General features: G+C 44.9%; 49 protein-coding genes (1 of these 49 running past the window's edge). 24 read left to right on the top strand and 25 right to left on the bottom strand.

Translation table 11 applies throughout. The features are described 5' to 3' along the window. Nucleotides 1-170: 170 nt before the first annotated feature. From NB463_RS18645 to phaC, 4 genes are all read left to right on the top strand, one after another. Nucleotides 171-911, top strand: a complete 741-nt coding sequence (locus NB463_RS18645; RefSeq protein WP_046875888.1) for an SDR family oxidoreductase — start codon at nucleotides 171-173, stop codon at nucleotides 909-911. 12 nt (nucleotides 912-923) lie between these two features. Further along, nucleotides 924-2132 (top strand): acetyl-CoA C-acetyltransferase, encoded by a 1209-nt coding sequence (locus NB463_RS18650; protein WP_258431978.1) that lies wholly within the window; start codon nucleotides 924-926, stop codon nucleotides 2130-2132. A 44-nt stretch (nucleotides 2133-2176) separates the two neighbouring features. Then, complete coding sequence (locus NB463_RS18655; protein WP_005398278.1) at nucleotides 2177-2524, top strand: phasin family protein; 348 nt, start codon at nucleotides 2177-2179, stop codon at nucleotides 2522-2524. 66 nt (nucleotides 2525-2590) lie between these two features. Then, a complete protein-coding gene (phaC, locus tag NB463_RS18660) occupies nucleotides 2591-4366 on the top strand; it encodes a class I poly(R)-hydroxyalkanoic acid synthase (RefSeq protein WP_258431974.1) in 1776 nt (591 codons plus the stop codon). A 202-nt stretch (nucleotides 4367-4568) separates the two neighbouring features. Here phaC and NB463_RS18665 read toward each other — a convergent pair whose 3' ends face one another. From NB463_RS18665 to napF, 6 genes are all read right to left on the bottom strand, one after another. Continuing rightward, nucleotides 4569-4703, bottom strand: coding sequence for a TIGR02808 family protein (locus tag NB463_RS18665; protein ID WP_005373546.1), 135 nt, complete (start codon nucleotides 4701-4703; stop codon nucleotides 4569-4571). A gap of 11 nt (nucleotides 4704-4714) precedes the next feature. After that, nucleotides 4715-5293: a NapC/NirT family cytochrome c gene (locus tag NB463_RS18670; protein WP_005398274.1), complete on the bottom strand. Its 579-nt coding sequence runs from the start codon at nucleotides 5291-5293 to the stop codon at nucleotides 4715-4717. A gap of 28 nt (nucleotides 5294-5321) precedes the next feature. Next, the gene (locus NB463_RS18675; protein ID WP_258431979.1) at nucleotides 5322-5777 is read right to left on the bottom strand and encodes a nitrate reductase cytochrome c-type subunit; all 456 of its coding nucleotides are present in this window, start codon (nucleotides 5775-5777) and stop codon (nucleotides 5322-5324) included. Nucleotides 5778-5855: 78 nt separating this feature from the next. Beyond that, nucleotides 5856-8345, bottom strand: a complete 2490-nt coding sequence (gene napA / locus NB463_RS18680; protein ID WP_085343900.1) for a periplasmic nitrate reductase subunit alpha — start codon at nucleotides 8343-8345, stop codon at nucleotides 5856-5858. Continuing rightward, nucleotides 8342-8650 (bottom strand): chaperone NapD, encoded by a 309-nt coding sequence (locus NB463_RS18685; protein ID WP_005398456.1) that lies wholly within the window; start codon nucleotides 8648-8650, stop codon nucleotides 8342-8344. The genes napA and NB463_RS18685 overlap by 4 nt, the downstream gene beginning before the upstream one ends. A gap of 41 nt (nucleotides 8651-8691) precedes the next feature. Beyond that, nucleotides 8692-9177 (bottom strand): ferredoxin-type protein NapF, encoded by a 486-nt coding sequence (gene napF / locus NB463_RS18690; RefSeq protein ID WP_258431975.1) that lies wholly within the window; start codon nucleotides 9175-9177, stop codon nucleotides 8692-8694. A gap of 247 nt (nucleotides 9178-9424) precedes the next feature. Between napF and narQ the strand changes: the two genes are divergently transcribed. Beyond that, nucleotides 9425-11161 carry a nitrate/nitrite two-component system sensor histidine kinase NarQ gene (gene narQ, locus NB463_RS18695; protein WP_048625157.1) on the top strand — a complete coding sequence of 579 codons (1737 nt, stop codon included), beginning with the start codon at nucleotides 9425-9427 and terminating at the stop codon, nucleotides 11159-11161. Further along, complete coding sequence (locus NB463_RS18700) at nucleotides 11148-11780, top strand: response regulator (protein WP_005398453.1); 633 nt, start codon at nucleotides 11148-11150, stop codon at nucleotides 11778-11780. The genes narQ and NB463_RS18700 overlap by 14 nt, the downstream gene beginning before the upstream one ends. Before the next feature lie 88 nt (nucleotides 11781-11868). Here the strand turns inward: NB463_RS18700 and NB463_RS18705 are convergent, their stop codons facing one another. Then, complete coding sequence (locus NB463_RS18705) at nucleotides 11869-12042, bottom strand: hypothetical protein (RefSeq protein WP_005373524.1); 174 nt, start codon at nucleotides 12040-12042, stop codon at nucleotides 11869-11871. A gap of 261 nt (nucleotides 12043-12303) precedes the next feature. Between NB463_RS18705 and NB463_RS18710 the strand changes: the two genes are divergently transcribed. Together NB463_RS18710 and pepT are read left to right on the top strand one after the other, a co-directional pair. Then, nucleotides 12304-13167 carry a DUF6279 family lipoprotein gene (locus NB463_RS18710; protein ID WP_109168973.1) on the top strand — a complete coding sequence of 288 codons (864 nt, stop codon included), beginning with the start codon at nucleotides 12304-12306 and terminating at the stop codon, nucleotides 13165-13167. A 170-nt stretch (nucleotides 13168-13337) separates the two neighbouring features. Continuing rightward, nucleotides 13338-14567, top strand: coding sequence for a peptidase T (gene pepT / locus NB463_RS18715; protein ID WP_258431976.1), 1230 nt, complete (start codon nucleotides 13338-13340; stop codon nucleotides 14565-14567). 87 nt (nucleotides 14568-14654) lie between these two features. Here the strand turns inward: pepT and NB463_RS18720 are convergent, their stop codons facing one another. Beyond that, complete coding sequence (locus tag NB463_RS18720; protein WP_005373515.1) at nucleotides 14655-15119, bottom strand: dCMP deaminase family protein; 465 nt, start codon at nucleotides 15117-15119, stop codon at nucleotides 14655-14657. A 416-nt stretch (nucleotides 15120-15535) separates the two neighbouring features. On the opposite strand from NB463_RS18720, the gene vmeY reads away from it, so the two are divergent. Together vmeY and vmeZ are read left to right on the top strand one after the other, a co-directional pair. Next, complete coding sequence (vmeY, locus tag NB463_RS18725; RefSeq protein ID WP_134645504.1) at nucleotides 15536-16663, top strand: multidrug efflux RND transporter periplasmic adaptor subunit VmeY; 1128 nt, start codon at nucleotides 15536-15538, stop codon at nucleotides 16661-16663. 8 nt (nucleotides 16664-16671) lie between these two features. Further along, nucleotides 16672-19824, top strand: coding sequence for a multidrug efflux RND transporter permease subunit VmeZ (gene vmeZ, locus NB463_RS18730; protein WP_046875892.1), 3153 nt, complete (start codon nucleotides 16672-16674; stop codon nucleotides 19822-19824). A gap of 92 nt (nucleotides 19825-19916) precedes the next feature. Here the strand turns inward: vmeZ and NB463_RS18735 are convergent, their stop codons facing one another. Both NB463_RS18735 and arfB read right to left on the bottom strand, forming a co-directional pair. Next, on the bottom strand, nucleotides 19917-21686 hold the full coding sequence (locus tag NB463_RS18735; protein WP_258431977.1) for a methyl-accepting chemotaxis protein: 1770 nt from the start codon (nucleotides 21684-21686) through the stop codon (nucleotides 19917-19919). A 101-nt stretch (nucleotides 21687-21787) separates the two neighbouring features. Beyond that, nucleotides 21788-22201 (bottom strand): alternative ribosome rescue aminoacyl-tRNA hydrolase ArfB, encoded by a 414-nt coding sequence (arfB, locus tag NB463_RS18740; protein ID WP_005396137.1) that lies wholly within the window; start codon nucleotides 22199-22201, stop codon nucleotides 21788-21790. Nucleotides 22202-22277: 76 nt separating this feature from the next. On the opposite strand from arfB, the gene NB463_RS18745 reads away from it, so the two are divergent. Then, nucleotides 22278-22880: a beta-phosphoglucomutase family hydrolase gene (locus NB463_RS18745; protein WP_031780520.1), complete on the top strand. Its 603-nt coding sequence runs from the start codon at nucleotides 22278-22280 to the stop codon at nucleotides 22878-22880. Between the two features lie 87 nt (nucleotides 22881-22967). On the opposite strand, the gene NB463_RS18750 is transcribed toward NB463_RS18745, so the two are convergent. Then, nucleotides 22968-23960 (bottom strand): OmpA family protein, encoded by a 993-nt coding sequence (locus NB463_RS18750; RefSeq protein WP_005396135.1) that lies wholly within the window; start codon nucleotides 23958-23960, stop codon nucleotides 22968-22970. A 460-nt stretch (nucleotides 23961-24420) separates the two neighbouring features. Here NB463_RS18750 and aroG point away from each other — a divergent pair, with 460 nt between their 5' ends. The 3 genes from aroG to NB463_RS18765 all read left to right on the top strand — a co-directional run bounded on the left by aroG (nucleotide 24421) and on the right by NB463_RS18765 (nucleotide 28563). Then, entirely contained in the window at nucleotides 24421-25473 is a 1053-nt protein-coding gene (gene aroG / locus NB463_RS18755; protein WP_005396134.1) for a 3-deoxy-7-phosphoheptulonate synthase AroG, read from the top strand. Between the two features lie 143 nt (nucleotides 25474-25616). Further along, the gene (locus tag NB463_RS18760) at nucleotides 25617-26789 is read left to right on the top strand and encodes an MFS transporter (protein WP_258430584.1); all 1173 of its coding nucleotides are present in this window, start codon (nucleotides 25617-25619) and stop codon (nucleotides 26787-26789) included. A 211-nt stretch (nucleotides 26790-27000) separates the two neighbouring features. After that, nucleotides 27001-28563 carry a methyl-accepting chemotaxis protein gene (locus NB463_RS18765; protein WP_258430600.1) on the top strand — a complete coding sequence of 521 codons (1563 nt, stop codon included), beginning with the start codon at nucleotides 27001-27003 and terminating at the stop codon, nucleotides 28561-28563. Between the two features lie 141 nt (nucleotides 28564-28704). Here NB463_RS18765 and tkt read toward each other — a convergent pair whose 3' ends face one another. Together tkt and tal are read right to left on the bottom strand one after the other, a co-directional pair. Beyond that, nucleotides 28705-30696, bottom strand: coding sequence for a transketolase (tkt, locus tag NB463_RS18770; protein WP_258430585.1), 1992 nt, complete (start codon nucleotides 30694-30696; stop codon nucleotides 28705-28707). 123 nt (nucleotides 30697-30819) lie between these two features. Further along, nucleotides 30820-31770 carry a transaldolase gene (gene tal / locus NB463_RS18775; RefSeq protein WP_005396118.1) on the bottom strand — a complete coding sequence of 317 codons (951 nt, stop codon included), beginning with the start codon at nucleotides 31768-31770 and terminating at the stop codon, nucleotides 30820-30822. A gap of 466 nt (nucleotides 31771-32236) precedes the next feature. Between tal and NB463_RS18780 the strand changes: the two genes are divergently transcribed. Beyond that, nucleotides 32237-33238: a sugar-binding transcriptional regulator gene (locus NB463_RS18780; RefSeq protein ID WP_005396112.1), complete on the top strand. Its 1002-nt coding sequence runs from the start codon at nucleotides 32237-32239 to the stop codon at nucleotides 33236-33238. Nucleotides 33239-33369: 131 nt separating this feature from the next. Next, a complete protein-coding gene (locus NB463_RS18785; RefSeq protein WP_258430586.1) occupies nucleotides 33370-34662 on the top strand; it encodes a glycoside hydrolase family 18 protein in 1293 nt (430 codons plus the stop codon). A 25-nt stretch (nucleotides 34663-34687) separates the two neighbouring features. Here NB463_RS18785 and NB463_RS18790 read toward each other — a convergent pair whose 3' ends face one another. The 7 genes from NB463_RS18790 to moeA form a co-directional block, all read right to left on the bottom strand. Continuing rightward, nucleotides 34688-36979: a bifunctional diguanylate cyclase/phosphodiesterase gene (locus NB463_RS18790; protein WP_258430587.1), complete on the bottom strand. Its 2292-nt coding sequence runs from the start codon at nucleotides 36977-36979 to the stop codon at nucleotides 34688-34690. 21 nt (nucleotides 36980-37000) lie between these two features. Further along, the gene (locus tag NB463_RS18795) at nucleotides 37001-37831 is read right to left on the bottom strand and encodes a sulfurtransferase (RefSeq protein WP_258430588.1); all 831 of its coding nucleotides are present in this window, start codon (nucleotides 37829-37831) and stop codon (nucleotides 37001-37003) included. A gap of 39 nt (nucleotides 37832-37870) precedes the next feature. Continuing rightward, nucleotides 37871-38167 carry a hypothetical protein gene (locus NB463_RS18800; protein WP_258430589.1) on the bottom strand — a complete coding sequence of 99 codons (297 nt, stop codon included), beginning with the start codon at nucleotides 38165-38167 and terminating at the stop codon, nucleotides 37871-37873. Between the two features lie 140 nt (nucleotides 38168-38307). Further along, on the bottom strand, nucleotides 38308-38757 hold the full coding sequence (locus NB463_RS18805; protein WP_150916921.1) for a hypothetical protein: 450 nt from the start codon (nucleotides 38755-38757) through the stop codon (nucleotides 38308-38310). A gap of 10 nt (nucleotides 38758-38767) precedes the next feature. Then, on the bottom strand, nucleotides 38768-40879 hold the full coding sequence (locus NB463_RS18810) for an LruC domain-containing protein (RefSeq protein WP_258430590.1): 2112 nt from the start codon (nucleotides 40877-40879) through the stop codon (nucleotides 38768-38770). Between the two features lie 185 nt (nucleotides 40880-41064). Then, complete coding sequence (moeB, locus tag NB463_RS18815) at nucleotides 41065-41814, bottom strand: molybdopterin-synthase adenylyltransferase MoeB (protein ID WP_258430591.1); 750 nt, start codon at nucleotides 41812-41814, stop codon at nucleotides 41065-41067. A 9-nt stretch (nucleotides 41815-41823) separates the two neighbouring features. After that, nucleotides 41824-43059, bottom strand: a complete 1236-nt coding sequence (gene moeA, locus NB463_RS18820) for a molybdopterin molybdotransferase MoeA (RefSeq protein ID WP_258430592.1) — start codon at nucleotides 43057-43059, stop codon at nucleotides 41824-41826. Between the two features lie 287 nt (nucleotides 43060-43346). Here moeA and folE point away from each other — a divergent pair, with 287 nt between their 5' ends. Together folE and NB463_RS18830 are read left to right on the top strand one after the other, a co-directional pair. Continuing rightward, the gene (folE, locus tag NB463_RS18825) at nucleotides 43347-44000 is read left to right on the top strand and encodes a GTP cyclohydrolase I FolE (protein WP_104970562.1); all 654 of its coding nucleotides are present in this window, start codon (nucleotides 43347-43349) and stop codon (nucleotides 43998-44000) included. 275 nt (nucleotides 44001-44275) lie between these two features. Beyond that, complete coding sequence (locus NB463_RS18830; RefSeq protein WP_006741126.1) at nucleotides 44276-45514, top strand: NRAMP family divalent metal transporter; 1239 nt, start codon at nucleotides 44276-44278, stop codon at nucleotides 45512-45514. A gap of 53 nt (nucleotides 45515-45567) precedes the next feature. Here NB463_RS18830 and NB463_RS18835 read toward each other — a convergent pair whose 3' ends face one another. Both NB463_RS18835 and clcA read right to left on the bottom strand, forming a co-directional pair. Beyond that, on the bottom strand, nucleotides 45568-46509 hold the full coding sequence (locus NB463_RS18835) for a TDT family transporter (protein ID WP_047008141.1): 942 nt from the start codon (nucleotides 46507-46509) through the stop codon (nucleotides 45568-45570). A 261-nt stretch (nucleotides 46510-46770) separates the two neighbouring features. Next, entirely contained in the window at nucleotides 46771-48174 is a 1404-nt protein-coding gene (clcA, locus tag NB463_RS18840; protein WP_005396086.1) for a H(+)/Cl(-) exchange transporter ClcA, read from the bottom strand. A 491-nt stretch (nucleotides 48175-48665) separates the two neighbouring features. Between clcA and NB463_RS18845 the strand changes: the two genes are divergently transcribed. After that, complete coding sequence (locus NB463_RS18845; RefSeq protein WP_047008142.1) at nucleotides 48666-49244, top strand: hypothetical protein; 579 nt, start codon at nucleotides 48666-48668, stop codon at nucleotides 49242-49244. Here the strand turns inward: NB463_RS18845 and NB463_RS18850 are convergent. Further along, nucleotides 49225-49638, bottom strand: coding sequence for a helix-turn-helix domain-containing protein (locus NB463_RS18850; RefSeq protein WP_047008143.1), 414 nt, complete (start codon nucleotides 49636-49638; stop codon nucleotides 49225-49227). The two genes, NB463_RS18845 and NB463_RS18850, sit on opposite strands and share 20 nt — an antisense overlap. Nucleotides 49639-49733: 95 nt before the next feature. On the opposite strand from NB463_RS18850, the gene NB463_RS18855 reads away from it, so the two are divergent. From NB463_RS18855 to NB463_RS18875, 5 genes are all read left to right on the top strand, one after another. Next, a complete protein-coding gene (locus NB463_RS18855; RefSeq protein WP_047008144.1) occupies nucleotides 49734-50642 on the top strand; it encodes an aldo/keto reductase in 909 nt (302 codons plus the stop codon). A gap of 366 nt (nucleotides 50643-51008) precedes the next feature. Then, nucleotides 51009-52013, top strand: a complete 1005-nt coding sequence (locus tag NB463_RS18860) for a response regulator (RefSeq protein WP_047008145.1) — start codon at nucleotides 51009-51011, stop codon at nucleotides 52011-52013. Beyond that, complete coding sequence (locus NB463_RS18865) at nucleotides 52013-52450, top strand: PAS domain-containing protein (RefSeq protein ID WP_005396081.1); 438 nt, start codon at nucleotides 52013-52015, stop codon at nucleotides 52448-52450. The genes NB463_RS18860 and NB463_RS18865 overlap by 1 nt, the downstream gene beginning before the upstream one ends. A gap of 86 nt (nucleotides 52451-52536) precedes the next feature. Then, entirely contained in the window at nucleotides 52537-54078 is a 1542-nt protein-coding gene (locus NB463_RS18870) for an NAD(P)H-hydrate dehydratase (RefSeq protein WP_258430596.1), read from the top strand. A gap of 435 nt (nucleotides 54079-54513) precedes the next feature. Continuing rightward, nucleotides 54514-55557, top strand: coding sequence for a GMP reductase (locus NB463_RS18875; protein ID WP_005396079.1), 1044 nt, complete (start codon nucleotides 54514-54516; stop codon nucleotides 55555-55557). Between the two features lie 147 nt (nucleotides 55558-55704). Here the strand turns inward: NB463_RS18875 and NB463_RS18880 are convergent, their stop codons facing one another. Together NB463_RS18880 and NB463_RS18885 are read right to left on the bottom strand one after the other, a co-directional pair. After that, a complete protein-coding gene (locus NB463_RS18880; RefSeq protein ID WP_258516026.1) occupies nucleotides 55705-56982 on the bottom strand; it encodes a linear amide C-N hydrolase in 1278 nt (425 codons plus the stop codon). A 483-nt stretch (nucleotides 56983-57465) separates the two neighbouring features. After that, nucleotides 57466-57671 carry the 3' portion of a hypothetical protein gene (locus NB463_RS18885; RefSeq protein ID WP_170901855.1) on the bottom strand. Its footprint extends 121 nt past the window's final position, so 206 of the gene's 327 nt are visible here — the last part of the coding sequence; the start codon falls outside the window, past its right edge — the gene reads right to left on this strand; its stop codon occupies nucleotides 57466-57468.

The raw sequence follows: 57671 nt of genomic DNA on the forward strand, positions 1-57671 counted from the left end.
TATGCAAATGGATTAGTTTTTTATTTGAAATGTAATATTTCTGGTTTAACTTAAAATAAAAGGCATCACAGGATTGATAGCCAAAAGAATAAATAAACACGTCAGTTGGTGATGTATTTCATCAGTGTATTAAGTTTGCTTTTTAAATGCCGTTAAGAATGGAGTCTTCAATGAAGAAAGTCGCTTTGATCACTGGATCAAAAGGCGGAATTGGTTCTGCTATTTCCTCTCAATTAGTGAATGATGGTTACCGTGTAATCGCTACTTATTTCACAGGAAACTATGAATGTGCGTTGGAGTGGTTCAACAGTAAAGGGTTTACCAAAGATCAGGTTCGCCTTTTTGAGTTGGACGTAACAAACACTGCAGAGTGTGCAGAAAAGTTAGCGCAATTGCTTGAGGAAGAAGGGACCATTGATGTCGTTATCAACAACGCAGGTATCACACGTGATGGCGTGTTTAAAAAGATGACTGCGCAAGCTTGGAATGATGTCATTAATACCAACCTCAATAGTCTATTCAACGTTACGCAACCTCTGTTCGCTGCGATGTGCGAAAAAGGCGGTGGTCGTGTCATTAACATCTCCTCAGTCAATGGCTTAAAAGGGCAGTTTGGTCAAGCAAACTACTCGGCGGCAAAAGCTGGGATGATAGGTTTCTCTAAAGCGTTGGCGTATGAAGGTGCTCGTTCGGGTGTGACAGTAAATGTTATTGCGCCAGGTTACACTGGTACACCAATGGTTGAGCAAATGAAGCCAGAAGTGTTGGAATCCATCACGAACCAAATCCCAATGAAACGCCTTGCGACACCAGAAGAAATTGCAGCATCAGTGAGCTTCTTGGTCAGCGATGCCGGCGCCTATATCACCGGTGAGACTTTGTCGGTGAACGGCGGCCTATACATGCACTAAGGAGATAAGATGATGGAAAAAGTATTTATCGTAGCGGCGAAGCGCACTCCAATTGGCGCTTTTGGTGGCAGCCTGAAAAATACCTCAGCTGGCGATCTGGCAGCAGTAGCGATTAAAGGCGCGTTAGAAGCAGCAAAGTTGGCTGGCGACAAGGTTGACGAAGTGATTGTCGGTAACGTTGTTGGTGCAGGTCAAGGCATGGGGGTTGGCCGCCAAGCCGCATTGTTTGCTGGGATTCCTGAATCTGTTCCTGCATACGGCGTAAACATGGTTTGCGGCAGTGGCATGAAAACCGTCATGGATGCGGTTTCACATATCCTTAGTGGCGATACAGAGGTTGCTGTTGCAGCAGGTGTTGAGGTCATGTCTCAGATTCCGTTTGCCGCGCCAAGCAGTATTCGTGATGGCAACAAAATGGGCAACCTAGAGCTGAAAGACTTGCTCGTAGCGGACGGTTTAACCGACGTTTACAACCAATATCACATGGGTGTGACGGCAGAAAACGTTGCAAAAGAAATCGGCCTAACCCGTCAACAGCAAGACGAGTATGCGCTGTCTAGCCAACAGAAAGCGGTGGCGGCAATCGAAGCGGGCAAATTCAAAGACGAAATTGTGCCCGTAGAAGTAAAGCAACGCCGTGAAACGGTGCTATTCGATACCGACGAATACCCAAAGGCTAATGCGACTATGGAAGCGTTAAGCAAGCTGCGCCCTGCTTTTGACCGTGAAGGCACTGTGACTGCGGGGAATGCATCAGGTATTAACGATGGTGCGAGTGCAATTATCGTCGCGTCTGAGAGCGCAGTTAAAGCACATGGACTCACGCCTATTGCTGAGATCGTAAGCTATGCGCAATCGGGACTTGATCCGAAAATCATGGGTCTAGGTCCAGTGGAGTCAGTCAATAAAGCATTAGCAAAAGCAGAATTAACGGTAAACGACATTGACGTTTACGAGTTAAACGAAGCATTTGCCGCGCAAGCACTTGGCGTGATTCATCAGTTGGCGGAAACCAACCAAGTTCCCGTTAACGCGATTCAAGATAAAGCGAACTTTAATGGTGGTGCTATCGCGTTAGGTCACCCACTTGGTGCATCGGGCAACCGAATCTTAGTGACGCTTGTTCACGAGCTTCATAAGCAAAATGGTCAATATGGTGTCGCATCACTTTGTGTGGGCGGCGGCATGGGGACGGCTGTGGTTATAAAAGCAGTTAAGTAATTATTTAAACGGACATTTTTAATTCTTTCTCTAGGAGATAAACCATGTACACAGATTTCTTCAAAACCTTTAGCGATCAAACTGAAAAAAATCTAGAACCTTACTTGAAGTTCAACAAGCTAGTGACAAAAAACGTAGAAGTGTTGACTGAGCTTCAACTGAACGCAATTCGTACTTACAGCGAAGTGGGTCTGAACCAAATGAAAGCGGCATCAGAAATCAAAGACGTAACGTCATTGACTGCTTTCAACAGCCAGCAACTAAGCGTTCTTACTAAGCTTTCTCAGCAAATGATGGATGACAGCAACAAGCTTCAAGCCATTGCAAAAGAGTTCAAAGAAGACGTTGAGAAAATGACTTCGGAAAATCTAAAGACTGTTACTCCTGCGTAATTTGTCCGATTCTCGCCGCCCCTAGATTTGGGCGGCGTTGTTTTTTCCGAATATAGGAGTAAGACTATGTTTCAACACTTCTTTTCGGACTATCTTGTGAAGCTTCAGGAAACCAATCATCAGTGGTGGCATGATTTCGAAGTGAACAAGGCAGTCGTGAACTCTCCTTTAAACAAGGCCATGCAAGAAGTGAACTTGGAAGACACTGCCAAACTCTTCGAACAAGCTGTAAATCAACCTGCTGCGATCTTAAAACTGCAAGCAGAATGGTGGGAACAGCAGCTACAAATTTGGCAGAATGTCGCGTTGGCGGGTAACCAAAAACAGATCATTGAAGCAGAAAAAGGGGACAAGCGTTTTTCTAATGAAGCGTGGCAAAATGAGGTGATGTATAGCTTCATTAAGCAATCCTACCTGTTATTCAGCAAGACTTATTTAGATACAATTGAGTCACTCGAAGGTTTGGATGAAAAATCTAAAGAGCGAATACTTTTCTTTTCTCGTCAAGCCATCAATGCACTTTCCCCTTCGAATTTCATCGCGACGAATCCAGAACTCTTGAAACTGACACTTGAGCAAAACGGTCAAAACCTTCTGGCTGGCTTAGAGCAGTTAAAAGAAGACGTTGAGTCCAGTGCGGACATTTTGAAAATTCGTATGACGAACAACAATGCGTTCCGCGTGGGTGATGACGTGGCGACCACTCCGGGCGATGTGGTTTTTCAAAACGAATTGTTTGAGTTAATTCAATATCGACCTCTAACAGAGAAAGTGAATGCGACGCCACTGCTCATCGTTCCGCCTTTCATTAATAAATACTACATCCTTGACTTAACAGCGAAGAACTCAATGGTTCGATGGTTGCTAGAGCAGGGACATAGCGTATTTATGATGTCTTGGCGCAACCCAGGCAAGGCACAAGCGCATGTAGAGTTTGGTGACTATGTGACAGAAGGCGTCGTCAAAGCTGTCGCGGCAATTGAAGATATAACGGGCCAAGAGCAAATCAACGCGGCTGGTTACTGTATCGGTGGTACGGTTCTGGCGAGCACGGTTGCGTACTATGCGGCAAAACGTATGAAGAAGCGTATTAAGTCAGCGACTTTCTTCACCACATTGCTCGACTTTTCTCAGCCAGGCGAAGTTGGCGCGTACATCAATGACACCATTGTGAGTGCAATTGAGGCGCAAAACAACGCAAAAGGGTATATGGACGGTCGTTCATTAAGCGTCACATTCAGCTTACTGCGTGAAAACAGCTTGTACTGGAACTACTATGTCGACAACTACTTGAAGGGCAACAGCCCAGTCGATTTTGACTTGTTGTACTGGAATAGTGACAGTACCAACGTGAGTGCTGCCTCTCATAACTTCTTGCTTCGTGAACTCTATTTAGAGAACAAGCTAGTGCAAGACAAAGGCGTCAAAATTGGTGGGGTATGGATTGATCTAAATAAGATCAAAATTCCTAGCTATTTTGTATCAACGAAAGAAGACCATATAGCGTTATGGCAGGGAACTTATCGTGGTGCCCTGAACACTGGTGGCAACAAAACGTTTGTTCTTGGTGAGTCGGGTCATATTGCGGGTATCGTGAACCCTCCAGCGAAAAATAAGTATGGTTATTGGTTGAACGATACTTTGGATGATTCGGCTGACGAGTGGTTGAATAATGCAGAGCACAAAGAGGGGTCGTGGTGGACACATTGGAATGAATGGCTACTTCAATTCAATCCTAAAGAGCAAGTCGAACCATTCCCTATTGGCTCGGAAGACCACCCAGCAATCGATGAAGCTCCAGGGCAATACGTCAAGCAGGTTCTGCCAGTAAAAGAATCTTAAACAACTCCCTATAGCAGTAAATTTTAGCGACCTTTATGGTCGCTTTTTTGGTCGTTACTGGCCACCTTATTATACCGATTGAATATATGTATCGGTTGAGGACATTTTGGGCCGAAAGTGACTGTGAATAAAAAAGCGCCGAGTAGATACTCAGCGCTTAGTGTCAACAAATAGGCAAGTTGACGGGTAGAGGTGCGTTACGTTACACCTCTTTATCCTTACCAAATGACAGCAGCCAGAGAGAGATTGCTGCTACTGCCACAAAGCCGGAAAGAATAATCACAGGCATGGCGCTATAGCCAAGAATATGCCAAATTACAGATTCTAAAGTACTCATGGGAAGTCTCCTTAGTGCCAGCCTTCAACGCCGCTCATGTCCGGTAGTTTGTGCGCGATGCCTTTGTGACAATCAACGCAGGTTTTCTCTCCAGAAGCTAGCGCAGTAGAGTGCTGTTCCGCTGCTCGTGAGCCTTGTTGAGAGTAATCCATGTAATCAAACTCGTGACAGTTACGACACTCAAGAGAGTCATTCTTTTTCATTCGCGCCCACTCTCGCTCAGCAAGGTGTCCTCGACGCTCTTGGAACTTCTCTGGTGTATCGATAGTACGCAGAACATAGTGAGCGAATAGCTCTTTGGATGCTTGTACTTTACGAACGATCTTATCTGTCCATTCATGAGGAACGTGACAGTCTGAGCAGATGGCACGAACACCAGAACGGTTAGAGTAGTGAATTGTTTCTTGAATTTCAGCAACGATTGGTGCGTGACAGCCAGAACAGAACTCTTCTGTGTTGGTTGCCTCCATACCTGTGTTGAATGCGCCCCAAAATAAAAGACCGCCAGCAAAACCTAAGAACAAAACCACACCAGCGGCAGCTTTACTTGGGTTCTTCAGTCTTTTCCAAAACGCTTTAAGTATTTTCATAAATAACCTCTTAGTACTCGCGTTTCAATTACTGAAGCGAATCAACTGCCTCGAACTTGTTTTCAACTAGTGGCTTAGCATTAGTTTGTGGCACGTGGCATTGCAAACAGAAGTAACGACGAGGAGACATATCCGCCAATACAGCATCTTCTCGGTTTACATAGTGCGTTACGCTAATTTTAGTCGCGCCTGACTCTTTTGCATTTTTCCAGCTGTGGCACGCAAGACACTTGTTAGCATTTAACGATACTTCGTAGTGACGGATGCTGTGTGGGATCAACGGTGGTTGATAAACAAAGCTATCTTCAACAATCTGGTCTTTAGGGAAGTCCTTGAACTCATCTGCTGGGCGTGTGTCTTCCAATTGAGACATTCCACGTAGAGACTCTAGACCACCAATGCCACCTGGATTATCTAACTCAGCTTGCGCAATGCCTGTCACTAACGCACCTACAGATAAAACTGCGACAAGTAATTTTTTCATCATTTCATCTCCGCCTTTATGGCTTAAATTCTTTATTAGGCCGCCATAATGACGGCCGTAGCATTCAGTATCTGAAGGTTAAGCAATCTTAGTGATTTTGACTGGGCACTTCTTAAAGTCTGTCTGTTTAGACAGTGGATCAGTCGCATCTAGGATAAGCTTGTTAATCAAAATACGTGCATCAAAGAACGGTACGAATACCAAACCTTTTGGCGGACGGTTACGACCGCGAGTTTCAACACGAACGCGTACTTCACCGCGTTTGTTTGCCATGAGTACTTCTTCACCACGACGAACATTGCGTGCTTTTGCGTCTTCTGGGTGCATGTAACACACTGCGTCTGGTACTGCTTTGTATAATTCAGGTACACGACGAGTCATGGTGCCTGTGTGCCAATGCTCAAGAACACGACCAGTACATAACCACATATCAAACTCATCGTTTGGCACTTCTGGTGGCGCTTCATATGGTGCAGAGATAATCTTCGCTTTGCCGTCAGCATTGCCGTAGAAATCCCAACCAGAACCTTCTTTTGCGTATGGGTCAGAACCTTCTTTAAAGCGCCATTGTGTTTCCTTACCATCAACAACTGGCCAACGTAGACCACGCACTTCATGGTAACGGTCGTATGGTGCTAAATCATGCCCGTGACCACGGCCAAACGTTGCGTATTCCTCAAACAGACCTTTTTGAACATAGAAACCGAAGTGGTGGGCATCGTCATTCAATTCGCGAGCTTCTTCGATAGGGAACTTGTCGACATTACCATTGCGGTATAGTACGTCGTACATGGTTTTACCACGGTACTGAGGCGCTTTCGCTAGAAGCTCTTCAGGCCACACTTCTTCCATTTTGAAGCGTTTCGAGAACTCCATTAGCTGCCACAGGTCGGATTTTGCCTGACCGACCGTGCCCACTTGTTGGTACCAAGCTTGAGTTCGACGCTCTGCGTTACCGTAAGCACCTTCTTTTTCAATCCACATTGCGGTAGGAAGAATAAGGTCTGCTGCTTGTGCTGTTGCCGTCGGGTATGGGTCAGACACGACGATGAAGTTTTCTGGGTTGCGGTAACCTGGAAGACGTTCTGTGTTGATGTTTGGACCTGCTTGCATGTTGTTGTTACATTGAACCCAGTAACAGTTCAGAACGCCGTCATTCAGCATACGGTCTTGTAATACGGCGTGGAAGCCAGGTTTTGGTGGAATCGTACCTTCTGGCAGTTTCCAGATCTCTTCTGCAATCTTACGGTGTTTCGGGTTAGCAACCACCATGTCCGCAGGTAGACGGTGAGCGAAAGTACCAACCTCACGAGCCGTACCACATGCTGATGGTTGACCCGTTAGTGAGAATGGGCTGTTACCCGGAGTCGAGATCTTACCGGTTAGTAGGTGGATGTTGTAAACCAAGTTATTCATCCACACGCCACGAGTATGTTGGTTCATACCCATTGTCCAAAGTGACATTACTTTCGTATTTGGATTGGCGTATTGCTTCGCAAGCTCGATAAGCTTCTCTTTTTCAACACCAGAGATTTCAGAGGCTTTCTCAGCTGTGTAAGGTGCAACAGACTTTTTGTACTCTTCGAAAGAGATAGACGTTAGTTTGCCTGAGTTAGGATTCTTCGCTGCTTTTTGTAGCGGATCATCGTCACGTAGGCCGTAACCGATGTCGGTATCTGCTTGAGTGAAGTTAGTGTGCTTGTTCACGAAGTCCCAGTTTACCGCATCGTTTTCGATGATGTAGTTCGCGATGAAGTTAGCAATCGCTAGGTCAGACTGTGGATTAAAAATGTAGCCGTGATCTGCCAACTCAAATGAACGGTGGTAGTAAGTAGAAAGCACGTTCACTTTAACGTGAGGGTGACTTAGGCGACGGTCAGTAATACGAGTCCATAGAACAGGGTGCATCTCTGCCATGTTTGAGCCCCATAGAACGAATGCGTCTGCGTTCTCAAAGTCATCGTAACAACCCATCGGCTCATCGATACCGAATGCGCGCATAAAGCCAACTACAGCAGAAGCCATACAGTGACGAGCGTTTGGATCAATGTTGTTTGAACGGAAGCCCGCTTTCATTAGCTTTGACGCAGCGTAGCCTTCCATTACTGTCCATTGGCCTGAGCCAAACATACCTACGCTTGTTGGACCTTTTTTCTCGAGGGAAGCTTTCCATTTCTCAGCCATGATGTCGAAAGCGTCATCCCAAGAGATAGGTGTAAATTCACCGTCTTTGTGGAATTTGCCATCTTTCATTCTCAGCATCGGCTGAGTCAGACGGTCTTGACCGTACATGATCTTAGAAAGAAAGTAGCCTTTGATACAGTTTAGGCCTTTGTTTACTGGTGCTTCTGGGTCACCCTGTGTTGCTACCACTTTGCCATTTTGAGTACCAACAAGAACAGAACAGCCTGTACCACAGAAACGACAAGGTGCTTTGTCCCATGTGATTTTGGTTTGATCAGAGCTTGCAATCAGGTTGGCTGCAGATGCTGGTAGTGTCACACCTGCGACAGCAGCAGCTGATGCAGCCGCGTTTGCTTTCACAAACGCACGTCTTGTCATTTTCATACTTCACCCTCGATTTGGGAATGTTGTGTTCCAGTGTCTTCTTCATCCGTTTCTTCAAGCCCAGTTTCGATTTGGTGATAAACCAATACCGTGCTCAAGACATTCGGTAAATTGTTGATGGCATCGATAGTGTCTGTGATAAAACCTTGGTTTTCGGTTTCAAGCACGACGATAATCTTGCCTTCTGGACTGTCACCATAGATTTCCGCATTTTCATGTGCTTCGATCTGTTGTTTGATTTCGTCCAGATGTTCCGGCAGTACGTGTACTACCAAACTTGAAATATGCACTTCATTTAGTGACATATAGCTCTCTCATTTATTGCCTTTGGCCGACGACATACGGCTTAGGCTGTTATATTGCTCACATTGATGGATGAAGTCGGGCACACTGAAACACAGGCGCCGCAACCGTTACACTCATCAAGGTCTAAATTGGGTTGTGCTACTTTCCCCAGTTCTAATTTGAACTGAATTGCCATTGGGTCGCACATATCCCCACAGCTTCGGCATTCGACATTTTGTTTTGCTAAGCAGCTATCGTTGATGCTTGCTTTCGCTTGCCAAGGTTGCTCTGTTTTTGGCAAGAAAAGGGGCTCAGGACAGGCGTCTGCACACTGATAACAAAATGTGCATTCATCAATAGAAAAATCGACCGAAGGGAATCCGCCATCACTTTTAGTTATAATCTTTGTTTCGCAGGCCTCAATGCATTTATCGCAGCGAGTGCAATCGTCCGTAAACTGTTCTGGCTTGGTTAACCAAGGCAAACGTACGGCGTTGTCGGGGTGCGCTTTTCTTGCAAAGAGTCTTCTTCTGGAAAGGTCTACCACTTAGTCACCTCGAAACTTGGAACCCAAACTAAGCATAGTCCACAATTTTCATTAATAAACTGTCATTTAAACTAACGAAATTGTAGTTTTTGACATATTTGTATAAATACCTCTTAGGAGGTAAATGGGATGCAATATTGTTTTGGATCAATAAATTCCGTCGCAGGTGATCACATATTGATAAAGTTGAAAGGTAATGGGTTCATTGCACGTACAAATAGGGTTGTTAATGGGCGAGGAACTCAGATTGTTTAAAAATGTGAAAAAGTCAGTGACGCGCACGATTGCGTCCGCGATGCTTCTTATTTTGCTGCTTTCAGTTGCTACGACTGGTTTTGCAATTTTTACATTAGCGTCAAGCTTGAATGATGCAGAAGCCGTCAATGTTGCTGGCTCAATGCGAATGCAAAGTTATCGTTTGGCACATGATATTCAGATTAAATCTGTTGATTACTCTTCACATATTGACGCATTTGAACATTCGATATACTCACCTTCTATGAAAGCGCTCCAGCATTGGTCAGTGCCAGAAGACATTACTCATGATTACTACCGTCTTATTATGAGATGGCATGAGCTCAAGTCGGTGTTGAGAGGAGACAACCCGGCGGAGTACCAACTCCTAGTGGCTGGTTTTGTAAAGCAGATCGATGAGTTTGTATTTAAGCTGCAAAGCTTTTCGGAGCAAAAGCTGATTAACTTAGCTTGGATTGGCGGGTTAGGGTTAGGCGGTATCCTTTGTGTCAGTATGTTTGTTGTCCATTTTGTGCGCCTCGAAGTTGTGCGGCCTTTGCGTGCTTTAGTTTTTGCTAGCGAGCAAATTAAGAATCGCTCATTTAATATATCGCTTGATGTATCCAGCGATAATGAAATGGGGATCCTGACTCGAACCTTTAATCGGATGGCGACGGACCTTGGTAAGTTATACCGAGGGCTAGAACAAGCGGTTGATGAAAAAACGCGTAAATTACAGCATGCGAATCAGTCTTTAGAAGTATTGTATGACTCGTCGAAAGAGTTAACGGCTTCGCGTATTAATCAGGATAACTTCCAAGCCATATTACAACATATTGCAAGTCTTGAAGGCATTAAAGCGGTCAAACTTGAAATAGAGCAATTGGGAGAACCGAGTTGGATATTGATGGAAGGGGAAGAGTGCTGCCACGACTGTGATGAAGATTGCCACAGTAAGGCTCTAACGTTGGACGGTGAGCACTTAGGCTATTTGTATTGGAAGGCCGGGTTACCTTGTCCGAACGAAGCTCTTATTGACAACTTTGTGCAGATTTTATCGCGTGCCGTGTATTACAATCGAGCCCAACGCCAAGCAGAACAAATCCTACTGATGGAAGAGCGAGCCACCATTGCTCGGGAACTGCATGATTCATTAGCTCAAGCACTCTCTTATTTAAAAATTCAGGTCGCTTTATTAAAGAGAAGCGTAAAGAATTTGCCTGATGAAAAAGCGATAGCTCAGGCGAATCAAGTCATTGCTGAGCTAGATACGGGCTTATCTGCTGCTTATACCCAACTACGCGAATTACTGACGACGTTTCGTCTTACGATTAAAGAGGGCAGTTTTGGCCAAGCATTGCAAGATATGGTCGAAACGCTCAACGAACAAACCGTCGCTGACATTACGTTAAAAAATAGACTTTCTTCAACTGAACTGGATGCACACCAGCAGGTTCATTTACTACAGTTGATAAGAGAAGCGGCAATTAATGCCATCAAGCATGCGCAAGCAGATAATATTCACATTCAATGTCTTGATAATGATGGAAAAGTCACAGTAACCGTTACCGATGATGGAATAGGCTTTGAACATCAAGACGAAAAATTAAATCATTACGGTATGAGTATCATGCAAGAGCGAGCCGCTAGGCTGCATGCCGATCTTCATATTGAAGCATCGATCAACAAAGGCTGTACCGTAAAACTAGAATTCCAACATAGTAAGGAAGTAAACAGTGACAGTGTGTAAAGTAATGCTGGTGGATGATCATCCACTCATGCGACGAGGTATTCATCAACTTTTAAGCTTTGAGCCTGAGTTTGAAGTCGTTGCAGAAGCAAGTAATGGCGCAGATGCGGTAGCGAAAGCGCATGAGCTGGAACTGGATCTTGTACTTCTTGATCTCAATATGAAAGGCATGTCAGGCCTCGATACCTTACAAGCGCTACGTGCTGATGGTTGTGAAGCTCGAATTGTTATCTTAACCGTATCGGATAGTCCTGCTGACATAGAAGCAATAGTTCGAAGTGGCGCAGATGGCTATTTATTGAAAGATACTGAGCCTGATGAGCTGGTTGAGTTGCTAAAACAAGCGCATCAAGGTGACAAAGCTTACAGCCAGGAAGTTTCTAAGTATTTGAGTGAGCGTTCAGGACAAGAGGACGTTTTTGATACGCTGACGGATCGCGAAACGCAGATCTTAAGAGAGGTGGCAAGAGGTTTCCGCAACAAGCAGATTGCCGATCGTCTTTTTATTTCTGAATCAACGGTTAAAGTGCATATGAAGAGTTTACTTAAAAAGCTTCAAGTTCCTTCTCGTACTGCGGCAACGGTTCTTTATCTTGAGCGCTTTGGCGATATCAAATAATACAGTTGAAGGTTAATTTCAAACCACCAATAGAATCAATTGTTTAGCGTAGTTTTAATAATAAAAAACCGCCTTTAAGGCGGTTTTTTTATTTGTCTGGGCGAATAGAGTACAAGTCACTGTTGTGCTTACCGCACTCTAAATAGTACTGATAAGCCACTTTTTTGCTTTCAGCAATGACTCTCATGCAGTGCATTTTCCCCTGTTCAAAATATCGAATCTCATATTCTACACTGGTATCAAGTTGCTCAGCGGCTGCCATACTTCGCCTCCATAAACCATCCAAAAAACATCCATGCAAATTATATGCCGTTATAAGGAGCGTCGTTCGGTGTATTTTTTAGCCGATAATTGCGCTCTAACTCACTTTTTTGCGGATAGCTGTGATCAAAAAGTTAATTTCAAACTCTATATATTATTAAGGTGGCAATCAATATTTGTCACACTGGTGTAAGTTTGCCGCAATATTAAGTGATACAAGTTGAGTATAGAACTTAATCAATAGAAAAGGGAATACGAATAAGTGACTAAATTACAGGGTGTATCTAATAAGGTGCTTGGTTATGGCCTTCTATTTTGTTTCGTATTTCTTCTTGCCGGATGTACGAAGAAGTTTCTATACAGCAATATCGATTGGTTCGTTATCGATTACATAGAGGATTATGTTTCTCTGCAAGGTGAACAAGAAGTCTTGGTCGAAGAACGCTTATTATTGTTAGCAGAATGGCATAAGAAAGAAGAGTTACCGTTATATATCGATCATTTAAAAGAGCTTGAGAGATTAAAAGCTAGCGATATAACCCTAAATTATTTGCAGGAAAATCGAGATAGAATGCGAGCGCATTACGATAGAGTGGTAAGCAAAGCGGCACCAGACCTTTTTGCTTTGAGTTTACAGTTAACGAAAGATCAAGAACGGGAATTTCTGAGTAATGTACAAGAGCATTATCAAGAGCGAAACGCAAAATATGCGGATAAAACGGAAGATGAAATACGTGAAATTATTCTAGATAACACAGAAGAATGGATGGAAGAGTGGTTGGGAAGCCTATCAGAAAGTCAGCGCCAATTAGCTCAAACGTTTTCTCAACAAGTCACTCTTAACAGTCCTTTATGGAGAGGTTATCGAGCAACGATATATCAAGAGCTCGAATATCTGTTCGACAACAAGTCCAATGCTGTCACTTATCAGGATATATTTATGCGCCTGTTGTTCGAGCCAGAGAGCTATTACAGTGAGCAGCTTTCTAAAAATATTGATTCTAACTTTGTGCTGGTCGATCAACTGACATTAGATATTTCTCAATCTATGACCGATAAACAATGGCTTCATTTTCGCGGTAAGGTAAAAGAGTGGCGAGTACTAGCTGAGGAATTATTAGATTAGATTCATGCTTCAATTGACGAGGGGATGTGCAGTAGCCTTTCTTATGAAAAAATGATTCAAAGCAAATTCTTATTGAGCTAAGAGCGTAACATAGCTTGAGGTTTGATGAGGTAAGGTCAGCTTACTGATGGTTGATAAAGCCTCATCGTATAAAAACAATGAGAATAAATATGAAACATTTAGTTGAAAGATTTCTTCGCTACGTCACGTTCGATACCCAATCAAATCCACATGTTACGCTTTGCCCAAGCTCGCCTGGTCAGCTTGTGTTTGCTGAGTTGCTTAAGAAAGAGATGATCGAACTTGGCTTAAGTGATGTGACATTAGATAAAAATGGCTACTTGATGGCTAGACTGCCAGCTAACGTTGATTATGAGGTGCCGCCTATAGGCTTTATTGCCCATATGGATACCGCGCCTGACGCCTCAGGAAAAAACGTAAAACCGCAATTTATTGAAGATTACCAAGGCGGCGATATTGCGCTAGGGTTGGGGGATGAAGTGTTATCTCCGGTGCAATACCCAGATTTACATCATCTACATGGCCATAACCTTATCACTACCGATGGCACTACATTACTTGGCGCGGATAACAAAGCTGGTATTGCTGAGATTCTCTCTGCAGTCGCGCTGTTACTAGAAAATCCAGACATTCCACACGGCGACATTTGTATCGGCTTTACACCAGATGAAGAGATTGGCCGGGGCGCAGATTTATTTGATGTTGAAAAGTTTGGCGCGAAATGGGCATACACTATTGATGGTGGCCCGCAAGGTGAACTGGAATACGAAAATTTTAATGCGGCAAACGCCGATGTAATTTTTCATGGTGTCAGCGTTCACCCTGGTACTGCAAAAGGTAAAATGGTTAATGCGATGAACTTGGCTGCGAAATTTCAGGTTCAAATTCCTCAAGATCAAACTCCCGAAACAACAGAAGGCTACGAAGGGTTCTTCCATTTAAAATCGGCAGAAATGGGCGTGGCGCGAAGCGAACTTGGTTACATTATCCGAGACTTTGATCGTCAGGGTCTTGAAGAGCGAAAAGCCTTTATGCAGAAACTCGTTGATGACATGAACGCGGGCTTACGCCATGGTTCTGTAGAACTGAAAATAACAGACAGCTATTACAATATGAGAGAAATGGTTGAGCCTTACCCGCATATCATTGAGCTAGCGAAGCAAGCGATGGAAGCGTGTGATGTGGAGCCGATTATAAAACCTATTCGTGGTGGTACAGATGGCGCTCGTTTATCTTTTATGGGGTTGCCGTGCCCGAATATCTTCACTGGTGGTTTTAACTTCCATGGGATTCATGAGTTTATTTCGGTTGAAATGATGGAGAAGTCAGTGCTTGTCATCGTCAAAATTGCTGAAATCACCGCGAAAAAACACGGTTAACAGATCAGGTCGAGCGGTTCTTGTCGATTGAATGGGGAAAAATAGCCCAGAGTCATCTGGGCTATTTTTAAATTCAAAAACGAAACATTAACGTACGTCTTTGTCTTCAATTTCAATGTCTTCTAGTGGTAGCCAGTCGACTTTCACACCCGCTTGATCGAACATGTCTTGGCTGACTTGGATTTTATCTCCCCAGCGAGATAGAAAGTCTTCAGATTGCTCAGGGCAGTGCACGTGTGAGATCCCTGTTTGAATGATCTTTGCCGCGCAGTTAGGACATGGAAAATGCGTCACCCAAATATCACATCCGTCTAAGTCACGTTTTGAGAACAAAATTGCGTTCTCTTCTGCATGTAGTGTTTTTAGATATTTCAACTCGCGTTCATCGGTATCGACACTGTCAGAAACACCGTGCGGGTAGCCATTAAATCCAACAGATACAATGCGATTCTGTTTAGTGATAACTGCACCGACTTGTGTTGATGGGTCCTTACTCCAAGACGCCACTAGTTCTGCCATCTGGTAAAAGCGTTTTGCCCATTTAGAAATCATAGTCATCCTCTCTGTCGAAGGCGTTGAATTAATTGAATGATAACCCATTTATATTAAAAAAATAGTCAAAATCGGGGTCTTGAGTATGAAGGCGTCATTTTTTGTCTTTTTAACCATAAAACGTTCTTATCTTGAGCACCGAATCTCACTTTCCGTCTTTATACGATATCTTAATTCGCGTTTCCTAGCGCCCTAAATGCACGATGCCTGAGAGTGTATATCAAATAGTTATGATTGAGCTGTTTGTATGTTGCTCATTAAATATCACTGTTAACTAAATTACTTTATTTTCTTTTTGTTTCTCATGTTTACATTTAGAAACATTTTGGGGACTTTTGAGTGAAGTTTTCAGTTGCAGCAAGGAGTAAGGTTGATGGGAATTCAACAATATCCTGTTCTATAAAGACGGTAAATACATGCAAAAGAAACCACTTGTCGCACTAATGGCGGCTACAGCAATCCTCGCTGGATGCGGGGAAGCTAATAATGCCCAAAGGGAAGGCCAGGCGCCTCTCGTAGTGACTCAGGATGTCACGGTTATCGACTACCAACCGAGCAAGTCTTATATCGGTCGCATTGAAGCAGTAGAAGATACCAATATTACCGCGCAGATTTCTGGCTATTTAAAAGCTCGTCACTTTGAAGAGGGGCAAATGGTAGAAAAAGGACAGCTTCTTTATTCTATCGAGCCATCTTCTTTTGAAGCACAAGTCGCGAGCGCTAAAGCGGCACTTGCACAAGCAAAAGCCGCGCTAAAAAAAGCGGAACTAGACCACACCCGAGGTAAAAACTTGTTGCCTCGCGGTAGTATCTCCCAATCTGAGTTTGACGCCTTAACTGCGGCACTTCTTGGTGCGAAAGCCGAGCTAGAAGCAGCAAACGCTCAGCTTAAGCTTGCTGAAGTTAACCTTTCCTATACTCAAATCCGAGCTCCGTTCAGCGGTCGCATTAGCGATACCAAAGTGAGTACTGGTGATCTTGTTTCCCCTTCATCTGGCGTGCTGACAACTTTAGTGAGTTTAGACCCTGTTCATACCTCATTTAGTGTGAGTGAGCGTGAGCGTTTAGCCATGGGTATGGACCAAGTCAAAGGCGACGGCTCAGCAGAATCAAACCGTGTTGAAGTTCAGCTTGAACTGGAAAATGGACAGTTTTTTGAGCATCTCGGTAAGCTTGATTTCTTAGGTAATCGTATTGATACCAAAACTGGTACGATTGCAATGCGTGCGCTAGTGCCAAACCCAGAGCAGAAGTTACTTCCGGGTCAGCACATCAAAGTGAACTTGAGAGATAAGAACACGAAAGACGTTATTGTTATCCCACGACGTGCCGTACAGACTGACTTAGAAGGTGACTTTGTGATGGTGATGGCTGAGGGAAGTGTGGCAGAGCGTCGTAACGTCGAGCTTGGACCTCAGGTTGAACAAGGCATTATCATTCGAGAAGGCCTCGATCAGGAAGATACGGTTATTACACAGGGCCTACAGCGTGTGCGTAATGGTGTAGAAGTGCGCATTCAAACACCTGCTGAAGATAAGCAGTAGGGGGCACTATGTTAAGTCGTTTCTTTATTCAGAGACCCAAATTCGCGCTGGTTATTTCGATCATATTAACGCTAGCAGGCGCGATCTCACTGGCGATTTTGCCAGTGGCGGAGTACCCACAGATAAGTCCGCCATCAGTCAGCGTTTCGGCATACTACACCGGTGCGAGTGCGGAAGTTGTCGAGCAGGCCATTGCGGACCCCATAGAGACGTCGGTCAATGGCGTTGAGGACATGATCTACATGTCTTCAAAGAGCGCGAACGATGGCTCATACAGCCTAAATGTCACGTTCGATGTCGGAACCGATCCAGACATGGCGCAAGTAAACGTGCAAAACCGTGTGTCACAGATCGAGTCAAAACTGCCTCAAGAAGTGCGCATGGTTGGTGTGACGGTGAAAAAACGCTCACCTGACTTGCTGATGGTCCTTAACTTCTATTCGCCTGATGGCAAATACGACGATCAGTTCTTGATTAACTACATTAACTTGAATGTAAAAGATCAGCTGGCTCGTGCGAAAGGCATCAGTGAAGTTAACGTGATTGGTGGTGGCGAATACGCAATGCGTGTTTGGTTAGATCCGGAAAAAATGGCCAACCTTAAGCTAACCACGTCAGACGTATACGCCGCTTTGGCTGAACAAAACGTTCAAGTTGCGGCAGGGCGTGTTGGTGCAGCACCATACAACAATCCTCAAGAAGTTCAGTTTAACCTTGTGACCAAAGGTCGCTTGGAAAGCGTGAGCGAGTTTGAGAACGTTGTCCTTCGAGCTAATCCAAATGGTTCCACGGTTTATCTGAAAGATGTCGCTCGTGTCGAACTAGGTAAAAAGTTCTACGATGGTAACGGTAAATTCCGTGGTCAGGACGCGTCAATTGTTGCATTGTCTCTTCAATCGGATGCGAACGCGTTAGAAAGTGGTCAGGCCGTCATGGAGCTGCTTGAGGACTTGAGTAAAAACTTCCCTGAGGGCATGGCGTATGAGACCAGCTACGATACAACCGTGTTCGTATCTGAATCGATCAAAGGGGTAGTCAAAACACTGATTGAAGCGATTCTATTGGTGATTGCTGTAACTTACTTGTTTTTGGGGAGTGCGCGCGCAACTTTGATTCCTGTTGTTGCGATCCCCGTTTCTCTGATTGGTACGTTTGCCATCATGCAGGCGACGGGCTTCACCATCAATACGGTCACTTTGTTTGGCTTGATCCTCGCGATTGGTATCGTGGTGGACGATGCGATTCTGGTTATCGAAAACGTCGATACCACCATGGCGAAAGACCCAACCATTTCACCGCGTAAAGCGACATTGCTAGCGATGAAAGAAGTAACGGGCCCAATCATCACGTCGACCTTGGTTTTACTTGCGGTATTCATACCAGTCGCGATGCTGCCGGGTATCACCGGTATCATGTATCGCCAGTTCGCTTTGACCATCTGTATTTCGGTTGTGATCTCATCCATCAACGCATTGACGCTGTCTCCAGCACTTTGTTCTTTGGTATTGAAGCAGGGTGGGGGCAACACCGCTAACTGGTTCCAGGCTTTCAACCGAGGCTTAGAGCGTATCACAACGCGTTATGGTCAGGTCGCTGGTTTCTTGGTGAAGAAATCTTTGCTGCTCGTGACGTTCTTTATAGTCGCTATCGCGGCGGTCACTTTCTTTGCGAAAACCACCTCAACAGCGTTTGTTCCTCAAGAAGATAAAGGCATTTTGCTGGTTAACGTTCAGCTACCAGATTCAGCTTCTTTATCTCGTACTGAAGAAGTCACCAATGATTTAATGAACATGATTGGTGAAGAGCCTGGTGTGGATGGCGTGACGGTTGCGAACGGTTACTCGTTTATGACAGGCGCAGCAGCATCAAACGGTGCATCTGTGTTTATCAAACTGCATGACTGGGATACTCGTAACTCGTTGCAAGGGGAGCACTCTGCCAATGCCATCGCGGCGCGTATTAACGGTCGAGCGGCGACAGAGTTGCCTCAAGCGGTTGTGTTTGCGATGGGACCTCCGGCGGTTCCTGGTATGGGCGCTGCGTCTGGTTTTGAGTTTGTGCTTGAAGATACGCTAGGGCGAAGCCGTACCGATTTGTCGATGGTCATGGGAGAAATGATCCAAGCGGCCAACCAAGCCCCTGAAATTGCCTACACGTTTAGTACGTTCCGCGCGAATGTCCCGCACTACTACGTTGATATCGACCGTGAGAAAGCACAGCAGTTGGGTATTTCACTGTCGTCTATTTTCCAAACCTTGCAAGGCAACTTAGGTTCGCTTTATGTGAATGACTTCACCATGTTTGGTAAGAACTTCCGCGTAACCATGCAAGCTGATAGCCAGCACCGTAGCAGCATGGAAGATCTAGAGCGTTTCCATGTTCGTTCTTCGAACGGCGATATGGTTCCGCTAAGTACGCTAGTGAGCTACGAGCAAGTGTTCGAGCCTGATGTAGCATGGCGTTACAACATGTACCGCAGTGCTATCATTCAAGGCCAACCAGCTCCGGGTTACTCTAGTGGTGATGCGATTGCTGCAATGGAACGCGTTGCTGCTGAAGTTCTCCCACAGGGATACACGTATGAATGGACAGGTATGGCCTACCAGGAAGTACTTGCGGGTAACCAAGCCATTTATGCGTTTGCACTGGCTTTGATCTTCATTTACTTGTTCATGGTGGCACAATATGAGAGCTGGAGTATTCCATTAGCCATCATTTTGGTGGTGCCAGTAGCAACGTTAGGCTCCTTCTTGGCGTTGAATCTGACTGGGACACCGCTTAACTTGTATGCGCAAATTGGCCTTGTCTTGCTCATAGCCTTGGCGGCGAAAAACGCAATTTTGATTGTGGAGTTCGCCAAGCAAGAACGTGAAGAAAAAGATGCTGATATCGATAGTGCTGCGGTTAAAGGAGGCACGTTACGTTTCCGCGCTGTGAATATGACATCTTGGTCGTTTATCCTGGGTATCTTCCCGCTGATCTTCGCCGCAGGTGCTGGGCACGTGAGCCAAAACTCGCTCGGCGTGTCGCTGATTGGTGGTCTATTGTGTGTGCTTCTAGCAGGTACATTCTTGATCCCAGGCTTCTACGCTCTGGTGCAAAGACAGCGTGAGAAAGTTCATGGTGGCAACACCAAGCTGGTTCCTCTTGATGATGAGTAATCACACCCGCTGTGCACAGTAGAGCACGAAGTTAAAGTCGAAAAAAAAGCCCGAAGCAATGATTGCCTCGGGCTTTTTATTTGTAGGGAAGGTTATTTTAGCGCGGTTTTAAATTGTGCAACGGCTTCGTCCATATCATGAGCTTGAGCGGAGACAGAGTTCACTTCGTGCAAGCATTCCTGAGCGGATTGCATGTTGTTTTCAGATATCGCGTTAAGCTCGGTGATTGAGCCACTAACTTGGTTCATCACGATACCTTGCTCTTCAATCGCAGAAGCAATGCGCTCCGAATTGCCTTGAATTGCATGCATGTCAGTGATGATCTGCTGCAGGCTAGAATCAAGTTTTTCAGAGGCATTAAGCGTTTGTTGTCCTTGATCGTTACATTGATCAATATCCGCCACGACCGTCGACATTTGAGCTTGAATATCAACAACAACTCGCGTGATTTCCTCGGTAGATTGATGAGTTCGGCTAGCTAGGGCACGTACTTCATCGGCAACAACGGCGAAGCCACGACCTTGTTCGCCCGCTCGCGCGGCTTCAATTGCTGCATTGAGAGCCAGTAAGTTAGTTTGTTCCGCAATTTCTTGGATGATGTTCACCGCACCACCAATTTTATCTACATGTTGGTTCAACGAGCCAATCGACTGCTGACTGTTCGATAAAATACTGGTCAATTGACCAATGTTGGTTACGGTGGTTTCAACAACACTTCGGCCTTGTTCGGCATTATTCGCGGCTTGATGTACACCCTCTACCGCAACCGACGTGCTTTCCGATATTTCGCCTATCGTTGCCACCATTTGCTGAACCGCAGTAGCCATCGATGCAGTGTGGTCCGTTTGAGTATGGAACTGCTCCATAACCCCTTCTAGCTCACGATGCATATTATCGGTACTGGCTGTTAACTGCGCCGATTTTTCTTGGGTGCCACTAATTAACTGCTCAAGCTTATCCAACAGATCATTGAGGTGGTGGCTGATATCAAATAGCTCATCTTTGCCTTTCAAGTCAGAGCGCAGTCCCATGTTGTTTGTTTCGCTAATGTTTCGAATGGTGCCAAGCAAGCTGTTTACTCGTGTATTGATTGAGCGAGAGATCTGCCAAATCAATGCGAAAATAACACCTAAGATCAGAGCAGTAATGACTTGTTTGATGGTCGACATTTGTTCATCACGCTTTGCAGCAGCAGAGCTAAGGGCTGTCGAAAAGGTTTCAAATTGTTCTTCTACGGCATGAGATAATGCGCGAGTTTCACCAAGTAGGCCTTGGTCGTAAGCGACTCCTACAACTTGTTTTTGTGTCGCTACTAGCTTACCTGTTTTGGTGAGCTCCGGAGCATATAGCCCAACAAGCAAATCACTATTGAATTGACCTGATTTGACCGCAGAGTCAAAACGAACCAACGCCAGCAATTGCTGGTGGTCGGAGCGTTGCTTGGCTTCTAACAGTGCTTGCTCGTAAGCAGCAAGAAGGCCACTCTTTGCATCAAGTCCGTAGCGTTGGTAAGCACTGACCAGATTCTGAAAGCCCTTTTGGTATGCAAGGAGGTCTTGTTTGAATCGTTGACTGGAAGGTAATTCATTGCTCGTGAGTATGCTCGCAAGCTCTCTTTCTGTATTTAGAAACTTATCAACATTCGCATCAAATTTGTTTAGGTATTTGTCATTACTACGCAGTAAGAAATCTTTCTCGTTTCTGCGTAAGTTGAGTAAACGTATTTCTAGATCGCCAACGAGTTTGATGGCGTGGTTAAGTTCATTGCTCTTATTGGCGAAATGGGATGACGTACCCAAAAGGGCCACGATGCCTAAAATGGCGATAACTCCGAGGAAGTAGAGTTTTTGCCTAATAGTCATATTGTTGTTTCCTGAATAAGTAACTAAAAAGAGAAATCCAATGAGATTTCCCAAGGGCTAGCAAACGTTGTTCAACTAACATGTCGAGAAAACGACATGCATTAATACAGCACTTTCTTACGTTGCTGCTTTTTCGCTCCATGCTTGTTCTTGGTATCAAGTCTTCGGCGTTGAGAAGCGCGGGTTGGTTTCGTTTTAATACGCTTCTTCTCCTGTAAGGCGGCAGCTTTAATTAAAGCTTGAAGCCGATTCAGGGCGTCTTCCTTATTTTGTTCTTGCGTGCGAAATTGTTGCGCTTTGATGATGATCACGCCATCTTTAGTTATACGACTGTCAGAAAGAGCAAGTAATCGTTCTTTGTAGAAGTCAGGTAAGCTGGAATGTCGGATATCAAAGCGTAAATGTATAGCGGACGCTACCTTGTTAACGTTCTGGCCACCATTTCCTTGAGCTCTAATTGGGGATAATTGAATTTCCCACTCTTGAATTGTGACGGAGTTCGAAATTTTGAGCATGATAAGTAAATGCCGGTAAGGACGATTGAAAGAGCTGATAAATTAACATCACAGATGTACAAATAGAAGAAAAGACATGAGCACGATTGATTTTAGGCCCTATGAGGGATTCATATTTGATATGGATGGTACTTTAATAGATACCATGCCAGCCCATTTGGCGGCTTGGCAAGCAACCGCCGATCGCTTTGATTTTCCGTTTTGTCAGGAGTGGTTTCACAGTTTAGGGGGCATGCCGAGCTTTAAAATTGTTGAGGAGCTAAACCGTGTGCATGAGCTTTCATTAGATCCTAAAACCGTCGCTACATTTAAAATGGAAACGTTCGCTGCTATGGAGCTGCACGGGGACGTTATTCCGTGCACTAATATCGTCTTAGAAGAATATTTAGGCCACAAGAAAATAGCGGTCGGGACTGGCAGTCAACGAGAAAGTGCCATGCGCTTATTGAGCCACTCCGGTTTATTGGACAAGTTGGATGTTGTGGTAACAGCAAGTGATGTAGAGAACCATAAGCCTTTTCCGGATACCTTTTTGGTGGCGGCCGAGCATCTTGGGTTGGAAGCGTCACAATGTCTTGTATTCGAGGATACCGAGCTAGGTAAACGAGCGGCGCATGCAGCGGGTATGGATTGTGTTATGGTGCAAGATAACGAGTTAATCTTTTTTCCAAAACCATAGTAAAAAGAGCGATAAAGCGAGATCAAAATGGGGTGCAAACGCACCCCATTAACTTTTACAACATCATAGATAAAGTATCATAGATGTTTATTCAGGTTGAACTAGCTCTTGGTATTCAAACGAAGGAACCACAACCTCTACGCGACGGTTTTTCTCACGACCTTCACGAGTGCTGTTGTCAGCAACTGGGTTTTCTTCACCCATGCCTTTCACAGTTAAACGATCTGAGTCAATGCCAGCAGCAGTTAGGTAATCCGCAACAGATTGAGCACGACGCTCAGACAGTTTTTGGTTGTAAGTCGCAGGACCAGAGCTATCCGTGTAGCCAGTGATCTCTACTTGAGCTTGAGGGTATTCGTTTAAGAATGATACGAAGTTGTCTAGACGCTCCGAAACAGAGTCTGTTAGCTTAGCACTGTCGAATTCAAACGTACCTGTACCGTACTCTTCTTTGTGCACTTTGCTCATCATCACTGGTTCTGGATCTGGCTCAACCACTTCTTCTGTTACAACTGCCGCAACCACTGGCGCAGCCGCAAATTTGTAGTTAAAGCCGATACCGAAGAAGTTAGCGTCCATGTCGTCCCATACGTCATCAGACAGATCTTGATAGCGTTGATATTCTGCGCGTACGCTCCAGTTTCTGTCGATAGTGTATTCAGCACCTAGCGAGCCAGTTGGAACGAAATCTTTTTCGTCATCAGACATCATGTAAGCACCACCGATCTTAGCGAATAAATTCCAAGATTCGTTCAAGTGCCAGTTGAATTTAGGTGCGAGAGTTAAAGCCGTTAAATTGCCGTCGATCGTATTAACTGTATTAGCCCCTGACTTAAAGTTAGCTTTGTAATCGCCTAAGAAGTCGACACCATACTCTAGCCCGATGATATCGGTGAAGTCATAACCGATATGTAGTCCAGCACCAAAAGCTTCATCATCACAAGGGCTATTTAGATAGCAAGCATCGTCAAGTGTAGTCATGCCTACTTTGCCCCCGATATACATTTCAGCTTGAGCAGAGTTTAAAAGCGCGCTACTACCAGCTACCACTGCTGCTACTGCAATTGCTACTTTGTTCATAATGTTTCCTTGTATTGATTGCATATTAACTTCTACTTCGTTTTATCAAAAAATTAGAAAAAACCAGCGTTTATAAGAAATTAGTTTAATATTCTAATCATTTCATATCAAGCAACAATATCTTTGAACTTGATCAACATTTACTAACCAATAACACCTCACAAACTTCTGATATTTCTTACATTGTAGTAAAGATTTTTGGGGTCATAAGAAAATTGATGATTATTTTGAACTTTTTTCGTAAAGTTTATTTTACATTGTGCGCGGTAGTTAACAGGTGGTTTTTATTTGCATTTATTTGCAAAAACTGATTGCAAGTCTACGCCTAAGCCGATAAGTTACTTAAACGCTAGACAGAAAATGACCAGAGCCCTTGATGCTGCTCGCTTTGTGAACAATGTTGCAATGAGTTCAGTTGGCAAAAAATTGGGTCGGAAATAAAAACCAGGAAGTAGAAGTAATGTTTCAAACTGATGATGTAAGAATAAATAGAGTAAAAGAGTTATTGCCACCTGTAGCAGTATTAGAGAAGTTCCCAGCGACTGAAACCGCTTCTTCGACCACTTTTGATTGCCGTAATGCCATTCACAATATTCTTGAAGGAAAAGATGACCGATTACTTGTAATTGTTGGCCCGTGTTCCATTCACGATCCTGCTGCTGCGGTTGAATATGGTAAAAAGCTAAAAGTATTACGTGATGAACTTGGTGAACAACTAGAAGTTGTGATGCGAGTTTATTTTGAGAAACCGCGTACAACGGTAGGATGGAAAGGTCTGATCAACGACCCTTACCTAAATGATACCTACAAGCTGAATGATGGTCTGCGTATTGGACGTAAGCTTCTTCTTGATCTTACCGATATGGGCTTGCCAACCGCGAGTGAGTTCCTAGATATGATTACGCCTCAGTACGTGGCGGATCTGATCAGTTGGGGTGCTATAGGTGCTCGTACGACAGAATCTCAGGTTCACCGTGAGCTTGCTTCTGGTCTTTCTTGTCCTGTTGGGTTTAAAAATGGTACAGACGGGAACATTAAGATCGCGAGCGATGCGATTCGTTCTGCAAGTGCTTCTCACCACTTCTTATCAGTAACAAAATACGGTCATTCTGCGATCGTAGAAACCGCTGGCAATCCTGATTGCCATATCATTCTCCGTGGCGGTAAAGAGCCAAACTACAGTGCAGCGCATGTTGCTCAAATTAAAGATGAGTTAGATGGCGCTGGGCTACCGAAAAAAGTGATGATTGATTTTAGCCACGCTAACAGCTCGAAGCAGTTCAAACGTCAAATGTTGGTGTCTGATGACGTATCAGAGCAAATAGCTGGTGGCGAAGAAGCAATTTTTGGTGTGATGATTGAGTCTCATTTAGTTGAAGGTCGCCAAGACTTAGTGGATGGCAAAGCGGCCACTTATGGTCAGTCGATTACCGATGCATGTATCGGTTGGGAAGATACGGAAACCGTACTTCGTCAGCTTTCAGATGCAGTAAAAGCGCGCCGTAACAAATAAACTCAACAGAAAGAACTTTTTTTAAAGAGCCAGAGGCATTGTGCCTCTGGCTCTTTTTTATTGAGAATTACTCGCATCTCTTTCTATTGTTTCTGCTTTCCTATATGTTATCTGTATGCGCTGTAACCAAAAGGAATTTGGAATTGAATCGTAATGTATGGCTGTTGTCCCTTTGCCAAGCCCTATTAATGACAGGGAATATTTTACTCATATCTGTTATTGCCCTTATTGGCAAAACACTTGCGCCGTCATCAAGTTTTATTACGTTGCCCGTTGCGCTGCAATTTTTAGGACTGATGGCTGCGACGATCCCTGCGTCACTAATTATGGGCAAGTTGGGACGTCGCCTTGGGTTTAGTCTCGGTAATGTTATTGGCATTTTGGGTGCCAGCCTAGCGACGTATGCGTTAAGTCAACAGAACTTCTATCTGTTCTGTGTTTCTACCTTTTTGCTCGGTGTTGGTATTGGCTTCGGAACGCTATACAGATTTGCTGCTATTGAAGTGTGTGAAGAGTCGGCAAGACACAGGGCGATTTCGATATCTATGGCGGGAGGGGTACTAGCGGCGATACTTGGCCCTAATTTGGCGGTGTATTCACAGCAATGGTCAGATGATGGTTTGTACATTAGTGCTTTTGCCGTGCTTATTGGACTTTATATAACTGCGTTGATCGTGCTGCAAACGATTCGTTTTCCACCAGCACACACGCAAGTTCTACATACTAAAGCGGATAAAGTGGGGCATATTATCCGTCGACCTAATTTCATGCTAGCGGTTATCGCCGCAATGGTTGCGTATGCGGTGATGAACATTTTTATGACAGCAACGCCTCTGGCGATGATTGGTTGTGGCTTTGATTTTGACAAAGCGGCAGGAGTGATCGAATGGCATGTGCTGGGCATGTTTGCACCGGCGTTTGTCACGGGACGCTTGATAGAGCGGCTTGGCGCGAAGAATATGATTTTAGCCGGTGGATTGCTATTTGTTGCTTGCATTGGAATTAACATACACGGAGTGTCCATTTGGCACTTTAGTCTTGCTTTAGTTCTGTTAGGCGTTGGTTGGAACTTTATGTTTATCGCGGCAACTGGGTTATTTAGTCAAAGCTATGAAGCGAAAAACAGGAGCAAGGCTCAAGCATTCAATGAATTCTTCGTGTTCAGTTGTGTCACTATCACTGCATTACTATCTGGCTGGCTTGAATCCACCGTAGGTTGGCAAAACCTTAATTTGTACGTTCTTCCTTTTGTGTTAATCGTCATCGTGATGTTTGCTTTGAAAACGAACAAAGAAACGGAATCCCAAACTGCTTGATTAAATCTTCTATACATGGCCCGGCATAACGTGTCGGGCTTTGTTTATTAGCTCAACTCCACAACTTCTTCTTTATGTTTTTATTGATAATGTGAATTCCCACACTAAAAATGTCGACTTGATAAGACTTTTTATCTAACTTTTTGTAATAAAAATAAAAATCCTGTATATATCTTGCCGAAAATCAATGAAAACTACAGAAGTTTCGTTTATGTCAGCCAATATTTCTCATAAAGCTCAAGAAACTCTCGTGAGGGAGTCTGAGGAACTCGTCTCAACAACGAACCTACAAGGTGTTATTACGTATTGTAACGAAGCCTTTTGCCGTGTTGCTGAGTACACTCACGAAGAACTCGTCGGTCAGAACCACAATATCGTTCGCCACAATGACATGCCTAAAGCCGCTTTCGGCGATATGTGGGCTCGTCTTAAGCAAGGCAAAGCCTGGCGCGGCATGGTTAAGAATGCCACTAAGTCAGGCGGTTACTATTGGGTTGATGCCTATGTCACCCCTATTTATGAAAATAACCACGTTGTTGGTTATCAATCTGTGCGCGTGAAGCCAAAGCGAGAGTGGGTTGATATAGCCACGAAAGCCTACAAGAGTATGCGCGCCGCCGAGAAATCAGGTCGTACTTGGTCGTTGAAAATCAATGAAACCATTCGCTATGCGATTCTACTTGGCGCATTGACCGCACCTGCAGCCGCATATGCATTGTCTATTGAAGGTCCATTAGCTTGGCTTGCAAGTGCACTACCTGCGAGTGTTCTAGCGTTGTTATTCCGCCAAGAATTAATTGATACGCCTCAACAACTGAAAAAGTTACAAAAGCAATACGACAGCGTGAGTCGCTTGATCTATTCCGGTAATACGGCATTTTCGATTGCCGATTTCCATATCAAAATGCTGTCCGCAAGAATTCGAACCGTGTTGGGAAGAATGACTGACTCCGCACTGCCGTTGCAGCATTGTGCTGAAGAATTGAGCCAAACCACAGCAGAAGTTTCGGCTGCATTAAATCAGCAAAACACCGATATTCATCACGTACGTGATGCGACTCAAGAGGTGGAGTCTTCGGCGAATTCAGTCTCTTCTAGCACCAATGATGCCCATATGCTAATTGATGACACCTTGAAGTCATGCTTGATGGCGAAGGAAACCATAGATCAAACGCACACCAATCTAACGCAGTTGAGCCTTCAAGCTGAAAAAGCGACGGAAACGACGTATCAGCTGAGTGATCAGGCGCAGAAAGTGAATCATTTGATGGAAGAGATTGGTGGGATCGCAGAACAAACCAATTTACTGGCACTTAACGCGGCAATTGAAGCGGCGAGGGCGGGTGAGCAAGGTCGTGGTTTTGCTGTTGTTGCCGATGAGGTGCGTGCGCTCTCTGGGCGCACATCCAATGCAACTGAACAAATCCAAGCGTCTATCTCTGCTATGTTGGCGACGATACAAAGTTGGCAAAAAGACATTCTGGCAAACAAAGAGCAAACGGATACATGTTCTCAGGTTGCAGAACAAAGCGCGCTTCGCTTGTCTGAGGTTGAACAGATGATGCAAAGCATGAGTGGGTTGATGGTCGATGTGGCGGAAGCGGCGAACAACCAGCTGAAGCTATCCAGCGATGTAAATCAGCATATTCACTCTATTGCTTCTACGGCAGAGCAAAACTTGGCAGCAACGCACTCCGTAGAGCAAAACAGCCGTCAGTTGAAAGAGCAAGTACAAGATTTCTATCAGCTCGCGCTTCGATTTGAAGACAAATAGCCGTAACGAAAGTCGTTGTGTTCACTTTCTGGCTGTGTTTATACAAATAGGGGCCAGATAAAAGAAAGCCCCGCCATTGCTGGCGGGGCTTTTCAGTTTTCACATTCGCAATAGAGAAAACTGATTATCTTTTTACTGCAATTACGCTAGTAGTTCTTTTGCTGTATTTACTACGTTTTCAGTAGTGAAACCGAACATTTTGAACAGTTCACCAGCAGGTGCAGATTCACCGAATGAAGTCATACCGATGATGCGACCGTCGAAGCCTACGTACTTGTACCAGAAGTCAGCAATACCTGCTTCGATAGCGATACGAGCTGTTACGTCTGATGGTAGAACGGCTTCACGGTAAGCGGCGTCTTGTTTGTCGAATGCATCTGTTGATGGCATTGAAACAACGCGTACTTTCTTACCTTCAGCAGTTAGCTGTGCTGCTGCTTCTACTGCTAGCTCAACTTCTGAACCTGTTGCGATAAGGATTAGCTCTGGCTTGCCTTCGCAATCTTTCAGGATGTAACCACCTTTCGCGATGTCCGCAACTTGCTCAGCATCACGCTCTTGTTGCGCTAGGTTTTGACGAGAGAAGATAAGCGCAGTTGGTGCATCTTTACGTTCAATCGCTAGTTTCCAAGCCACTGCTGATTCAACTTGGTCACATGGACGCCATGTGCTCATGTTTGGCGTTAGACGTAGCGATGCCATTTGCTCAACCGGTTGGTGAGTTGGGCCATCTTCGCCAAGACCGATAGAATCGTGCGTGTATACTTGGATGTTCTGAATCTTCATCAGAGCCGCCATACGCATTGCGTTACGAGCATATTCCATGAACATTAGGAATGTCGCGCCGTAAGGAACGAAACCACCGTGTAGCGCAATACCGTTCATGATAGCCGTCATACCGAACTCACGTACGCCGTAATGCACGTAGTTACCCGAGAAGTCGTTCGCTTCAAGCGACTTAGAACCAGACCACATGGTTAAGTTAGAAGGCGCTAGGTCAGCAGAGCCGCCCATGAACTCAGGTAGTAGAGTACCAAATGCTTCTAGAGCGTTTTGAGATGCTTTACGTGATGCAATGTTTGCTGGGTTTGCTTGAAGATCGGCAATGATTTGGCTTGCTTTCTCTTCCCACTGTGCAGGAAGCTCACCGTTTACGCGGCGTTTAAATTCAGCTGCCAGCTCAGGGTACGCTGCTTCATAAGCTGCAAATTTCTCGTTCCACGCTGCTTCCTTAGCTGCGCCTGTTTCTTTCGCTGACCATTCTGCGTAGACTTCTTGCGGAATTTCAAAAGGACCGTGCTCCCAACCTAGTTCTTTGCGTGTTGCTGCGATTTCTTCAGCACCTAGTGGTGCACCGTGACAATCGTGTGAACCAGACTTGTTTGGTGAACCAAAACCGATGATTGTCTTAGTACAGATAAGTGTAGGGCGAGGATCCGCTTTCGCCGCTTCGATTGCTGCGTTGATCGCTTCAGAGTCGTGACCGTCTACTGCTGGGATTACGTGCCAGCCGTAAGCTTCAAAACGCTTAGGCGTGTCGTCAGAGAACCAACCTTCAACGTGACCATCGATTGAGATGCCGTTGTCATCCCAGAATGCGATCAGTTTGCCTAGACCTAGTGTACCAGCTAGAGAACATGCCTCGTGCGAGATGCCTTCCATCAGACAGCCGTCGCCCATGAACACGTAAGTGAAGTGGTCAACGATGTCGTGGCCTTCTTTGTTGAACTGTGCTGCTAGCGCTTTCTCAGCTAGAGCCATACCAACCGCATTCGTGATGCCTTGACCTAGAGGACCCGTTGTTGTCTCGATACCAGGCGCGTAGCCGTACTCTGGGTGACCTGGAGTCTTAGAGTGAAGCTGACGGAAGTTCTTCAGATCATCGATAGATAGCTCGTAACCGCTCAAGTGCAGTAGAGAGTAAATTAGCATTGAGCCGTGGCCGTTAGACAGTACGAAGCGGTCGCGGTCGGCCCACTCTGGGTTTGATGGGTTGTGGTTTAGGTGAGAGCGCCAAAGAACTTCAGCGATATCAGCCATGCCCATAGGTGCACCTGGGTGACCAGAGTTAGCTTGTTGAACACCATCCATGCTTAGCGCACGAATTGCATTTGCTAGATATTTACGATCCATAGTGATTACTTCTCGATAAGGGTTTGAATAGAGGGAACTCGTCGAAACAAGTTCAAATAGAAAATCTTGAATAAGCGCTGATGGTAAAAGCGAGTAGACGGGCTACTCGCTTTTGGTAAGCAATTAAAGCTTAGCTTCGATCATCGCTTCTAGTTTACCTTGGTCAACGGCGAAGTTGCGGATGCCTTCAGCCAGTTTCTCAACCGCCATTGGGTCTTGGTTGTGTTCCCATAGGAACTCAGAATGAGTCATTGGTGCAGGACGCTCAGCTGCGCCTTTAGAATCAACTAGCTTCTCAACCACTTCACCTTCTGCCGCTTCTAGCTCAGCAAGTAGAGCAGGAGCGATAGTTAGACGGTCACAGCCAGCCAGTTCTAGGATCTCACCGATGTTACGGAAGCTTGCGCCCATTACTACCGTTTTGTAGCCGTACTCTTTGTAGTAGTTGTAGATCTTAGTTACAGACAGTACGCCTGGATCTTCTGAAGCTTCGAAGTCACGGCCTTCTTTCGCTTTGTACCAGTCCATAATACGGCCAACGAATGGAGATATTAGGAATACGCCAGCTTCTGCACAAGCACGCGCTTGAGCGAATGAGAATAGAAGCGTTAGGTTACAGTTGATGCCTTCTTTCTCTAGGATTTCTGCTGCGCGGATACCTTCCCAAGTAGACGCTAGTTTGATAAGGATGCGGTCGTTAGTGATGCCTGCATCGTTGTACATTTTTACTAGTTGACGTGCTTTCGCTACGCTGCCTTCCATATCGTAAGATAGGCGTGCGTCAACTTCTGTAGAGATACGACCTGGGATAGTTTTTAGGATTTCTTTACCGATGTTTACTGCAAGCATGTCACAAGTGTCTTGAACTTGTTGAGCTTTGTCGTTGCTCTGTGCTTTAGCATATTCGATTGAAGCATCGATTAGAGGTGCGTACTCTGCGATTTGAGCGGCTTTCAGGATAAGAGAAGGGTTAGTTGTTGCGTCTTCTGGTTGATACTTTTTGATTGCATCAATTTCGCCAGTGTCTGCTACTACAGTCGTTAGTTTACGAAGTTGCTCTAACTTGTTGCTCATAATCGATCATCCTATTTAAATGGGCTTAAGCGTGATTTTTGTTATCACAGCTTGTGCATTTGCAAGCGAGTTAGCTAATCGTCTCATCGCATTTAATGAGACATCTGCTCAGCCAACTACGGAAAATTTCGTTACCGAACAAATGCCATGAACATTTGATCGATAGCTGAGTAAATGATGTGTCCATATTTATCCTATCTATGCTGAAAGTCAATCGCTGAAATCGACTTATAGTGAACTTCATCAACGTTTTTTTACGGTGTGTTTAGTGGTTAACCCAAATAAACGTTTGCCCTTATTGTTCAAAGGTTGAGCGTTGTACGTGAGGGTAAAAAATTGTAGTGAGAAAATGTTATTGCGATGAGCAAATGTAGCGTTTAAATTGATAAAGAACATATGCTAAGTCAATGAGCATATGCTCACTTATTGCATACAATATCGATCCTCTTAAAGGGCGAGAGAAACCATGAGCAGTTCTAATCAAGATATTTCCATTGAAAACACGGATTTGTTGACAGAGATTTCCGTCGCGTATTATCAAGACGGTGCGACTCAGGAAGAGATATCGAGAAAATTTGCCATATCACGCGCAAAGGTCGGGCGAATGCTCAAGCAGGCGCGTGATGAAGGCATCGTTGAAATCACCGTTAAATACCACCCGGTGTTTAGCGCCAAGATTGAACAACGTTTGATCGAGCGATTCGGCGTCAAGCGCGCGCTTGTTGCTCTTGATCAGCCGAATGAAGAAGCACAACGACTACAGGTATCGGGATTGGTGTCCAATTATCTCACCAGCACGCTTAAAAACGGCATGGTGGTGACGGTCGGGCAAGGGCGCAACGTGTCGTCCGTCGCTCACCATATTGGTGTTATTACGCCGCGTGACTGTAAATTTGTATGTGGTATCGGCGGTATTCACCCACGTGGTGGTATGTATAACGCCGACCACATTTGTCGTCAGTTAGCGAAAAAGTACGGTGGAACGTCCGAAACGCTTTACGCGCCGGCTTATGCAGAGAACAGAGAGCAGAAGTTGGCCTTCATGCAAAATGCAACCGTGAAACAAACACTCGATTTGGCACGTAAAGCTGATGTCGCTTTGGTCGGTATTGGTGACATGAGCGAAAACAGTTACATGGTGGACTTAGGTTGGTTTACGCCTGATGAAGTGGTTCAGTCGAGACTTCAACAAGGCGTGGTCGGGGACTTTGCAGGTTATGATTTCTTTGATATTCACGGTAATGTTGCCAACACCGTAATGAGTGACCGAGTGATTGGTCTTGGTATTGAAGAGTTTCGCCCAATATCGGAAGTCATCGCGATTGCAGCGGAGAACAGCAAGCCGCTCGCCTTACTTGGAGCATTAAGAACCGGAGCGATAGACGTGATCGCCACGAGCGTCAGCAACGCATTAACGGTGCTCAACTTAGATGAGCAAATGCACGGCAACGCGGCATCTGAGAGTTAGCACAAATAATATGCAATTTATGTAATCAGGCTGCGAGGAGTTATAAATGACTCGCAGCCTGATTTCGTTTTCAAGTTAAAAATATTCTCTAGGAGTAGCTTTAAATTTGTACATCTACTCTGGAGAACACAATGAAAAAGACACTTCTTGCTGCACTGATTATGGGGCTAACTGGTGCGGTGCACGCCGAGCAAAAAGTCGTAGCGGGTTACTTTGCGGATTGGCAGTATGCAAATGCAGAAAACCCATACACGGTGAACGATATTCCCGCCGATAAGCTGACGCATGTGATTTACGCGTTTCTTAGTATGTGCGGCCCTCATGCCGGTGCTTCTGAAACGGTACAAAAACTGGTTGCCGAACAATGTGAAGGAAAAGATCCGTATACGGCGATCATTGTCGATACCGAAGCAGCATTAGAAAAGGACTTTGGCGATGTCTCCGTTAACGTGCCATACAAAGGCCACTTCGCTCAACTTGCTGAAATGAAGAAACAACATCCTGATGTCAAAATTCTCCCGTCTTTTGGTGGTTGGACAATGTCCGAACCGTTTCATGCTATGGCGAAAAGCAAACAAGCGATGGATCAATTCTCAAAAACTGCCGTTAAGTTGATTGCTCAATATGATTTCTTTGATGGTATTGATCTGGATTGGGAATACCCAGGTGGTGGCGGTTTAACAACGTCGCCTTGGAACCCTGACACCAAGCTTTCTGATGAACAAAAAGCATCTGAGCGTGAGGCCTTTACCTATTTGGTAAAAACCATGCGTGCAGAGTTAGATGAACTCACAAATCAAACCAAACGTGAATACGAGCTCTCTACTGCTGTAGGCGTTGGCCCAAAAGCAGCAGGTATCGATTGGAAAGCCGCGGAGCCGTACCTAACTAACATGTTTGCGATGACGTATGACTTCCTTGGTGGTTGGGGGCAGCAAACCGGGCATACTACCAACTTGCATGCGACTGAGCGAAGCTGGTGGGGCATGGGCGCAGACGTGTTCATCAACCAGATGATCGAGCTCGGTATTCCAAGTGAGAAACTGGTGATTGGCGCTGCGTTTTACGGACGTGGCTGGCAAGGCACCAAAGACTTCTCGGGTGGCTTACCAACACAAGATCTTGTATCCGAGCAAGGAGCGCAGTTTGGTACGGGTGAGAACGGCTATTTCATGTTTTGGGATTTGGTGAAGAACTATGGAGCGGAGCAGGGCTACGAGTACAAGTATGATGAGCAATCTCAAGCGCCTTACTTGTGGAATCCTGTAAAGAAAGTCTTTATCTCTTACGAAGATCAACGCTCGATCAAAGCCAAAGCAAATTGGGCTAAACAGGCGAACTTAGGCGGTATTTTTACTTGGGAATTGTCAGGCGATCCGAAAGGAGAATTGGTGGAGGTGATGTACCAAGAAATGAATAAATAAAACCTTCTAAGCAAAGCGATCGTAATTATTCAACTACGGTTTCTTTGCTTTGGTTCTGCTTCGTAAAAGCGATCAAGTCTTCAAGCGATAAAGGTTTAGAGTAGAAGTAGCCCTGAATCAAATCACAACCGCAAGCTTTTAACTCATTCAGTTGTTGCAGCGTTTCTACTCCTTCAGCCAGTACTTTCATTTCAAAGTTTTTGCCGATAGAAATGATATTCTTAACCATATTCAGCGCTTTTTTGTCATGCTCAATGTGATCGACAAAGCTCTTGTCAATCTTCACCTCGTCAATAGGTAGCGTACGCAACATGCTTAATGAAGAGTAGCCAGTCCCGAAATCATCGAGCGAGATTTTAAAGCCAAGAGCATGCAAGCGCTCGCAAATTGGTGCGAACTTTTCAAGATCTTCAATAAACAGGTTTTCGGTGATCTCTAGGGTAATCTTTGAACATTCGATGCCGCGTTTCTCAATAGCATTCATAAGATTAGTAATGAATTTGGCGTGAACAAACTGTTTGACCGAGATGTTAATAGACATCTGGATAGATGTATCAATATTACCAGTCAGTTTAGCCATATCTGTCAGGCTATTTTCAATGATTTGTTCACCAATACGAACCATCAACCCTGTGCTTTCTGCGACGGGAATAAATTCACTTGGTGGGACTAAGCCGAGCTCATCATCACTCCAACGAATAAGCGCTTCGACACCATAAATATCGCCTTCTAGGTTTAACTGAGGTTGATAAACCATATGAAGCGCTTGCTTATCTATCGCGAGCCTCAAGCGTTGCTCAATTTTCATTTTACGCAGGTGTGTAGCTTGCATCTGCTGATTGAACAGGCTGTATACGTTGCGTTGTTTTTTCGCTTGATACATCGCAATATCGGCTGAAAGGAGCAGTTCATCTAATGTTTCACCATGGTGTGGATAGCAGGCAATACCAATACTGCAACTGAGCAGGAACTGACTGTCATTGACTTCGTAGGGTTCTGATAGCGCATTTATTAAGTCGCTCGCTAGTCTTTTAACGCTTACTTCATCAATTCGATTCGTTAGAAAAATAAACTCGTCACTGGCTTCACGGATGATTAATCGGCCATCGTTAACAAAGGTGTTTAAGCGGATAGATATTTGTTTTAGAACTTCGTCGCCAAAGTCATGACCATGTGTGTCGTTGACTGATTTGAAATTATCAATATCGATAAACATCAAAGAAAAAGGATTCCCTTTCCCAGAGAGCCAGTGTCGAATGTTTGCGCGTAGGTACTCTCGGTTTGGTAATCCAGTGAGATGATCGTGGTTCGCTTGATAGAGCAAACGCAGTTTTGTTTTATGTTCATTGTTCGCAATGGAGCGGAATAAGGCGTAAAAAGCACCTTGGACGACAAGAAAAACAATCGAGTACAGTGCAAACTGTTCGTAAAATCCGCGCTTAATAAAATTCAAATCTGTCGAGGAAGAGGCCCAAAGATGATAATCAGGAAGGTATCTCAATGTGATTAACTCACTCAGGCGAGAATTGTCGACAACAATATTTAGCGCTCGTGTGAGCTCTTTTAGTTGCGCCATATCCCAGCCTGAATCTTTTGTTATTTGAGCCATAACGGCTTTTATATCTAAATCATTGGCAGGTTTTAGGTAATCTTCTAGGGTTGTATCTTCTGACGAGCTAAAAGTAAGGTAGCCATCACTGCGGATCAATGTGACCCGGTTGTGCTCATTGGCATGGATATCGTTACGAAAAACCGAAGATGAATTCATATTAAAGCCAGCCGTCATCACTGCTTGTACAACACCATCTTTATTTGGAATTGCTTTTCGGATCGGAATCACAAGTGAATCTTGAGCTGGCGTAAAATACGTTCGACCTATAATCATTCGGTCGGAGTTGAGCGCTGCCAAAAAGGTATCACGAGTCAATGGATCTTGTTTTAGATTATGTAGCTTTGCCAAGATCAAGTTGGAGCTTACGGCGATGTAGTCTCCATCGGGGTTGGTTAGGCCGAATCCAATAATCGCCGGATGGATACTGAGCAGTTTGTCCAGCATCGGGCGAGTTTGAACTGCTGCTGTACGAGTAAAGTCATTTCTCTCGACCAACTGATGACCAATGACTTCAAGTAACGATTCTTGTCCTTTCAGAAGTGATTCGACAGAAGAGGCAAACAGCTCCAATTGTAGGAGCTGCTTATCTTTGTACTTATTCAGGGTTGACTCATAATGGTAGCGGCCAAACAACACGAACAGCACGGCGCTTATTGTAAGTAGCGCCATGTATAGTGTCCAAATGTTCTTCTTTAACCTGACCATGCCGCTTCGATAGCTCCTAGATTAGCGAGTAATGGGTAATGAGTGGTCTGCGCCCCATTCTGTCCATGACCCGTCATAGACCGATAAATCACGCCAACCTAACTGGTATGCTGCTAGCAGCAAAATACAGGCCGTTACACCTGAGCCACAACTGAAAATGATTGATTTATCATTATATAACGTTGGTGCACTAAATGCTGGTTTCAATTCCGAGTCTGCCTTTATAAAGCCATTACTCAATAATGTTTGGAAAGGGAGGCAAACAGAATTAGGAATATGACCAGAACGCAGTCCTTCTCTTGGCTCTGGTACCTCGCCTAAAAAACGTGCACGTGAGCGAGCGTCAACAATGTTTGCACTGCAATTGTTTGAGTACTCTAATATTGCATTTGCGTCCAAAAAAGCATGTTTATTTAATTTCCCGGTAAAGTTTCCAAGCTGCTTAGCTTCTGACAAGGCATCCGTGACAGGCAATCCAGCCTCAATCCAAGCCGGGAGGCCACCATTAAGCACTTTGACATTATCGTGTCCCATTGCCTTAAACATCCACCATGCGCGCGGAGAGGCGAGTGTTCCAGAGTTGTCATAAACAATAATAAGGTCTTCGTTGTTCAGGCCAAGTTTCTGAGCGCTGTGATTAAACCCTTCTTCTGTTGGCATCATATGAGGGAGATTGGTATCTGGGAGACAAAAGTCATTGTCGTAGTCGAAACGCAATGAGCCTGGAATCCACTTATTGGTGATCTTTTTCCCTTCTGAAGGAATTTGAAAACGAATACTCGCGTCTAGAAGTTTTACATTTGGTTGGTCTAATAAAGCATGAAGTTCTTTGGCATCGATCAATGCTTGCATGGTTAAATCCTTCTGATTTGGGAAGTCCGCACAGTATCTTTACTCACAGCGAATGAATGAAAGGGATGAGTCAAAACTTGAGCGGGATGCTTGGTGGAACAACGCAATAGAGCCCACTGGACAAGATGCGGGCACTGGAACCGTCACTCGTTGTTGCTCTATCTCAGGTGAATTAATAGTGAGGTACCGACGTTGACCATCAAGGGACTGAGTTAAAGTGTTGCTAATGACGGTGGCTGAAACCGTGTTCTCATCAGTCTGCTTAATGAGCAACAAGAGCACAAGTAGGGCAATGAAACCGCTGAAGACCAACATATAGGTTTTGGGATTATCCAATTTGCGCTCAATTGCTATTGTTTCAAGTAATCATTTTGTTTTACAACAAAAAAATCGCATGTTCAAAGAACGATGCGATTTTGTCTTAAAACCTGTGGCTTGCGCCAATCCCGAGTATCAATGCTCACCAATAGAGCATCTTACATGCGCCATGTCGTATTTCCGGTTGAGACGACTTTTTGCAGAGGTTCTGAGCCATCGTAGAACCAAATTTCGACTAACAGGTTATCTTGGCTATCCGAGGTGGAGAAGTCTAAGTTAGCTTTCCCACTCGTCAGCGCAGCAGAAGCAACATTGCTCGAATATTTCGCTTGGTAGGTTCCAGAGGCATCTTCACGGTACTCCTTATAAATGCTCAGATGTGCGCGCTGTAAAGAGTAACCACTAATATCTACCGCAAGTGAGCTTTCTAACCTTGGGTCATAATCGAACCCATCTGGTACGTCTAAATTTTGCATGCTTGGCTCTTCAACAATAACGGTAGTTTGAGCTGGAGGTGGAGTAGCGCTATCGTTGCTTTTGTCTCCACCGCCGCCACCGCCGCAGGCTGTTAACGCTAATCCCATGATGATTGTGATTAAGTTTTTCATGATGTTTCTCCTATGGAATGTAACGTTTGTTTGCTTTAGGTTGGGTATGCCAGTTTGCTCCTTCTCGCCCACCAGATTCGGCGTAGGTGGCAAACTCTGGGTAAGCGTCAACTAAGTCAACTTTCTCTAGCGGCCAATTCCACTCTTCGACGATAAGCAATGCCCAAGGGAGATTGTTCGCTGTTTTGAAGTACACGCCTTGAGCCGGGTCACTTGCGTCTACGCCCACGCCATATAGGTTTGCGTCATCAAACTGCTCAGTTGGTGCTTGGTCTGGCAAATGTACTTCCCATTTTCTACCTGGTTGAAAGGTGATGCCATCGCCGTGATATGTATTGGGTGTGGCAAAGATAAATGGGTCATAAGGCATGGCCTGTAGCGCTGAGCGGTCGGCCCCTTCCTTAAAGTAGATGGTCAGTGTGAAAGACAACGCGACGTTATCATTACAACCCGTTTGGGTTCTAAAATACGCACATTGACTTTGCGCATACTGACTGAGGTCGTCACTGATAATGAAGATGGCTTCTTCTGATATCGCTTCTAGACCGTTGGTCGGTTGTTCTTTGCCATTAAACGTTAGCTTTGTTAAGCCGTTTTCAATGCTCGCTTTCGAAACGCCAGGTAGACGAATAGCAAAGCCATTTTTATAGCCAGCCCCATAGGCGGCCAGATCTCCGCTAATCTGGATATTTTCCACCGTGCCGTCCATACGTGTTTCAGTCATACGGAACTTAATGACTACGTCATTCATGTCGTAGTCAGCGGTGTAAGGCCAGTTGTCTTCATACGCGACCGTTGCATAGGAATCTGCACTTGGGAAGTGCTGTACGGATACGCCGTTTTCAGTGATTGTGATTGGGTAATCTTCTACTTCACCCGATGTTGATCCGCCATCAAAGTTCAGACCAGTTTGTTGGCTAAAGCGGAATCGGCTCCAGCTAGGACCTGCGGTTGCCAGTTCAGAGACGACAAATGGAAGCGTATTGCTGCCTGCAGAGAGTAACTCATCAGTGAATACTTGCTCACCTTCGTCAGCAAAGTCACCATCTCGGTTCCAGTCAAACCAAGCTGACAAGTAGCCGGATGTCGATGCAGTTACGTTCACCAGTGAACTTAACCCTGGGTCGAGTGCGGCAACAAAGCCGACACCATCTTCATCTGCTGTACCAACTTTGTTATCTCCAGACGGAGCCACTTGTCCATCGGCATCACCATCTGGCGCAATTGTGCCAAGCCAAGTTACACCATCAACAGCGTGGCGTGGTCCGTTAGAAGAGAGCAAGGTAGCGTAAGTGTCAGGTGCGTCACCAAAGTCAATTGGCTCGTCTTCGTCAATAACAGGAGCGTTCGCGCATCGGGCACCGTCATTTTGGCTGGAACTTGGACCGTTAGACACAAACTCTACAGCAGGAACAATGCCCGCAGCGATATTGGCGGCATTATTTTCTGATAAGTCGACGCGATAAATTTTGCCATCCTGGTTACGCGATACGTAGTAGTTTCCGTTTACATCAAAGTAGCCTGCACCAAAGGTACCCGTTTCCCCTGTATTGCCGATCGCGGTTGCTTGGCCTGTTTTTGTATCGAATTTATACAATACGCCAGACCCATTATCGATACCATAGAGCGCACCGTCGCCAGGGTGGAACGCAAAATCGGTTAAACTCACACTTGCATTTGATGTGATTTTATTCAGGGTTAAGGTAGCATTTGGGTCCGTATCTAACGGCGACAGATCAATGGAAAACAGCCCTTTACCTTTGCGATACAAGTAGTATACGTGGTTGTACACGTCGCCGACAAAAAACGTATGGCTAGGAAGCCCTTGTACGTTGAGAGTTTCTGCTTGAAAGTCCTGGCCTAAACGTACGATTTTCAAGTTGGTTGTATCGTAACCATAGATGTATCGATCAGTGAAGTTGAAACCGACGCCGTTAATACCAGATGCTAAGCCCACATCGTCGGTCAGTAACTTGGTTGATCCGGTAACCAGATTAACGCCGTAAACTTGCACTGGGGTCGATTGGAATAAATATGCTTTGCTCGGACAAGTGTCGAATGGCGCTGCGCTTACGTATGCGCTTGCAAACAGAGATCCAAGTAATAGTGATGTCCTTTTCATGATTCGCCCTCTCATTGGTTTGTATGATATGCAATGAAAGGAATGTGCCAGTTTTTAACTTGCTGTTTATAATGAATTTTATATCGGTAAGTTATTTGGTTCGAAATATGAATCTCAGAATAAGAAAAAGCTCAACGTTACGTTGAGCTTTTTGAGAATCTTCATTGATAAGCTGACAGCGTTACTTAGCCACAAACAGGGCAGGTCGGCATTTTCATCAAATTCATTTCCCGCCAGGACATGCTAAACGCATCGAGAATGAGGATCTTCCCTTTTTTGGGTTGGCCGTAATTTGCAATCACCTTGATGGTTTCCATCGCTTGTACAGCGCCAACAATACCCACAACAGGCGCCATGACGCCAGCTTCAACGCAACTTAATGCACTGCTGCCAAATAGCGCGCTCAAACACTGATAGCACGGTTGAGTTGGGTCGTCGTACGTAAACACACTCACTTGGCCTTCCATACGAATGGCTGCACCAGAAATAAGCGGTGTTTTTGTTGCAAAGCAGAGTCGGTTGAGTTGATTGCGAGTGTCGACGTTATCTGAAGCATCGACCACCACAGTGTGTTGTTCAATCAAAGCCTGAAGCTGAATGTCTTCAAGGCGTTTAGCAACGGTGTTTACTTCGATATGAGGATTAAGTTCCCGCAACGCATCCGCCGCAGAGTCAACCTTTTTACGGCCAATATCGGCGTCGTGGTGCAATACTTGGCGTTGTAAATTGGAGAGCTCAACAATATCGTCATCGATAAAAGTAATATTGCCAACACCAGCCGTGGCAAGGTATTGGCTAGAAGCGCAACCTAAACCGCCAGCACCCAAAATAAGCACCGAGCTTTGTTTGAGAGCTTCTTGCCCTTCGAAATCGAACTGGCGAAGAATGATCTGGCGGTTATAGCGCAGCATCTCCTGATCGGAAAGAATATCCACGGTACGTTCCTAGTATAACGTTGAGTTAAACAGTTGGATTTGAACCGTTTCGCCAACTTCCACACGGCCACGTTCACGTTCCAACACAACAAAGCAGTTTGCCAAACTCATTGAGCGAAAGGCTCCTGAACTTTGGTTGCCAGTGGTTTCAACGACAAATTTACCGTTTTCTAGAGTATAGATACCGCGCTGGTAGTCTGTACGTCCCGGCGCTTTCTTAAATGCGGTTTTAGTCGTAGCAGGGATAGACTCAGGTGCGTTCCATTCAGTGTGGCCAGCCAATTTAGCCAACATTGGTTGAACAAGTACGTACATGGTTAGCACTGCAGATACAGGGTTACCTGGTAGCCCACAGAACCAAGCAGTACTTAACTTGCCAAATGCGAAAGGTTTACCCGGCTTGATTGCCAGTTTCCAGAAACCGATTTCGCCAAGTTCTTCAAGAATGTCTTTGGTGTAATCTGCTTCACCAACGCTGACGCCGCCAGACGTTACAACTACATCCGCGAGAGTTTGTGCTTTTTCGAATGTTGCTTTTAGTGTCTCTGGGCAGTCAGGGATAATGCCAAGATCAATCGCTTCACAGCCAAAGTTTTCGATTAGCGGCTTAATACCGTAACGATTACTGTCGTAGATTTGACCCGCCTTGAGTGGCTCACCCAATGGTTTAAGTTCATCACCTGTGGAGAAAAATGCCACCTTTGGCTTACGCACGACGGTGACATGGCTGACACCAAGAGAGGCAATCATTGGAATATCGCGCGGTGTCAGGCGCGCGCCTTTTGCCAATACAATATCGCCTTGCTTGATGTCGTCACCCGTAGGGCGGATGTTATTTTGCGGCTTCACATCCGTTTGATTGAACTGGATACCAGCGTCGGTCACTTCCGTATTTTCTTGCATGATAACGGCATCACAGCCTTCCGGAATTTTCGCGCCAGTCATGATTCGAACACAAGTGCCTGCCGGCCATTCACCTTCAAAAGGCTGACCAGCGAAGGATTTACCTGCCAGAGGCAACACTGTAGACACTTCTAGGTCTTGAATACGAATGGCATAACCGTCCATTGCTGAATTGTCGAAAGGGGGCACGTGAATTAGCGATAAAATATCTTCAGCCAGCACAAAACCCAGAGCGTCAGCAAGAGGAAGAGAAAGTGTCGTTTGGATAGGTTTGATTCGCGATAGCATCTTATCCATCGCTTCTTCAATTGGCATCAAGCCAGGTGCGTCGCAGCAGCCCATTGAGATAATCCTATGTTCTTTTGTTTTGTGGCAACTCTACCATAAAAGGGGACCGAGTAAGAATGTCCACCTATAAAATATGGGTGTAATTATTCAAAAATCCGAGTATCCTTGTCACCCATCCGAAAGGGGTAAAGTTCCTACGGAGCATGAGAAAATAGCTCAGTGTATTCTTGTTATGTGCCTTGGCGTTATAAACATCGGACTGAGCGACTTTAACGCTACGGGATGAAAACACGGCAATTGTATTTCACACCGAGAGTGGTAGTTACAAAAGAGGAAGTGGAATGTCAGGTCTTAGCGAGTCAGCAAAGTTAGTGAAAGAAGCGCTAGAGCAACGCGGGTTAGAAACACCAATGCGCCCTAATGCCGTTAGCCGTGAAGAGAAGAAGGAAAAGATTGAATACCACATGCGTGAGATTCTTGGTCTGCTTCAGCTCGACCTTACGGATGATAGCTTAGAGGAAACGCCACACCGCATTGCAAAAATGTACGTGGACGAGATTTTCTCTGGTTTGGATTACTCCAACTTCCCCAAGATCACAGTTATCGAAAACAAGATGAACGTGAGCGAAATGGTTCGCGTGAAAGACATTACTGTGACCAGTACGTGCGAACACCACCTTGTGACAATCGACGGTAAAGCCGCTGTTGCTTATATTCCTCGCGGTAAGATCATTGGCCTGTCTAAGATCAACCGTATTGTTCGTTTCTTTGCGCAACGCCCTCAAGTTCAAGAGCGTATGACCCAGCAAATCCTTGTTGCTTTGCAAGCATTGCTTGAGTCTGACGATGTAGCGGTGACTATCGACGCGACGCATTACTGTGTGAAATCACGCGGTGTGATGGATGCCACCAGTGAAACCACGACTACAGCGTTAGGTGGTATTTTTAAGAGCAACCCAGCGACCCGTGCTGAATTTCTGCATGGCCTGCGTTAATCAAATCGACAAATAAAATTGAGAGAGGATGGCGAGTTGCCATCCTTTTTTATATCTTTTATATCCAAATCATAGTCAAGTGAGTCGCAATAAATAGTAATTATGCAATTGTGTATTGACAGTCACATTCGTTGCTCTTAATATATGCGCCCAATGAACGGCTACAACTTGTAATCGTTTGTTTTAAAAAGAGATATTTCTCTAAGTTCAGCTGATCTCGGTCAGTTGTCTTTCTTATTTCTAATAATAGAAAGACAACAAATTTGGGACTCGGCATGACTACACAAAGCACTATCAGCACCTCCTCTATTTCAGCTCCAGTTACAGAAAGCAGTTGGCAAAAGAAAGCCATGCTCAGTGTCGCTTTTTTGATGGCGACAACCTCTGTGGGTCCCGGCTTTTTGACTCAAACCGCAGTCTTCACAAATATCTACAAAGTCGACATGGCATTTCCAGTTTTGGCTTCTATTTTTATCACGTTTGGTATCGTGATGAACTTGTGGCGTATTGTCGGCGTTTCTGGCATGCGAATCCAAGACATTGCGAACAAAGTGGCACCCGGCATGGGTTATGGTGTTGGTATTCTCCTTGCGCTTGGTGCAGTGGCGTTTAACTTTGGCAACGTGAGTGGCGCAGCGTTAGGCATCAATGTGCTAACGGGCGTGGACACAACATGGGGCGCACTGTTTACCGGTGTCGTTGGCTGTTTGTTGTTTGTGGTTCATAACGCTTCCAAACGAATGGACCAAATGGCCCGCTACCTTGGCTTGTTTATGATTGTTCTGATCGCATACGTGGCTATGACGAGCTTACCTCCGATGGGAGAGACACTAAGTGCAGCGGTGATGCCTATGGATGTTGGTAGTTTGCTTCTGCCTACGTTGACTATCGTTGGCGGCGCAGTTGGCGGTTACTACACGGGTGCACAACGCCTAGTAGACATCGGCTTGAAAGGCAAAGAGAACGTGCCTTCCATCACCTCAACAGCGTGGGCTGGTATTTCTATTGCGGTGGTTATTCGAATCCTACTGTTTTTGGCAGTGTTTGGCGTTATCGCGACAGGCGCAACGCTGGATACGGCTAACCCTGCGGCGGATGCTTTCCGTCAAGGTGCTGGCCAGCTTGGTTACTTCATCTTTGGCTTAGTACTGTTTGTAGCTTCCATCACGTCTGTGGTTGGCAACTCTTACATGGCTATCTCATTAATTAAGACGCTTTTCCCAGTTGTCGCGCGAAACGAGAAAGCGTGGTGTGTTGGTTTCATTATCCTAACCTCGTTAGGCACGGTAACCATGGATATGCCAATTCTTCTTTTGATGCTAGCAGGCCTAGTGAACAGCATTATTCTTCCTATCGTTTTGGGCACTGTATTGGTTGCGACAAAACGCAAAGATATCGTCGGTGACTACCAACACCCAATGTACTTAACGCTAACTGGAGCAGCGATTGTTATCGTAATGGCGGCATCGAGTTTGACTAACATTGGGAACTTCATGGCGAAGTTTGCGGGTTGATGTCTTATTGATAGAGATAAACAGCGGCCTCAGATGAGGCCGTTTTTTTATGCTTATTTAGAGGGCGACTTAACGATTTCTGGCCAATACATTTTGATGTAACCTGCCGATACCCAAACCACCAACACAGTCGCAATGCTGAGCTCTAAAAAGCCAAAATCGTGTAGCCAGTGCCAATGTGGGTGCGATTCGGCAAAAAAGGAGGTTAAGCGGTGCATCGCAATGGCACTGATCACGGAAGGAAAGGTTACCGCCGCGATAGAAGGTTGAAACTTCAATCGAAGTAAGCGGAAGTAACACAGGTAGATCAATAACGTCATTGTGATAGCAATCCCTGCTAATGCGCCAGTCAGTATCGGATCGGGCAGGGGAAAGTTCACCAAGTATGCCGCCAATGACAAGTTTACCGGTGCGGCCATAATTGCGAGGGTCGGCCTGGCTCGTCTCGGCAGAGATCCGAAAAACACTAAACGATAGAGCACCAGCGGTAACATAAAGAAATAAATGCCAATGCACATCATCGCTAAGGTTTCAGAGAATAGGTTGTGACCCAATTGGGAGCCTGCTAATGAGCTGCTGATCAGTCCCACTGGATAGAGAAACCAGCTAGGTACGATATTCGACATTTTGAAGTTCATTAGCTGAAAGCTAAAAAACAGTACCATCATAGTAAAATGCAGCAAAAGTGCCATAAACCAGAGTGGATAAGCAATGATTGGCGCTACAGAAGCAAGATAATCTGCAAGGATCAGTAACGCCATACTCATGGGTGCCATTAAGCTACCGCTCAATGGGTGACGAATGTCGACCATAAATAATCGTGGATTCGTGGCATATTTTATCAGCACAGGGGCGAGTAAAAGCGCGCCGAGTGACGCTAAAAATGGGCGTATTGGTTCACCAATTTCAGGGACATAGAGTGCCCAAGCTTGTCCTAAACCTATCATACCTAGCGCTAACGCGGCTTGAGACGGCGGAACGCTATAAAACTGCACAAGTCTTCTCCAGTTCAAATCTACTCCATTTGATTTTTGCCTGAATGAAACGAAACGTGATGATTTGGATGAAATGCTCTATTTGAGTAGCGAATACTAGCAAGTTTAGAGAGTGCTTACTCATGAAAGGTGGTGAGGAAATATCAGAGAATGGTATTTTTGTGAGTTTGGTATCGAATATTTGGGAAAGGATGTAAAAATGTAGAGTTTATCGCTCCAAACCCTTCGATAGTTTGGAGCGAAATAATAACAAAGCGAGAATTATGTCGATTGGTTTTCAGGAAGATCCTGCTGACGTAACTTATCGTTTTTGATTGTACGATGTAGCAACTGGCTGTAAATCGGTTGTCCGCCAAACAACTGAGCAATAATCACGGCACCTAAACAAGTAATGATAAGTGGTAGAATTAAGTAGTAGTTATTGGTCATTTCAATCACCAACAAAATGCCCGTGATCGGTGCGCGTACCGTTGCAGCAAACAGGGCCCCCATGCCCGCAATGGCAAATACGCCAGGTTCGATATCAAGCGTAGGAAGCAACACATCAGCACTCGCTCCGAATGCATAGCCAAACAAGGTCCCCAGAGCAAGCATAGGTGCAAAGATACCACCCGGCGCACCAGAGCCAAAGCATAGCAACGTCGTGATGACGCGACCAAAGAAAAGCAGAACTAAAACGGATACCGAGTAGTTGCCATTGGTAATATCAGGAATAAGGCCGATGCCACCGCCAGTTAGCTGTGGCACGTATAAGAGAAGCAGACCAAAAATGCCACCAAGTAGTGAGCCCACGATTAAATAGCGTTTACGATCGTTTTTGTGAATTGCGACAAAACTGTCTTGTGCCACGGTAATCAATTTATTGAAGATCACTCCGAATACGCCAAACAATGCGCCAAGCAATAAAAATAACCAAAGGGACTGAAGCTCTGGAGAGTGATATTGCGGCATTGTGATGACAGCGTCTTGCCCGTTGATGGCGCGAAACACAATGTTGGCCATAATAGCAGAGATGATCACCGCGCGAATTGAGATCAGAGAATAGCGAAACTGAGGTCGCATTTCCTCCACAACGAACATAATGCCTGCGAGTGGGGCATTAAAGGCGGCAGCCAAACCACCAGCGGCACCTGAAGCGAGTAGGGAATGACGAGTATCGTCATCTTTCACACGGAAAATATCGGTCACCATTCGACCAACTGCGCCGCCCATTTGAACTGTCGGACCTTCGCGACCAAGTACCATACCGGAGCCAAGTGCACCCATGCCGCCGAAGAATTTAACAGGTAGAACTCGCCACCAACGCACTGGACGAATGTTGTCCATCGCGCCTTCTATTTCTGGGATGCCTGATCCCGCAGCCTCTGGAGCAAAGCGGTGAACAAGAAAGTAACCAACAAAAGCAAGTAGAGCACTGATCAGTACAGCAGCAAGCCAAAGAGGAAGTACGCTACCGATTTCGCTTCTTAGCCATTCGGTACGGGTTTCAGAAACAAAATGAACCGCAAGTTCGAAGTAAGTGCCGACAAAACCAGCTAGTGTGCCAACGATTGCGGCCATAATCAGGACAGAAAATGGTGTGGACCCTCGAGAGACAAACTGGTTAATCGCATCTTTCGGTACGTGCGCTAACACAGATTTCACAATTCTCTCTCGTTTGGTCATTAACAAGTTCTCCTGTTGCTGGTGGAAGGGACGCGAGAAAGTATACGCTTCGCAGAGTCTAGACCTAATCAATAAAGATGCAATTTAGCTTTTCACTATTGAGTGTTCGAAGTGTCGCGATGTCATTCATTCACCAAGACTGTGCTATTGCTCTCATAATTTGGGATAAAAAACTTGTTTTTTGAGCAAAATGAACCATGCTTTAGGTGTAAAGCAACATGACTGCTTCAGAAGGAGGGATGTGAGGTTTTACACACAATTTGGATGGATTCAAACCCTACGGTAAGTCCTCGTTTTATGTTCGGGATGCATCAATAGACATCTCCGATTCGCACACTCACGATTGAGTAACGAGGTAGAGGCGCACGCAAATGTGCGCCTTCTTAATTTCTGCTCTACAACTTTCCGCACTACCTGCCACTATTTTTATCTTGAACAATTTCTACTAGTCGGTAATGTCTGGGTTCGATGCTAATCAACCAGAGTAATTCATGCGCTTTTATCCTCGAGTCCTGTTTTCTTTATGTTGTTTTTCGGTAACGTTTCCAGCATTTTCGACGCCGAGTTGGTGGCAGGACACGTTGTCTGCAATGCCGTACTCCAATTTAAAAGAGCGTATAGAAACAAGGGGAGGCTGGTATCGCTGTGACGTGCAGCAGCAAGATGCTTCAACGTATTTCAGCACATTTTGTTTGGACGATTTTTCGTACTATCAGCAGCATCTGTATGGTGAAGTTGTGTTGGGAAAGGACAGTGCTCAGTTCTCTTTTTTGACCGAATATCAATGGCAAAGTCTCAATGACTTAATCCTCAATTTAAGAAAAGACGGGTTGGTTTTACGTAGTATAACTATCGGACAAGAGCACTATGACGTCTTTGAAGCGCTGGAAAAGAAATCTTCTGAGCTCGTCGATAAAGAAGTTATCTTGTTGATAAACCGCTATCCGCAAGAAACGATTCGAAGCTTATTTTGGGTAAAACCGGACGAGTTTTCGTCGCCATCACCGTCTTTAAATGTGGAATTGCACAGCGATGGCGAAATTATCGATGTTAAAGTGACTCGTTTTTAGATTCTTTATGGAGAGATAGGAAGGTCACCATCGCAGACTCGTCTAAAAATCCATCCGATTTTTTGTGCGCGCGCAGGTATTGATAGCCAGCGATGAGCTTACGGTGCTGTTGTTCTGCCTCATCTGGCAACGGCTGATTCATAACGTGTTGAAATGCAAGTTTGTACGCATCCATATCTACGACTTCAGCGCGGCGATATAAATAACCACATCCGGTCGCTAACCATTCAAGAGAGCAGTTGGCTCGCATCGCAATTTGATTTGCTTTCGTTAGGCTCGGTTCACTGCCTTTTAAATATTTGCGTATTAAAGCTTCAGACACATCAACGCGTCGTGCAAATCCGCTGATGCTTTCTTCTCCGATCAAGGTGGCTAGGCGTTGGGCAAAAGACATATTTCGTACTCCAGTTCGAATTGCCAAAGTTTACCCGTTGAGCCGATGTGAAAACAAGACTACGATGAATGCAGATCAATTGAAGGAGAAAAACCATGGTTGCAAAAGTTGTGACTGCACCAAAAGGCCCTGAGTTCTCAGAGCTGGTCCAAGGATATTGGCGTGCAGTTGATTGGGGCATGACTGCTCAAGAGCGTTTGTCATTCCTCAAGCAACATATTGAGTTAGGCATTACCACGGTCGATCACGCAGACATATACGGTAATTACGAGTGTGAGAAATTGTTTGGTGAAGCACTTGCTCTCGATAAGAGCGTGCGAGAGCAGATTCAGATCGTCACAAAGTGTGATATCAACCTGTGCGGAGATAAAACACCAGAGCGTAAGATCAATCACTATGATACGAGTTCCGCTCACATCTACCAATCGGTGAATAACTCGCTTGAACGTTTGAATGTGGACGAAATCGATGTGCTTTTAATCCATCGTCCTGACGTGTTAATGGATGCCGATGAAGTGGCTGAAGCATTCTCAGAGCTACACAAAGTGGGTAAAGTGAAGCACTTTGGTGTATCTAACTTTACTCCACGTCAGTTTGAGCTGTTGCAATCCCGTTTAGGTAAGCCTCTTGTGACTAACCAAGTGGAAATCAACCCGCTTAATTTTGAGGTTGCACATGATGGAACGCTTGATCAAATGCAAATGTTGCGCACGCGACCAATGGCTTGGTCTTGCCTCGGTGGTGGCTCAATCTTCAGTGGTGACAGTGAGCAAGCCGTTCGTGTTCGCAACGAATTAGAAGCGATTCGCGAAGAAGTGGGCGCGACTAGCATTGACCAAGTGATTTACGCTTGGGTACGTCGTTTACCATCTAACCCAATTCCAATCATTGGCTCTGGTAAGATTGAGCGTGTGCAAACGGCAGTAAATGCGCTGAATATCGAATTGACTCGAGAGCAATGGTATCGCGTATGGGTGGCTTCGAAAGGTCACGGTGTGCCATAGAAATGACACTTTATTGATGAATACCTTATTCAAGGCACCCTATGAAAGGGTGCTTTTTTATTGCTACGTGATACCGATTTCCCCAGCACTCATACTGAGCGGATAGAGTGGAAGTAAAAACGGATTTTTAATTTAAAATGCAACTTTGTGCTTATTTTTAATGGAGGCGTTTTATCCATGTTTGTTTCATGTCACTAAACAGCGAATGGGATGTTTGCTTTTTCGCCATTTTGTTCACTCATCCATTCATATTGCGTATGCTTATTGAATAAAAAAGAAATAAAAAATCGTCAGTTTTCTCGTATTACATGCTGTAACAATCTGTTAGACTCCGGCGCAGATTGTGGAATATAAAAAGGTGATTGAATGTCTTTTCCCGTACTCATCTGTGATGATTCAGCGTTAGCACGCAAACAGATGGCGAGATCACTACCAGCCACATTGAATGCCGATATTACGTTTGCTATCCACGGAAAAAATGCGCTAGAAGAACTCGAAAAGAACGAGTTTAAATTGATGTTTCTTGATTTGACCATGCCAGAAATGGATGGCTTTGAAACACTAGAAAACATGCAGCGGTTAGGGAATAAAACTCCCGTGGTTGTGGTGTCGGGGGATATCCAACCTAAAGCGAAAGAGCGTGTGTTCGCACTTGGCGCAAAAGCGTTTATTCAAAAACCGATCGCCAAAGATGAACTCAAGAAGGCACTTAAAGAGTTGGTCGAGCCAGAGCCTCGTCCTCAAATTATCACGCCTGTTTCTATTGAGTTACCGATTTTACGTCGTCGCGATATTTATATGGAAGTGGCGAACGTCTCTATTGGTCGAGCCGCAGATGCATTGGCGCGTCACTTTGATGTGTTTGTGCAGTTACCGCTTCCGAACGTTAATATCTTCGAAGTGAGTGAACTACACATGGCTCTCCGTGACTTAGCGTCGCATGACAACGTATCGGGCGTTTGTCAGGGCTTTTGTGGCGAAGGTATTGCGGGTGAAGCGCTGGTGATTTTGAGCGATTCTAGCGTATCGGATCTCAAGAAGTTGATGAAAGTGCCAGCTGACAGCGACGAACTGGAAGAGCTTGAGCTGCTCATGGATATTTCCAATATCTTGGTGGGGTCATTCTTAAATGGCTTAGGCGAACAATCTGAAGTGCGATTCTTCCAAAGCCCTCCAGTGCTTCTTGGTCAGCATATATCAATTGATTCGATCATTGAGTCTACGACGGGCGCATTCAGCCGCACCATGACATTCGAGGTGAGCTACAACATTGAGGGAACGTCAATCCGTTGTGATTTATTGTTTATGTTCGTCGATGAATCTTTGCCGCTGCTCGATAACAAACTGTCATATCTAATGGAGGAGTTCTAATGTTGAATATGCCAGCAGAGTTTGAACAATTCCATTGGATGGTAGACATGGTACAAAACGTCGACATGGGGCTCGTCGTCATTGACCGAGATTATAATGTGCAAGTGTGGAATGGGTTTATGACTCATCACAGTGGTTTGCAATCTCATGATGCAATTGGTCGTTCTATCTTTGATATCTTCCCTGAAATCCCGCAGGAATGGTTTAAGTTAAAAACAAAGCCCGTGTATGATTTAGGTTGCCGCAGCTTTATTACGTGGCGCCAGCGTCCTTACTTGTTCCGCTGCCGTAACGTACGTCCTGTCACTCAGCAAGCGGAGTTTATGTACCAGAACGTTACGCTGAACCCCATGCGTACACCGACTGGAAAAATCAATTCGTTGTTTTTATCTATACAAGACGCGACGGCTGAAGCATTGATGTCTCAGAGTCAGTAGCGATAAAAAACTTTCTCAAAAGCCAAGGTTCGCCTTGGCTTTTTTGTATACTTATAATTGTGTTTCCTAATGCGCAGAACGTGAAGATGGACTTTAATCTCGCCCTAAAACTCTACACCGCAGAACAAGTAAAAAATGGTGAAACGCTGGCAGCGCAAATGGCTGGTGTTTCTATGTATAGCCTAATGCAACGCGCAGGTATGGCTGTGTATGAGCGTTTTTTACACTTGTATCCCAAATCAAAAAATATCTTAGTCATTTGTGGCAAAGGGAATAATGGTGGTGACGGATACGTATTTGCCTCGCTTGCTAAACAAGCGCAACTCAATGTACAGGTTTTCCAACTTGGTGATGTGACTGCGCTCAAAGGTGATGCTTTACGCGCATATCAAGATTGGCAGTCCATCGATGGTGTTAACAATGATTGGGATGAGTGGAATACCGCATTGCTAGAAGCCGATGTGATCATTGATTCCATGTTAGGCACTGGTTTAAGTGGTGAGGTTCGTTCGGAGTACCGTCGCTACATTGAGCAAATCAATCAAATTCACACCCCAGTGATTGCAGTCGATATTCCTTCCGGGTTGTGTGCAAATACAGGTGCTATTTTAGGCGATGCCATTCATGCTGAGCATACTGTAACCTTCATTGGTGTTAAGCAAGGCTTGTGCACCGGACAAGCGAGAGATCGAGTTGGTGAACTCCACTTTTGTGGATTGGGTGTAAATGTTGAGTTTGATTCTATCGAAGTAGAAAGTGCACTAGGTATTGATCATCAGGTTGTTTCAAGGTTAATGCCCAAGCCAAACCCGACAGCACACAAAGGTGACAATGGCAAACTACTTTGTGTCGGTGGTAACCAAGGTATGTCAGGAGCGATTCGTTTATGTTCCTCCGCTGCGGTTAGAGCCGGAGCGGGTTTAACTGCCGCAATTACTCACCCGAGTAGCCTTATTCCACTACAGATTGGCTGCCCAGAAGTAATGAGCCAAAGCATCACCGCCGACTTACTCAGGGATACTGAGAACGACTTAACCAAACGCATTCGCTGGGCTGAAGTATTGGTGTTTGGTCCAGGTTTTGGTGATGATGAGTGGGCTTATCAAGCCTATCAATATCTGGCTCAAGAACAGAAACCTAAAGTTGTTGATGCTGATGGGCTCAATATTCTAGCGATGCTAAGCCAACGATGTGATGGCACTTTGGTGTGCGACAACCAGCGAGTGATTACGCCGCATCCTGGAGAGGCAGCTCGACTATTAAATGTTACCACTCAACAAATAGAAAGTGACCGATATTCTGCTGCAAGACAACTGCAAGAGCGTTATGGCGGTGTGGTGGTTTTAAAAGGTGCGGGAACGCTTATTTACGATGGAACGAGAATGTACGTCTGCCTAGCGGGCAACGCAGGAATGGCGACGGGCGGAATGGGAGATGTGCTATCAGGTGTTATTGGTGCATTGCTAGCTAAAGGGTTACCCATTTCCATCGCGGCACGTTTAGGTGTGGTACTCCACAGTCATGCTGCCGATATAAACGTGAGTCAGCATGGTAAAATTGGTCTTTTGGCAAGTGATGTCGTTAGCACTCTTCGTACCGCTATCACCCAAGAGCTCTATCGAACTTAATTATATTTCATGCATTGTTGAGAAAATTGGTCGATTTTTTTGAGTACTTTTTACGAATTAGCAGGGTATCTTAGCATTAGGTGATTGAGTTTTAGGCAGATTTGAGAGGTTGTGCGTTTTCATTTTAAAGGTATGACGCAAAGGTTTGCGCAATAGGTTAACTTAAACGTTTTCTTAAGTTGTTGATAATTATAAATAATGAGAAAAAATAACGACTTGAGGAGTGTTTTTGATATGCGATTATCAAGATGGTATCACAAAAAAAATTCAAATATCAGACTTGTAGGAAATAAATCACAGCCTATAATGCTGAAAACCGGAGCGTCTGCCAACGCTCCGGTTTTTTTGTGTCCGAAGAACAGTGAACTCGTCTGCCAACGAAATCACTACGCACTCTGAGATGACACATATACATATGAATCAAGGAATTACACAATGCGTATCGAACAAGAACTTAAGTTAGGTTTTAAAGATGTACTGTTTCGCCCGAAACGTTCTACCCTTAAGAGCCGTTCTCAAGTAAATTTAACCCGCGATTTTACATTCAAGCATAGTGGTCGTCAATGGTCTGGTGTGCCTGTAATCGCAGCAAACATGGATTCGGTTGGTAGCTTTGCAATGGCTAAAGCGCTAGCTGAGCATGGTGTAATGACTGCTGTTCACAAACATTACACGGTAGAAGATTGGGCTGAGTTTGCTAAATCAGCTGATAAAGCAACCCTGAATAACGTAATGGTGTCTACGGGAACATCTGACGCGGATTTCCAAAAAACCAAAGATATTATGGCGCTTTCAGATGAATTTATTTTCATCTGTATCGACATTGCAAATGGTTACTCAGAGCATTTAGTCGAGTATGTTGAACGCGTGCGAGCAGAGTTCCCAGACAAGGTGATTTCTGCGGGTAACGTGGTTACTGGTGATATGTGTGAAGAGTTGATCCTCGCTGGTGCAGACATCGTGAAAGTAGGCATTGGCCCTGGCTCAGTTTGTACAACTCGTGTAAAAACGGGTGTTGGTTACCCGCAGCTTTCTGCAATCATCGAGTGTGGCGATGCAGCGCACGGCCTTGGTGGCATGATCATCGGTGACGGCGGTTGCTCATGCGCAGGTGATGTATCCAAAGCATTCGGCGGCGGTGCGGACTTTGTTATGCTAGGCGGCATGTTAGCGGGCCACGAAGAGTCAGGCGGCGAAGTGATCGAGAAAGACGGCGAGAAGTTCATGAAGTTCTATGGAATGTCGTCGAAGAGCGCGATGGAGAAGCACTCAGGTGGTGTTGCTGGCTACCGCGCAGCCGAAGGCAAAACCGTGTTATTGCCATACCGTGGCAGCGTTCACGGCACTATTCAAGACATCCTTGGTGGCGTTCGCTCAACTTGTACATACGTGGGTGCAGCAAAGCTTAAAGAGCTAACCAAGCGTACTACATTCATCCGCGTTCAAGAACAAGAGAACAACGTGTTCGGTAAAGAGTAAATCGACTGAATGTAACAAGTGTAAAAGCAACCATACGTTATATCTATAGCAGATAAAACTATACTATATGCAGCTATGAGCCAGAGTGAGATTGATTTCTTACTCTGGCTTTTTTGCTTCTCATTTGTTTGCGCTTCAAAATTAACTCTAAGCGATTTTAATAGTTGGTCGAGATTCGACTTGTTCAAACGGTAATGATGTTGTAACTGGCATGAGCTGTAAAACGCTTGAAATCTGACAGTCTCTATTTAATCCAATATAGTCTTTGACATTGGCTACTCGCCAAGTCATGTCTCCGTAAGTACGCAGATAGAACGCGGGTGACTGATGACTGTTATGTCTAATAACGCTCCATTGGGTGATATCACTAAAAAAGACTTCAGGGTTATCGGATGTCTCAAACTCATTCGCCATGATGCCCAAAGGTATATCAACGCGATTAAGTAGCTTTTGTCCGAGTGAGAAGGCTTCGTCGAAGTTAGTTGGTTGTTCGCTTAACTGCTTAATTGCATAGGTTTGTACAAATCGAGACGGCGGTGTTGGGTCGGCGGGTAGACCCATCAAGCCAGCGCCATTGATTGATTGAAGTGGGCCAGGCACTTGGACATGACGTTGCATGGTTACTTCATTGTTCGGTTCTGGGTTGTAGTTGCGCAAATTGGAAAAATAAGAGAGGTGATTGACATGCCAATGGTAATTTGGGCAGTTAGTCATTACTCCAACGTAGGAGTGGTCCACAACCACTTTATAATCATCAAAGTCGTATTCGGTACATTGATAGCGTGCTTGCTGATTTTCCTCTTTGCTGAACATATCGCTTTCTTTAAATGCTCGATAGATATGCATATTACCGTTAAGAAACTCAATGACCGCACTGTCATTATTTGCATCGTGAATCACGAAATGCTGGTCCAACGTCATGTTGTCACTCTCTGTTTCACCAGTTGAAATAGTCGAGTTAAACACGTAAACGGGGTGAGTAGTGAAGTACGTCACCATCTCGTCCACAGTATTAAACGTAGACAAGATAAAAGTACCAAACAGGCAGCTGCCTAATGCAAAGGCATCATCAGGGATGTGAGAGGTCGATACATTTTGATTGAGAATGGGCAAGTATAGCGATCCGACGGAAAGGCCGGATTCATTAATGCCATCAGCTGTTAAAAGAGGGTTATTATATCGGGTAATGGCGTTGCAGTGGATGAAGCTTAATTTTCCCTTCCAACTTGCTTTAAACTCACATTCTTTACTGTGACGTTGTGGCGGCTGACCATTAAAAACACGGTCGGCTTTTTCATCGGAAGTAAAGGTCGTAATTTGGTAAGTTTGTTGGGCTCTAAACCAAATCTCGGTCTGAAGGTTAACTGCAAACTCCATGGTTCTAGCGGATAAGGTTTGGTTGTTGCAACCATAATTGATATTCACATCTGTACACATAGCCATGCTTTCCGTTGTTTATTTTGAATGATGCATATCCAAGAAACTCTCTGAATCAAATGCTTAGAGATTACGTGGATATAGAAGAATTGCGCTTTAATAATGGTTTTAGCCATTGAGATAAGCGCATGCTATTAATTTAAGCATTCAATCAAAAAACGTCAGTAGCAGTTTAGTATCAGTTGATAGAGTTAAAATAAAAAGTGATGTATTAAGTAAAAATCTTTGATCTTAGAACTCAATAATATATTTATTTTTTCAATCTTGGTTACTCTAGATTTAAAGTTGATTTTAAAAGTGATTTGTATTGATTCGATTATCTTGCAGTGGTGATATAAAGTGAGAACATAAAGTTAACAATTTCAGATTGTGATTGAAAATGGGGAGGGTTTTCAATCCAAATACCGAGAAATGAAACTGCCCGAGAAGTTGTGCAACTGTCTCGGGCGAAGTGATGAATCGGGTAAGCGGCTATAAAGTTTTCTCACAAGAACCGCTAAGTGGTGGAGATATTTTTAAATTATCATTAAAGATTTCCACAGCGACGGGGCCTTTATTTTCGTCTTTTGCATAGAATGCACAGGACTTGTTCCCAGTATAGGTTTCACCTGCCTTTTTGAAACTGTAGTACCAGGAGTCATGGGTAGCGGCACCGGATTCAAAACTAGCAGATTCAG

Source organism: Vibrio sp. RM-41-2B, assembly GCF_024744415.1.
Lineage (GTDB): Bacteria > Pseudomonadota > Gammaproteobacteria > Enterobacterales > Vibrionaceae > Vibrio > Vibrio diabolicus.

What these genes read in the sequence shown, in the direction of transcription:
- NB463_RS18645 (WP_046875888.1), top strand. Translation starts at nt 171, where the DNA reads ATGAAGAAAGTCGCTTTGATCACTGGATCAAAAGGCGGAATTGGTTCT.
- NB463_RS18650 (WP_258431978.1), top strand. Translation starts at nt 924, where the DNA reads ATGGAAAAAGTATTTATCGTAGCGGCGAAGCGCACTCCAATTGGCGCT.
- NB463_RS18655 (WP_005398278.1), top strand. Translation starts at nt 2,177, where the DNA reads ATGTACACAGATTTCTTCAAAACCTTTAGCGATCAAACTGAAAAAAAT.
- phaC (WP_258431974.1), top strand. Translation starts at nt 2,591, where the DNA reads ATGTTTCAACACTTCTTTTCGGACTATCTTGTGAAGCTTCAGGAAACC.
- NB463_RS18665 (WP_005373546.1), bottom strand. Translation starts at nt 4,703, where the DNA reads ATGAGTACTTTAGAATCTGTAATTTGGCATATTCTTGGCTATAGCGCC.
- NB463_RS18670 (WP_005398274.1), bottom strand. Translation starts at nt 5,293, where the DNA reads ATGAAAATACTTAAAGCGTTTTGGAAAAGACTGAAGAACCCAAGTAAA.
- NB463_RS18675 (WP_258431979.1), bottom strand. Translation starts at nt 5,777, where the DNA reads ATGAAAAAATTACTTGTCGCAGTTTTATCTGTAGGTGCGTTAGTGACA.
- napA (WP_085343900.1), bottom strand. Translation starts at nt 8,345, where the DNA reads ATGAAAATGACAAGACGTGCGTTTGTGAAAGCAAACGCGGCTGCATCA.
- NB463_RS18685 (WP_005398456.1), bottom strand. Translation starts at nt 8,650, where the DNA reads ATGTCACTAAATGAAGTGCATATTTCAAGTTTGGTAGTACACGTACTG.
- NB463_RS18705 (WP_005373524.1), bottom strand. Translation starts at nt 12,042, where the DNA reads ATGGCAGCCGCTGAGCAACTTGATACCAGTGTAGAATATGAGATTCGA.
- pepT (WP_258431976.1), top strand. Translation starts at nt 13,338, where the DNA reads ATGAAACATTTAGTTGAAAGATTTCTTCGCTACGTCACGTTCGATACC.
- NB463_RS18720 (WP_005373515.1), bottom strand. Translation starts at nt 15,119, where the DNA reads ATGATTTCTAAATGGGCAAAACGCTTTTACCAGATGGCAGAACTAGTG.
- vmeY (WP_134645504.1), top strand. Translation starts at nt 15,536, where the DNA reads ATGCAAAAGAAACCACTTGTCGCACTAATGGCGGCTACAGCAATCCTC.
- vmeZ (WP_046875892.1), top strand. Translation starts at nt 16,672, where the DNA reads ATGTTAAGTCGTTTCTTTATTCAGAGACCCAAATTCGCGCTGGTTATT.
- NB463_RS18735 (WP_258431977.1), bottom strand. Translation starts at nt 21,686, where the DNA reads ATGACTATTAGGCAAAAACTCTACTTCCTCGGAGTTATCGCCATTTTA.
- arfB (WP_005396137.1), bottom strand. Translation starts at nt 22,201, where the DNA reads ATGCTCAAAATTTCGAACTCCGTCACAATTCAAGAGTGGGAAATTCAA.
- NB463_RS18745 (WP_031780520.1), top strand. Translation starts at nt 22,278, where the DNA reads ATGAGCACGATTGATTTTAGGCCCTATGAGGGATTCATATTTGATATG.
- NB463_RS18750 (WP_005396135.1), bottom strand. Translation starts at nt 23,960, where the DNA reads ATGAACAAAGTAGCAATTGCAGTAGCAGCAGTGGTAGCTGGTAGTAGC.
- aroG (WP_005396134.1), top strand. Translation starts at nt 24,421, where the DNA reads ATGTTTCAAACTGATGATGTAAGAATAAATAGAGTAAAAGAGTTATTG.
- NB463_RS18765 (WP_258430600.1), top strand. Translation starts at nt 27,001, where the DNA reads ATGTCAGCCAATATTTCTCATAAAGCTCAAGAAACTCTCGTGAGGGAG.
- tkt (WP_258430585.1), bottom strand. Translation starts at nt 30,696, where the DNA reads ATGGATCGTAAATATCTAGCAAATGCAATTCGTGCGCTAAGCATGGAT.
- tal (WP_005396118.1), bottom strand. Translation starts at nt 31,770, where the DNA reads ATGAGCAACAAGTTAGAGCAACTTCGTAAACTAACGACTGTAGTAGCA.
- NB463_RS18780 (WP_005396112.1), top strand. Translation starts at nt 32,237, where the DNA reads ATGAGCAGTTCTAATCAAGATATTTCCATTGAAAACACGGATTTGTTG.
- NB463_RS18785 (WP_258430586.1), top strand. Translation starts at nt 33,370, where the DNA reads ATGAAAAAGACACTTCTTGCTGCACTGATTATGGGGCTAACTGGTGCG.
- NB463_RS18790 (WP_258430587.1), bottom strand. Translation starts at nt 36,979, where the DNA reads ATGGTCAGGTTAAAGAAGAACATTTGGACACTATACATGGCGCTACTT.
- NB463_RS18795 (WP_258430588.1), bottom strand. Translation starts at nt 37,831, where the DNA reads ATGCAAGCATTGATCGATGCCAAAGAACTTCATGCTTTATTAGACCAA.
- NB463_RS18805 (WP_150916921.1), bottom strand. Translation starts at nt 38,757, where the DNA reads ATGAAAAACTTAATCACAATCATCATGGGATTAGCGTTAACAGCCTGC.
- NB463_RS18810 (WP_258430590.1), bottom strand. Translation starts at nt 40,879, where the DNA reads ATGAAAAGGACATCACTATTACTTGGATCTCTGTTTGCAAGCGCATAC.
- moeA (WP_258430592.1), bottom strand. Translation starts at nt 43,059, where the DNA reads ATGGGCTGCTGCGACGCACCTGGCTTGATGCCAATTGAAGAAGCGATG.
- folE (WP_104970562.1), top strand. Translation starts at nt 43,347, where the DNA reads ATGTCAGGTCTTAGCGAGTCAGCAAAGTTAGTGAAAGAAGCGCTAGAG.
- NB463_RS18830 (WP_006741126.1), top strand. Translation starts at nt 44,276, where the DNA reads ATGACTACACAAAGCACTATCAGCACCTCCTCTATTTCAGCTCCAGTT.
- clcA (WP_005396086.1), bottom strand. Translation starts at nt 48,174, where the DNA reads ATGACCAAACGAGAGAGAATTGTGAAATCTGTGTTAGCGCACGTACCG.
- NB463_RS18845 (WP_047008142.1), top strand. Translation starts at nt 48,666, where the DNA reads ATGCGCTTTTATCCTCGAGTCCTGTTTTCTTTATGTTGTTTTTCGGTA.
- NB463_RS18850 (WP_047008143.1), bottom strand. Translation starts at nt 49,638, where the DNA reads ATGTCTTTTGCCCAACGCCTAGCCACCTTGATCGGAGAAGAAAGCATC.
- NB463_RS18855 (WP_047008144.1), top strand. Translation starts at nt 49,734, where the DNA reads ATGGTTGCAAAAGTTGTGACTGCACCAAAAGGCCCTGAGTTCTCAGAG.
- NB463_RS18860 (WP_047008145.1), top strand. Translation starts at nt 51,009, where the DNA reads ATGTCTTTTCCCGTACTCATCTGTGATGATTCAGCGTTAGCACGCAAA.
- NB463_RS18865 (WP_005396081.1), top strand. Translation starts at nt 52,013, where the DNA reads ATGTTGAATATGCCAGCAGAGTTTGAACAATTCCATTGGATGGTAGAC.
- NB463_RS18870 (WP_258430596.1), top strand. Translation starts at nt 52,537, where the DNA reads ATGGACTTTAATCTCGCCCTAAAACTCTACACCGCAGAACAAGTAAAA.
- NB463_RS18875 (WP_005396079.1), top strand. Translation starts at nt 54,514, where the DNA reads ATGCGTATCGAACAAGAACTTAAGTTAGGTTTTAAAGATGTACTGTTT.